This is a genomic window from Pseudomonas sp. GV071, assembly GCF_003050835.1.
Taxonomy (GTDB): Bacteria; Pseudomonadota; Gammaproteobacteria; order Pseudomonadales; family Pseudomonadaceae; genus Aquipseudomonas.
In genome coordinates, this window is the sequence record NZ_QAOJ01000021.1 from 1 (window position 1) to 43,399 (window position 43,399).

The 43,399-nt window shown below is 61.6% G+C and carries 41 protein-coding genes; 23 read left to right on the forward strand and 18 right to left on the reverse strand.

All coding sequences use genetic code 11. The features are described from left to right. Positions 1-89 precede the first annotated feature (89 nt). The 6 genes from msrQ to C8K61_RS26270 all read right to left on the reverse strand — a co-directional run bounded on the left by msrQ (position 90) and on the right by C8K61_RS26270 (position 6,036). Entirely contained in the window at positions 90-716 is a 627-nt protein-coding gene (gene msrQ / locus C8K61_RS26245) for a protein-methionine-sulfoxide reductase heme-binding subunit MsrQ (RefSeq protein ID WP_108099949.1), read from the reverse strand. Beyond that, positions 716-1,723 (reverse strand): protein-methionine-sulfoxide reductase catalytic subunit MsrP, encoded by a 1,008-nt coding sequence (gene msrP / locus C8K61_RS26250; protein ID WP_108099951.1) that lies wholly within the window; start codon positions 1,721-1,723, stop codon positions 716-718. The genes msrQ and msrP overlap by 1 nt, the downstream gene beginning before the upstream one ends. A 63-nt stretch (positions 1,724-1,786) precedes the next feature. After that, positions 1,787-2,602: a CDP-diacylglycerol--serine O-phosphatidyltransferase gene (gene pssA, locus C8K61_RS26255; protein ID WP_108099953.1), complete on the reverse strand. Its 816-nt coding sequence runs from the start codon at positions 2,600-2,602 to the stop codon at positions 1,787-1,789. 150 nt (positions 2,603-2,752) lie between these two features. Then, the gene (ilvC, locus tag C8K61_RS26260) at positions 2,753-3,769 is read right to left on the reverse strand and encodes a ketol-acid reductoisomerase (protein WP_108099955.1); all 1,017 of its coding nucleotides are present in this window, start codon (positions 3,767-3,769) and stop codon (positions 2,753-2,755) included. Positions 3,770-3,817: 48 nt separating this feature from the next. Then, positions 3,818-4,309: an acetolactate synthase small subunit gene (gene ilvN / locus C8K61_RS26265; RefSeq protein ID WP_108099957.1), complete on the reverse strand. Its 492-nt coding sequence runs from the start codon at positions 4,307-4,309 to the stop codon at positions 3,818-3,820. A gap of 2 nt (positions 4,310-4,311) precedes the next feature. Then, a complete protein-coding gene (locus C8K61_RS26270) occupies positions 4,312-6,036 on the reverse strand; it encodes an acetolactate synthase 3 large subunit (RefSeq protein ID WP_108100024.1) in 1,725 nt (574 codons plus the stop codon). A gap of 407 nt (positions 6,037-6,443) precedes the next feature. Here C8K61_RS26270 and C8K61_RS26275 point away from each other — a divergent pair, with 407 nt between their 5' ends. After that, positions 6,444-6,884, forward strand: a complete 441-nt coding sequence (locus C8K61_RS26275; RefSeq protein ID WP_108099959.1) for a DUF4124 domain-containing protein — start codon at positions 6,444-6,446, stop codon at positions 6,882-6,884. A gap of 45 nt (positions 6,885-6,929) precedes the next feature. Here C8K61_RS26275 and C8K61_RS26280 read toward each other — a convergent pair whose 3' ends face one another. The 3 genes from C8K61_RS26280 to mrcB are packed head-to-tail and all read right to left on the reverse strand — an operon-like array spanning position 6,930 to position 10,348. Then, a complete protein-coding gene (locus tag C8K61_RS26280) occupies positions 6,930-7,262 on the reverse strand; it encodes a YqcC family protein (protein ID WP_108099961.1) in 333 nt (110 codons plus the stop codon). After that, positions 7,262-8,005, reverse strand: a complete 744-nt coding sequence (locus tag C8K61_RS26285) for a M48 family metallopeptidase (protein WP_108099963.1) — start codon at positions 8,003-8,005, stop codon at positions 7,262-7,264. The genes C8K61_RS26280 and C8K61_RS26285 overlap by 1 nt, the downstream gene beginning before the upstream one ends. Positions 8,006-8,020: 15 nt before the next feature. Further along, positions 8,021-10,348: a penicillin-binding protein 1B gene (gene mrcB, locus C8K61_RS26290; protein ID WP_108099965.1), complete on the reverse strand. Its 2,328-nt coding sequence runs from the start codon at positions 10,346-10,348 to the stop codon at positions 8,021-8,023. 117 nt (positions 10,349-10,465) lie between these two features. Between mrcB and C8K61_RS26295 the strand changes: the two genes are divergently transcribed. From C8K61_RS26295 to C8K61_RS26315, 5 genes are all read left to right on the forward strand, one after another. After that, positions 10,466-12,028: a bifunctional aminoglycoside phosphotransferase/ATP-binding protein gene (locus C8K61_RS26295; protein ID WP_108099967.1), complete on the forward strand. Its 1,563-nt coding sequence runs from the start codon at positions 10,466-10,468 to the stop codon at positions 12,026-12,028. Between the two features lie 85 nt (positions 12,029-12,113). Continuing rightward, complete coding sequence (locus C8K61_RS26300) at positions 12,114-12,464, forward strand: pentapeptide repeat-containing protein (protein ID WP_108099969.1); 351 nt, start codon at positions 12,114-12,116, stop codon at positions 12,462-12,464. Continuing rightward, on the forward strand, positions 12,461-13,216 hold the full coding sequence (locus tag C8K61_RS26305) for a class I SAM-dependent methyltransferase (RefSeq protein WP_108099970.1): 756 nt from the start codon (positions 12,461-12,463) through the stop codon (positions 13,214-13,216). The genes C8K61_RS26300 and C8K61_RS26305 overlap by 4 nt, the downstream gene beginning before the upstream one ends. Positions 13,217-13,249: 33 nt before the next feature. Further along, positions 13,250-13,522: a TfoX/Sxy family protein gene (locus C8K61_RS26310; protein ID WP_108099972.1), complete on the forward strand. Its 273-nt coding sequence runs from the start codon at positions 13,250-13,252 to the stop codon at positions 13,520-13,522. 105 nt (positions 13,523-13,627) lie between these two features. Next, entirely contained in the window at positions 13,628-14,425 is a 798-nt protein-coding gene (locus tag C8K61_RS26315; protein WP_108099974.1) for a Crp/Fnr family transcriptional regulator, read from the forward strand. A gap of 313 nt (positions 14,426-14,738) precedes the next feature. On the opposite strand, the gene C8K61_RS26320 is transcribed toward C8K61_RS26315, so the two are convergent. The 6 genes from C8K61_RS26320 to C8K61_RS26345 form a co-directional block, all read right to left on the reverse strand. Further along, positions 14,739-15,599, reverse strand: a complete 861-nt coding sequence (locus tag C8K61_RS26320) for a ChaN family lipoprotein (RefSeq protein ID WP_108099976.1) — start codon at positions 15,597-15,599, stop codon at positions 14,739-14,741. Positions 15,600-15,615: 16 nt separating this feature from the next. After that, positions 15,616-16,383: a heme ABC transporter ATP-binding protein gene (locus tag C8K61_RS26325; protein WP_108099978.1), complete on the reverse strand. Its 768-nt coding sequence runs from the start codon at positions 16,381-16,383 to the stop codon at positions 15,616-15,618. Further along, complete coding sequence (locus C8K61_RS26330) at positions 16,383-17,420, reverse strand: iron ABC transporter permease (RefSeq protein WP_108099979.1); 1,038 nt, start codon at positions 17,418-17,420, stop codon at positions 16,383-16,385. Before C8K61_RS26330 ends, C8K61_RS26325 begins: the two co-directional genes overlap by 1 nt. After that, positions 17,417-18,316: a hemin ABC transporter substrate-binding protein gene (locus C8K61_RS26335; RefSeq protein ID WP_108099982.1), complete on the reverse strand. Its 900-nt coding sequence runs from the start codon at positions 18,314-18,316 to the stop codon at positions 17,417-17,419. The genes C8K61_RS26330 and C8K61_RS26335 overlap by 4 nt, the downstream gene beginning before the upstream one ends. 104 nt (positions 18,317-18,420) lie before the next feature. After that, positions 18,421-19,503 (reverse strand): hemin-degrading factor, encoded by a 1,083-nt coding sequence (locus C8K61_RS26340; protein ID WP_108099984.1) that lies wholly within the window; start codon positions 19,501-19,503, stop codon positions 18,421-18,423. 20 nt (positions 19,504-19,523) lie between these two features. After that, positions 19,524-20,261, reverse strand: coding sequence for an energy transducer TonB (locus C8K61_RS26345; protein WP_108099986.1), 738 nt, complete (start codon positions 20,259-20,261; stop codon positions 19,524-19,526). Positions 20,262-20,398: 137 nt separating this feature from the next. Between C8K61_RS26345 and C8K61_RS26350 the strand changes: the two genes are divergently transcribed. Together C8K61_RS26350 and C8K61_RS26355 are read left to right on the forward strand one after the other, a co-directional pair. After that, positions 20,399-22,636, forward strand: a complete 2,238-nt coding sequence (locus C8K61_RS26350; RefSeq protein ID WP_108099989.1) for a TonB-dependent hemoglobin/transferrin/lactoferrin family receptor — start codon at positions 20,399-20,401, stop codon at positions 22,634-22,636. Between the two features lie 73 nt (positions 22,637-22,709). Further along, positions 22,710-23,033 carry a Rieske (2Fe-2S) protein gene (locus C8K61_RS26355; protein ID WP_108099991.1) on the forward strand — a complete coding sequence of 108 codons (324 nt, stop codon included), beginning with the start codon at positions 22,710-22,712 and terminating at the stop codon, positions 23,031-23,033. Positions 23,034-23,036: 3 nt separating this feature from the next. On the opposite strand, the gene sfsA is transcribed toward C8K61_RS26355, so the two are convergent. Continuing rightward, positions 23,037-23,744, reverse strand: a complete 708-nt coding sequence (gene sfsA / locus C8K61_RS26360) for a DNA/RNA nuclease SfsA (RefSeq protein ID WP_108099993.1) — start codon at positions 23,742-23,744, stop codon at positions 23,037-23,039. Further along, positions 23,744-24,916, reverse strand: coding sequence for a pyridoxal phosphate-dependent aminotransferase (locus tag C8K61_RS26365; protein ID WP_108099995.1), 1,173 nt, complete (start codon positions 24,914-24,916; stop codon positions 23,744-23,746). Before C8K61_RS26365 ends, sfsA begins: the two co-directional genes overlap by 1 nt. A gap of 199 nt (positions 24,917-25,115) precedes the next feature. Here C8K61_RS26365 and dksA point away from each other — a divergent pair, with 199 nt between their 5' ends. The 11 genes from dksA to pgi all read left to right on the forward strand — a co-directional run bounded on the left by dksA (position 25,116) and on the right by pgi (position 38,002). After that, the gene (gene dksA, locus C8K61_RS26370) at positions 25,116-25,559 is read left to right on the forward strand and encodes an RNA polymerase-binding protein DksA (RefSeq protein ID WP_108099997.1); all 444 of its coding nucleotides are present in this window, start codon (positions 25,116-25,118) and stop codon (positions 25,557-25,559) included. A 58-nt stretch (positions 25,560-25,617) separates the two neighbouring features. Beyond that, positions 25,618-26,505 (forward strand): tRNA glutamyl-Q(34) synthetase GluQRS, encoded by an 888-nt coding sequence (gene gluQRS, locus C8K61_RS26375; protein WP_108099999.1) that lies wholly within the window; start codon positions 25,618-25,620, stop codon positions 26,503-26,505. Between the two features lie 172 nt (positions 26,506-26,677). Continuing rightward, positions 26,678-26,854, forward strand: coding sequence for a hypothetical protein (locus tag C8K61_RS26380; RefSeq protein ID WP_108100001.1), 177 nt, complete (start codon positions 26,678-26,680; stop codon positions 26,852-26,854). Further along, positions 26,838-29,810: a sensor histidine kinase gene (locus C8K61_RS26385; RefSeq protein WP_108100003.1), complete on the forward strand. Its 2,973-nt coding sequence runs from the start codon at positions 26,838-26,840 to the stop codon at positions 29,808-29,810. Before C8K61_RS26380 ends, C8K61_RS26385 begins: the two co-directional genes overlap by 17 nt. Before the next feature lie 4 nt (positions 29,811-29,814). After that, on the forward strand, positions 29,815-31,245 hold the full coding sequence (locus C8K61_RS26390) for a sigma-54 dependent transcriptional regulator (RefSeq protein ID WP_108100005.1): 1,431 nt from the start codon (positions 29,815-29,817) through the stop codon (positions 31,243-31,245). A gap of 736 nt (positions 31,246-31,981) precedes the next feature. Continuing rightward, positions 31,982-33,376 (forward strand): polynucleotide adenylyltransferase PcnB, encoded by a 1,395-nt coding sequence (locus tag C8K61_RS26395; protein ID WP_108100007.1) that lies wholly within the window; start codon positions 31,982-31,984, stop codon positions 33,374-33,376. After that, entirely contained in the window at positions 33,376-33,867 is a 492-nt protein-coding gene (folK, locus tag C8K61_RS26400) for a 2-amino-4-hydroxy-6-hydroxymethyldihydropteridine diphosphokinase (protein ID WP_108100009.1), read from the forward strand. Before C8K61_RS26395 ends, folK begins: the two co-directional genes overlap by 1 nt. Before the next feature lie 167 nt (positions 33,868-34,034). Continuing rightward, positions 34,035-34,835, forward strand: a complete 801-nt coding sequence (gene panB, locus C8K61_RS26405) for a 3-methyl-2-oxobutanoate hydroxymethyltransferase (protein ID WP_108100026.1) — start codon at positions 34,035-34,037, stop codon at positions 34,833-34,835. After that, positions 34,832-35,692, forward strand: coding sequence for a pantoate--beta-alanine ligase (gene panC, locus C8K61_RS26410; protein ID WP_108100010.1), 861 nt, complete (start codon positions 34,832-34,834; stop codon positions 35,690-35,692). The genes panB and panC overlap by 4 nt, the downstream gene beginning before the upstream one ends. An 82-nt stretch (positions 35,693-35,774) precedes the next feature. Next, positions 35,775-36,155: an aspartate 1-decarboxylase gene (gene panD / locus C8K61_RS26415; RefSeq protein ID WP_108100012.1), complete on the forward strand. Its 381-nt coding sequence runs from the start codon at positions 35,775-35,777 to the stop codon at positions 36,153-36,155. Between the two features lie 182 nt (positions 36,156-36,337). Continuing rightward, entirely contained in the window at positions 36,338-38,002 is a 1,665-nt protein-coding gene (pgi, locus tag C8K61_RS26420; protein ID WP_108100014.1) for a glucose-6-phosphate isomerase, read from the forward strand. Positions 38,003-38,067: 65 nt separating this feature from the next. Here the strand turns inward: pgi and C8K61_RS26425 are convergent, their stop codons facing one another. Beyond that, positions 38,068-39,066 (reverse strand): GlxA family transcriptional regulator, encoded by a 999-nt coding sequence (locus C8K61_RS26425; protein WP_108100016.1) that lies wholly within the window; start codon positions 39,064-39,066, stop codon positions 38,068-38,070. A 106-nt stretch (positions 39,067-39,172) separates the two neighbouring features. Between C8K61_RS26425 and C8K61_RS26430 the strand changes: the two genes are divergently transcribed. From C8K61_RS26430 to C8K61_RS27100, 4 genes are all read left to right on the forward strand, one after another. Further along, positions 39,173-40,231 carry a DJ-1/PfpI family protein gene (locus C8K61_RS26430; protein WP_108100018.1) on the forward strand — a complete coding sequence of 353 codons (1,059 nt, stop codon included), beginning with the start codon at positions 39,173-39,175 and terminating at the stop codon, positions 40,229-40,231. Between the two features lie 109 nt (positions 40,232-40,340). Beyond that, positions 40,341-42,278, forward strand: coding sequence for an acetate--CoA ligase (acs, locus tag C8K61_RS26435; RefSeq protein ID WP_108100020.1), 1,938 nt, complete (start codon positions 40,341-40,343; stop codon positions 42,276-42,278). 50 nt (positions 42,279-42,328) lie between these two features. Next, entirely contained in the window at positions 42,329-43,207 is an 879-nt protein-coding gene (locus C8K61_RS26440) for an oxygenase MpaB family protein (protein ID WP_108100022.1), read from the forward strand. A gap of 100 nt (positions 43,208-43,307) precedes the next feature. Continuing rightward, positions 43,308-43,399 (forward strand): hypothetical protein (locus tag C8K61_RS27100; RefSeq protein ID WP_256589556.1); only part of this gene is annotated, 92 nt, incomplete at its 3' end.

Sequence of the window (43,399 nt, forward strand, 5' to 3'; positions counted from 1 at the left end):
GCTAACTTATTGATTAGCTTGAAGTTTTAAGAGCCTTCCGCGCCGGAAGTGGTGCGCATTATAAGCACCCACAAAATACCGTCAAGGCATTATTGCGACAAGTTTTGCGATTTAGCTCGAAAGCCACTAATCCAGCGGTTCAAGCGCGCCAGAACCCCAGGAATACGCAACACCATAAGGAACGCTGCAAACGTCGCATAAATTAGCCACTCCTCTATATCTGCGCGCACCACCCAGAGCATGTGCAGCAGCACTAACGCCAATACCGCGTAGACCAAGCGATGCAGGACCTTCCAGCGACGACCGAGCTTGCGCATGCTCCAACGATTGGAAGTTACCGCCAACGCCAGCAATCCCAGAAAGGCCAAGGCGCCCACGAAGATATAAGGTCGCTTACGCAAGTCGATCAGCAACTGCCCGCCATCCAGACCAAGAACAAACACCGCATACACCGACAGATGCAGCACTACATAGGCAAAACACCAGAGCCCGAGCTGGCGTCGAACCGCCAGCCAGCCACCCCAGCTACTCAGCCGCTGCAAGGGCGTCATCGCCAGGGTGATTAGCAGCAGTGCCAATGCCGCTAATCCCAGACGATCAACCAATACCTTGCCGGGATCAGGCCCGAGCGCAAACGACCACGCCTGATACAGCCAAAACAGCGGAAGAATCGGCGCCACACAGAACACCACTACACGCCAAAGCCGATATCGCATCAGTAGTTCGTCCGCAAATCCAGGTTGCCATACAACCCGGCCACTTCGTCATAGCCGTTGAACAGCCGGGTGGGCATCACGTTCGGACTGAACAAGGTGCTAGGCAACCGCCGCTCATGGGCCTGAGTCCAGCGCGGATGGTCGACTGCCGGATTGACGTTGGCATAGAAGCCATACTCATCCGGCGCAAGAGCCTGCCAAGTATTCTTCGGCTGCTCGGCAGTCAGGGTGATCCGCACGATCGACTTGATGCTCTTGAACCCGTATTTCCACGGCACCACCAAGCGCAACGGTGCACCATTCTGCCCGGGAAGCACGCGGCCATACATGCCGACCGCTAGAATCGCCAACGGGTGCATCGCCTCGTCCAGCCGCAAGCCTTCTATATAAGGCCAATCGATCAACGAGAAACTGGAGCTCTGCCCTTCCAGGTGTTCGCGGTCAACGATGGTCTCGAAGCGCACGTACTTGGCATTTGCCGTCGGCTCAAAACGCTTGAGCACATCGCCCAATGAAAAACCCAACCAGGGAATCACCATCGACCACGCCTCTACACAGCGCAGACGATAGATGCGCTCCTCGATCTGCTGCTCTTTGAACAGGTCCTCGACTGAATAACGACCCGGCTTGCCTACTTCACCATCAACCATCACGGTCCACGGCTCGGGCTTAAATGCGCCGGCCAGGCGCGCCGGATCACCTTTGTCCGACCCGAACTCGTAAAAGTTGTTGTAGTGCGTGGCGTCTTTATAGGGAGTGAGGGTCTCATTGCCCGCCGTCACTGCCTGCCATTTCGCCGCTTTCAATTTATCGGTGAACCAGCCCGGCGCTTGCGCTGGCTCGACATCCGCATAGGGCGACGCATCCGCCTGTACAGAATGAGGCAACGCCAACGCGGCTGCAGCGCCACCAGCGGCAGCAAAGAATGAACGGCGGGAGAGGTAAATCGACTCAGGCGTGACGTCGTTTTCGCGCGACGCGGAAGCAGAAGGGGTTTTGATCAACATGAGAACTCCGCGACTATCAGTGACTGACGCGCCAATAGACCGCGGAGCTCGGGGGAAATTACATCACTCGGCAGTTTTACGGCGACGCAAACGCAGCAGGTACTGCACAGGGCCGGAAGCAGCATAGGCGAGGAAGATCAGCAGCAGAATACGCGGTGGATCGCTGAATACCACGGCGAACACCAATACCACTGCCAGGATCGCCACAAACGGCACGCGCCCCTTCAGATCCAGATCCTTGAAGCTGTAGTACTTGATGTTACTGACCATCAACATACCCGCAGCTGCGACCATCAAGGCAACCACAAAGGACATCTTCGAGCCCTGGATACCGAAGTCACTGAACGCCCATACGGTACCGGCAACCACGCCCGCCGCTGCGGGGCTGGCCAGACCAATAAAGTAGCGCTTATCGACCGTGCCAATCTGGGTATTGAACCGCGCCAAGCGCAACGCCGCGCCAGCCACATAAATAAAGGCGACCATCCAGCCGACCTTACCCATGCTGCCCAACGCCCACTCGAACGCGAGAATTGCCGGCGCCACACCGAAAGCCACCATGTCCGACAGGGAGTCGTACTCGGCACCGAATGCGCTCTGCGTATTGGTCAAGCGAGCAACACGACCATCCAGGCTATCGAGCACCATGGCAACGAATACCGTTGCAGCTGCCACATAGAAGTTGCCGTTGATGGCATTGATGATTGCGTAGAAACCGGCAAACAAGTTGGCGGTAGTGAACAGGTTGGGCAGCAGGTAAATGCCGCGATGACGCACTTTGCGTCCTTCAGCGTCATGACCTTCTTCAACATGCTCATCAATTGGCAGCAGGCTTTCTGCATCGGGACCGGTAGCCGGTTCCTCGGGACGTTCGTTCATGAACAACACCTTGCAACGGTTTGGAAAGTTTTCGACCAATAGGCTGACACAGGGTTCAGCGGGGCGTGGCCCTGACGCTTTATACCAGAAGCCTTAGCCTAGAACGAAAAAACGCGGCCGTAGCCGCGTTCTTTCTAGACATCGATAGCCTTAGTTCTTGGCTTTGTCGACGATCTTGTTGGCAGCGATCCAAGGCATCATGGAACGCAGCTGCTCACCAATGATCTCGATACCGTGAGCGGCGTTGTTACGGCGCTTGGCGGTCATCGATGGGTAGTTGGTAGCGCCTTCGCTGATGAACATCTTGGCGTACTCGCCGTCCTGGATGCGCTTCAGAGCGTTGCGCATAGCCTGACGGGATTCGGCGTTGATGACTTCCGGGCCGGTCACGTACTCGCCGTATTCGGCGTTGTTGGAGATCGAGTAGTTCATGTTGGCGATACCGCCTTCGTACATGAGGTCAACGATCAGCTTCAGTTCGTGCAGGCACTCGAAGTAGGCCATTTCTGGCGCGTAGCCCGCTTCAACCAGGGTCTCGAAGCCAGCTTTAACCAGCTCAACGGTACCGCCGCACAGTACGGCTTGTTCGCCGAACAGGTCGGTTTCGGTTTCGTCTTTGAAGGTGGTTTCGATGATACCGGTACGGCCACCGCCAACGCCCGAAGCGTAGGACAGCGCAACATTTTTGGCGTTGCCCGAAGCGTCCTGGTAAACAGCGATCAGGTCAGGGATACCGCCGCCTTTGACGAACTCGGTACGTACGGTGTGGCCCGGAGCCTTCGGCGCGATCATGATCACGTCGAGGTCAGCGCGCGGTACGACTTGGTTGTAGTGAATCGCGAAGCCGTGGGAGAAGGCCAGGGTGGCGCCTTTCTTGATGTTCGGCTCGACTTCGTTTTTGTACAGCTGGGACTGGAACTCGTCCGGGGTCAGGATCATGACCAAGTCGGCAGCAGCAACGGCAGCCGGCACGTCAGCCACTTTCAGACCGTGAGCTTCAGCCTTGGCGCGGGTGGCGGAACCTGGGCGCAGGCCCACAGTCACGTCAACACCAGAGTCTTTCAGGTTGCAAGCCTGGGCGTGGCCCTGGGAGCCGTAACCGATGATGGCTACTTTTTTGCCCTGGATGATCGAAAGGTCGCAATCTTTATCGTAAAAAACTTTCATGAATTTCCCCTGATTTCTGAGGCCCGCTGGGGCCTCGCGCTAAATGAGTTAGATGCTCAGAACTTTGTCGCCACGGGCAATGCCGGTGACGCCACTGCGGACAGTTTCCAGAATCGAGCTAGTGCCCACGGCCTGGATGAAGCTGTCCAGCTTGTCGCTGGTTCCCGCGAGCTGGATGGTGTAGACGCTGCTGGTCACATCCACGATCTGGCCACGGAAAATATCGGTAGTACGTTTGATCTCAGCACGCTGAGCACCCGTCGCCTTAACCTTCACCAACATCAGTTCGCGCTCGATGTGGGCGCTTTCCGACAGGTTCACCAGCTTGACCACTTCGATCAGCTTGTTGAGGTTCTTGGTGATCTGCTCGATCACTTCATCGTGACCAACGGTGGTCAACGTCAGACGCGACAGCGTCGGGTCTTCGGTTGGCGCCACGGTCAGGCTTTCGATGTTGTAGTTACGCTGGGAGAACAGACCCACTACGCGGGACAGTGCACCCGGTTCGTTTTCCAGAAGCAGGGAGATGATATGTCGCATGATTATGTCCGCTCCGTCTTGCTGAGCCACATGTCACGCATGGAGCCGTCTTTGATCTGCATCGGATAAACGTGCTCGCTGGTATCGACCTGGATATCGAGGAACACCAGACGATCTTTCATCGCGAACGCTTCGGCCATCTTCGGCTTCAGGTCTTTCAGATCGGTGATCTTGATACCCACGTGGCCATAAGCCTCGACCAGCTTGACGAAGTCTGGCAGCGACTCCATGTAGGAGTGCGAGTGACGACCGCTGTAGCTCATGTCCTGCCACTGGCGAACCATGCCCAACACGCCGTTGTTCAGGTTGACGATCTTCACCGGCAAGCCGTACTGCAGGCAGGTGGACAGTTCCTGAATGTTCATCTGGATGCTGCCTTCACCGGTAACGCACGCAACGTCGTCATCCGGGAAGCTCAGCTTGACGCCCATGGCCGCCGGGAAACCGAAGCCCATGGTGCCCAGACCGCCGGAGTTGATCCAACGGTTCGGCTTGTTGAAGCGGTAGTACTGCGCAGCGAACATTTGATGCTGGCCCACATCGGAAGTCACAAAGGCGTCGCCATTGGTAACTTCGCTGAGGGTCTCGATCACGGTCTGCGGCTTGATGATGCTGCCATCGCCCTTCTCGAACGGGAACAGGGCACCGCCGGCACGCCATTCATCTACCTGTTTCCACCAGCTGGCCACCGCTTCTTTGTTCGGGGTTTCGCCGATTTCTTTTAGGATCGCGACCATCTCGGTCAGCACGCTATCGACCGGGCCAACGATAGGCACATCGGCCTTGATGGTCTTGGAGATCGACGCTGGATCGATGTCGATGTGGATGATTTTGGCGTTCGGGCAGAACTTCGAGGCGCCGTTGATTACACGGTCATCGAAGCGCGCGCCAACAGCCAGAATCACATCGGCGTGGTGCATCGCCAGGTTGGCGGTGTAGCTACCGTGCATACCGAGCATGCCGATGAACTGGCGATCGGTACCAGGGAAACCGCCGAGGCCCATCAAGGTGTTGGTCACCGGCAGATTGAGCATTTTCGCCAGCTCGGTGAGCGGCTCAGCTGCGTTGCCCATGATCACGCCGCCACCCGAATACAGAATCGGGCGCTTGGCAGCCAGCAGCATTTCGGCCGCTTTGCGGATCTGGCCGGAGTGGCCACGAACCGCTGGGCTGTAGGAGCGCAGCTTGGCTTTTTTCGGGTAGACGTATTCGAATTTTTCCGCCGGGTTGGTCATGTCTTTCGGGATATCGACCACTACCGGGCCTGGACGGCCGGACTGGGCGATATAGAAAGCCTTCTTCATGACTTCCGGGATTTCCGACGCGTGCTTGATCATGAAGCTGTGCTTCACGATAGGCCGGGAGATACCGATCATGTCGGTTTCCTGGAACGCGTCGGTGCCGACCATGTTGCTCGGGACCTGGCCGGACAGGATCACCATCGGAATGGAGTCCATGTAGGCGGTCGCGATACCGGTGATAGCGTTGGTCGCGCCTGGGCCGGAGGTCACCAGTACCACACCGGCTTTACCGGTGGCACGGGCATAACCGTCAGCCATGTGGGTCGCAGCCTGCTCGTGGCGAACCAGGATGTGGCTCACTTCCGGCTCTTTGAACAGGGCATCGTAAATATGCAGGAGGGCACCACCTGGGTACCCATAGATATGCTTAACGCCTTCGTCACGCAAAAAGCGGACGACCATTTCAGCGCCAGATAAAAGCTCCACGTTGTTCACCTCTAAAACGCTTAGAGAACCGCTCGAAAAGAACGGGTCCGAATAGGTTTACCGCCAAGCAGAGCATGAGCGACGGTGGTCGCCGACTACGCCAGCTACTACTTGAGCAAGTATTGGGAAGGCCCCTGAGTGTTTCGGGGTTTTCCCACCCAGCGCGAGGTAACGCGTTGCGGGTGTAACAGGTCGGCACGGGTATGCGCCTCATGTCTGCTGAGCTAAAGCCTGCTTGCGGCCGACTCCACTACAGCGAACGTCGAATTGTTCGGATTCAGCGCGCTCAAGTCAAGTCATCCGTTATGCTTTCTTCGATTTACAGCTGTGACATGGCGCAGGGTGACGAGCGGCCGGATTTGGTTATAGTTAGCACCACGTTCCGCCGTTAATCAGAAGGACACCGCATGCGACGCATGATTATCACCGGCAGCCTGCTGCTCGCCTTGAGCGCTACTGCTTCGGCCAGCCAGGTTTTCAAATGGGTCGATGCACAGGGCAACACCCATTTCGGTGCCCAGCCGCCGCAAGGCCAGGACGCCACCCCGATCAATACCGGCGTGGCCCAACCCAAACCCGCTCCACAGCCTCTGCCCACCTTGCCCACCCCGGGCTCGGCAGATGATCCGGCGCAGAAGGCCATCGACGAGAAGGTTAAAAAAGAAGTCGCTGAGCGCGAAGAGCAGATGAAGAAGTACTGCGAAGGCACGCGGACCAACCTGGCCCAGTTGCAAAACAACCCGCGCCTGACCGCTGAGGTGAATGGCGAGATGCGTCGCCTGACTGAAGAAGAGCGTCAGAGCCGGATTGCCGAAAGCCAGAAAGGCATCGCTGAAAACTGCAAGTGATCGACGCGCGCAACCTGGCGTTGCGCGCCGTTTTACCCCGCTAGGTCAGGCCCTGGCGGCACCAATCAAGCCGTCAAACTCCCCCAGCAGCACCAGCAGCCCCTTGGCTTTGCCGAGGTTGGCGGCGTAGACCATTTCTGCCATCGGCCGAATGCCGGACACCGACGGCAATGGCTGATCACTTTCGATGATCAGCTTCATTCGCGGCAGAAAGATCCACTGCAACCATTCCTCAAACGCCAGGCTGTCGACACAGAACGGCTCGACGCTGGTCAACGCCTCGGCCGAGGGCGGGCTATCCGCCCACCATCCTTGCTCGCGCAGCTCGCGCTCGATCAGTAACAGGTGATCCGCCAACGCGGGTAAACGCCGATCCATTACAGGTTTACCTGAGCCCGCTGACGCGCTTGCGCGGCGCCGGAAGCGTTGCCTTGTTTCTCGCGAGCCTGCGCAATCAAGCCCCAGAGGCTGGCCTGCAGGGTCGGGCGGCCATTGGCGTAAGTCAAACCACGTTGCGCCACTTGCTCAGCCTGGGCGGCGTCGCCCTGAGCCAGACGCACCTGAGCCAGACGGTAAAGCACTTGCGGCTCGCTCGGGGCGATGCGCTGGGCACGCTCCAGGCTCGACGAGGCACCATTGAGGTCGCCGCTGCTCTGCTGCTGTTGTGCAGTGGTCAGCAGCGCCAGCACCGGGCCATCCAACTGTTCATCAGCCGCTAGACCGCCTGCCGAAGGAATGCCACTCGGCGCTACAGGTGCTGACGGGGTGTAGGTGCTGCCCACGCCTGGGCCGGTAGTGATCGGGCCGGGGGTAATGCCGCCAGGGGTAATCGGCGCACTGCTGACCGAGGAACCACCGGCCGGGTAGGTCTGGATCGGCGCTGCCGCCCTGCCCTGCCCTGGCACCATCACCACCACGCCCGAATCTTGTGGCACAGCCTGACTTTGCGACTGCGGCGTCTGGGCGTAACCACCACCAGTAGATGCCCGGCCATTGGCCGCAGGACGCTCGTTGGAAAGCGGCGCACCGGAATCAACAACCGGAATCGAACCGCGCTGAACGCTGGCACAACCGGTCAGCAGGCTGGTGGCCACTAATGCGGGAATCAACCACTTATTCACTGAGCACCTCATCACTTAATTCATCCACCCGCGCACCCAGTCCATCACTTCACCGGCGGGCGCTTGCCCGCCACATGCGGTACCGGCTGCCGGCTCGCTGCCGCGAATATACGGCATCTGCACCGCGTTCGGGCAGCTGGCATCGGAGCCCTGGCCGTTGTTGGCATCCACCCACACCTGCACCACGTTATCCGGCAGCGGCATGTTCAGTGGCAACGGGTCGGCCTGCTTCATGAAACCGGTCCACACCTGCAACGCGCCGGTGGCGCCGGTAAACGGCGTGCCGCCGTTGTCGTCACGGCCCATCCACACCACAGCCAGCAAGTCCTGGCTGAAACCAGCGAACCAGCTGTCACGCGAGTCGTTACTGGTGCCGGTCTTACCGGCCAGATTGAGCGAGGCCGGCAACTGGCTGTAAACCGAACGCCCGGTACCTTCACGCATCACTCGCTGCATGGCGTTCTGTACCAGGTAAATGGCACCTGGGTCGAAGCGCTGCTGAATCTGGAACGGATAACGCTTGAGAGGTTCCCCTTCGGCGGTCAACACGCTGCGGATACCGCGCAGCGGCGTGTTGAAGCCACCGTTGGCGAGGGTCTGGTACATGCCTGCCACCTCGATCGGCGCCAGCGCGCCGGCGCCCAGCAACATCGACGGAAACGCCGGCCACTCGCGCGACACGCCCAAGCGCTCAAGGGTTTTCAGCACGTTCGGCACGCCCAGCTCAAGGCCGAGTTTGGCGGTCGACAAGTTGTAGGAGTTCGCCAGGCCCTGGTACAGGTAAATGGTGCCGTGGGATTTGTGGTCAAAGTTTTGTGGCGTCCAGACCTGACCGTCCTTGCCTTTGACCGAGAAATTTTCATCTTCCAGCCAGCTGGTCAGGGTGTACTGACTTGGGCGCTCAAGCGCCGTCAGGTACACCGCCGGTTTGACCAACGAGCCGATCGGGCGCACCGCATCCAGAGCGCGGTTGAAGCCAGCGAAGCGCGGTTGACGGCTGCCGAGCATGGCCTGGATTTCACCACTTTCCGGGTTGGTCACCACCATCGCCGCTTCCACTTCATCCACCCCTTTACGGCCTTTGAAGCCCTTCAGGGTGGTGCGCAGTGCGGTTTCGGCTTTCTGCTGCAGAATCGGATCGAAGCTGGTGAAAATGCGCAGACCTTCTTCGGTCAAGTCTTCGTCGCGGTAGTCCTGGCGCAGCTGGCGTTTGACCAGATCGAGGAAGGCCGGATAGGAACTGTCCGCCATGCTGCCGCGCTTGGTCACACCCAGAGGCATCTTCTTCGCCGCTTCAGCCTGCTCCACGGTGACCACGTTCTGTGCGGCCAACAGGTCGAGCACCAGGTTACGGCGCTCCAGCGCACGGTCCGGATTGCGCCGCGGGTTGTAGAAGGTCGGGCCTTTGACCATACCCACCAGCAACGCCACTTGGTGCAGCTTCAGCTCCGCCAGCGGCTGACTGAAGAAGTACTGACTGGCCAGACCAAATCCGTGCACTGCACGCTGCCCGTCCTGGCCGAGGAATACTTCATTGAGGTAGGCCTCAAGGATTTCCTGCTTGCTGTAATGCAGCTCCAGCAACAGCGCCATCATCGCTTCGGTGGCCTTGCGGGTCAGGCTGCGCTCGCTGGTGAGGAAGAAGTTCTTCACCAACTGCTGGGTCAGGGTACTGCCGCCCTGGCGCATCTGGCCGGCGCTGGCGTTGACCCAGAAGGCCCGGGCAATGGATTTTGGCGACACACCGAAGTGGTGGAAGAACTCGCGGTCTTCCACCGCCACCAGGGTTTCCACCAGGTAAGGCGGCACCTGGTCGAGCTTGATCAGAATGCGGTCTTCGTTGTGCGCCGGATACAGGCCGCCAATCAGCAGCGGCTCCAGGCGGGCGACCGCCAGGTCCTGGCCACTGGCTTGAGTGAGACCGGCGACGTAATCACCGGAGAACTTCACCCGAATACGCTGCGCCGCTTCCGCCCCTTCGTAAAACTGAAAGCCACGGGTATTGAGGTCGATGGTATTGCCACCCACCACCGCCGCGCCGGGGCCGGTCACCGTGGTTTCACGGCGATAACCGAGGGCATCGAGTTCGGTCAGGAAGTCGTCCTTGGCCAGCTTCTGGCCCACGAACAATTCCAGCGGCCGGGCGTACACCTTGGCTGGAATGGTCCAGCGCTTGCCGGAGAATTTCTCCTGCACCACGGCATCCAGGTAGACAGCGAAACCCGCCACCACCACCAGGCCGACAAGACTGAGTTTGAGCAGCCAACCCAGCCAGGGGCGCATGCCACCAGAACGGGATTTAGGGCGCGAACGAGAGGGGCGAGAAGATCGGGTACGTGTCATGGCGGCGCATTATACGCACTTTGCCTGGGCCAGACAGACGCCTCCCAGCGGTTTGCACACTCGCTCACAGCCGCCATAATGGCGACCTGAATCCTGCCCGTTATTCAAGGAAAGACCGTGAGCCAAACCCTGATCGCTGCCCTGCAGAACCCGGCCCTCTACCCCCATCCGGTGGAGAGCTTCCAGGTCATTGAAACGCACATCTCCTGGGTGGTGTTGACCGGTCCCTTCGCCTACAAAATCAAAAAACCGGTGAATTTCGGCTTTCTCGATTTCACCGGCCTCGATGACCGCAAGCACTTCTGCAACGAAGAGCTGCGCCTCAACCAGCGCCTCACCGAAGGCCTGTACCTGGAAGTGCTGCCCATCACTGGCAGCGCCGAAGCACCCCAACTCAACGGCGACGGCCCGGTCATCGAATACGCGCTGAAGATGCGCCAGTTCCCGCAAAGCCAACTGCTGGCCGAAGTGCAGAGCCGCGGCGAACTGACCACTGACCATATCGATGCCCTGGCCAGTCAGATCGCACACTTCCACCTCAACGCCCCGCGGGTAGCCCCCGAGCACCCCCTGGCCAGCTCTGCGGCCATCATGGCGCCGGTGACGCAGAACTTTGAGCAGATCCGCCCGATGCTGTCCGACAAGGCCGACCTGGTCCAGCTCGACGCCCTGCAAGCCTGGGCCGATGCCAGCTTCGAGCGCCTGCAGCCGCTGTTCGAGCGCCGCCGTACCGAAGGTTTTATCCGCGAATGCCACGGCGACATTCACCTGGGCAACGCCACCATTGTGGATGGCAAGGTGGTGCTGTTCGACTGCATCGAGTTCAACGAACCCTTCCGCCTCACTGACGTGACAGCCGATGCCGCATTCCTGGCCATGGACCTCGAAGACCGCAATCTCAAACCGCTGGCTCGACGTTTCATCAGCGCCTGGCTGGAGCAGACTGGCGATTACGACGCCCTGGAAATCCTCAATTTCTTCAAAGCCTATCGCGCCATGGTGCGCGCCAAGGTCGGCCTGTTCCGTCTCGGCCAGGAAGAAAACCCGGTGCAGCGCGCGGTGATCCTGCGTCAGTACCGCAGCTACGCCGCCCTGGCAGAAAGCTACAGCGCCATTCCTTCGCGCCTGCTGGCCATTACCCACGGCGTTTCGGCTGTCGGCAAAAGCCACGTAGCCATGCGCCTGGTGGAGGCTCTTGGCGCCATCCGACTGCGCTCCGACGTTGAGCGCAAGCGCTTGTTCGGTGAGCAGCAAGCCGCCGAAAAAGGCCAGCTGACTGCCGGCATCTACAGCCAGGACGCCAGTGCCGCCACTTACCAACGCCTGCACCAATTGGCCAGTGCCGCACTGCACGCAGGCTTCCCAGTGGTGATCGACGCCACCTACTTGAAACAGGCTCAGCGCCATGCCGCGCGGGATGTAGCCCAGGAAACCGGCGCACCGTTCCTGATTCTCGATTGCCAGGCGCCGGAAACCGTCATCGCCAGCTGGCTGGCGCAACGTCAGGCGGCTGCCAAGGACCCGTCCGATGCAACGCTGGAAGTGGTCAAAGCCCAGCAAGCCAGCCGCGAAGCGCTGGATGCCGAGGAGCTGGCGCAGACCAAGCAAGTGAACACCCATGAAAGCGCCAGCCTCGACTCCCTGATCGAGCGCATCCGCCAACGTCTGCCGGGCCTCTAAGGCCCGCGCCAGAAGCGTGCCCGGCTGCGAGCAGAGCCGGGCATCGCTTCTATACTGCCGATGAACCCCTCATCGGTACCCCGTCATGACCAAGCCGCTCCAGTTGCACACCGCGCTGTACGCCCTGCTGCACAACGAAGACATTGAAGGTTTCAACGCCAAGAAGGCACAAGGCGGCGATGTCGACCTCACCGATGGCGACTTCCGTGGCCTGGACCTGCGCCTGCTGGATGCTGACGGCATCAACTTCACCAACGGCTACTTCCGTGGCGCCGACCTGCGCGGACTGGACCTGCGCAACACGCGCATGGAAGGCGCGAGCATTGCCCACGCGCAAATATCCGGGGCGTATTTTCCGGTCGAGCTGAGTGCCGACGAAATTCTCATGTCGCTGAATTTCGGCACCCGCATGCGCTACCGGCGCAGTGACAAATGACTGAAATCTCCCAGCTGTTTGGCGCCCGTGCCGATGCATACGCCAGCTTTCGTCCGCGCTACCCCAACGAACTGTTCGCCTGGTTGGCGGCCAATAGCCCCAACACCGATAGCGCGCTGGATGTTGCCTGCGGCTCCGGACAAGCCAGCCAGCCACTTCTCGCGCACTTTCAACAGGTGCTGGCCTGCGATGCCAGTGTTGAACAACTCAGCGCCAGCCGTGAACTGGCCGGTGTACAGCGCTTTGCCGCCGACGCCAAGCAGTTGCCGCTGGCCAACCAAAGTCTGGACCTGATGATTGTCGCGCAGGCCCTGCACTGGTTTGCCAGCGCCGACTTCTTCGCCGAAGTACAGCGCCTGTTGCGACCAGGCGGGCTGTTTTGCGCCTGGTGTTATGGGCTGATGCGCATTGACGATGCGGTCGACAGCGTGATCAATCGTTTTTACTGGCAGACCCTGGGCGGCTATTGGCCCAGTGGGCGAGCCAGCATCGACGCGGGCTACAGCGACATTCACCTGCCATTTGCGGCGATCCCGGTGCCCGCCTTCGCCATGCAGGCGCAATGGAGCTTCGAGCACCTGCTGGGCTACCTGCGCACCTGGTCGGCCAGCCAGCTGTGGGAGCGTAAAAATGGTCACGACCCGGTCACCGACTTGGCCCCGGTACTGCAGCAAGCGTGGGGAGATATCAAACAGCCACGTTTTATCCACTGGCCGCTACACTTCGTGGCAGGGTCCCCGCCACACCGGTAGCGGCGGGCTATGTACGGCAGCCAAGGAGGCGCGATGAACGACGAACTGCAACACCTGAAAAATCTGGGAAAAACATCATCGCAATGGCTGCATGCCGTCGGCATCCATAGCGCAACCGACCTGCGCCGCCTGGGCGCGGTGGGCGCCTATCGCGCCGTGCAGGCCCGAGGTTTCCGAGCATCCAAGGTTTTGTTGTACGCCATTGAGGGCGCATTGCTGGATGTGCACTGGAATGAGTTGCCACCGGCCCATAAAGCAGAGTTGAATGGCCAACTTGACGCCATGCCACCCAACAATAAGAGCTAGCTCACATCCTCTACGCTCAACGATTTACGCCAGGGCGGGCGCGAACTATTGTTTCAGGGACCTTCGTGCGTTCTCGTAAGCCCAGCCAGTTCAAGGAATTACTGTATGTACCTACTCGGGGAGCAACCGGCCTACGCCGACCAGCTGATCAACCGACTGCAAGGCATCCCCACGCAACTGCTGGAAGGGCTTGCGCCTTCAGGCGCCACGGTGCGTCTGGAACGTACTGACGACCTCTCGCAAGAACTGCCGGGCAACCAGCTGTTCATCATCGAGAATGGTCTGCTGCATGCGCTGGTCGACGAGCGTCCACTGTTCTATCTGCAGGAAGGCGATCTGTTCGGTCTGCGCCAGGGCATCGAATTCCCCACCTGCCGTTACAGCAGCGAAGAGCCCCTGAGCCTGGTGCCATACACCCGCACTGAAGTGTTCAAACACATCTACGCCAGTGAAGTGCGCTTGGAACTGTTCGTGCAGTACCTGATTGGCCACACCGCCTTGCTGTCCGACGCCCTGGCGCGCCTGAAGCAACCGGAAATTCGCCCCGCCACCGGCTTCCAGCATTTCGCCGCCGGTGAAGAGCTGATTCACCAGGGTGACGAAGCGGATCACGTGTTCATCATCATCGAAGGTCACGCCGAGGCGTACGTGGATGGGCACAAGGTCGGCGACGTACAGAAGGACGAAATCTTCGGTGCCATGGCGGTGTTCACCCGCGAGAAGCGCAGCGCCACCGTTCTGGCCAGCGAGCCGTGCACCGTGATGGTTATTCCGAAGGAGCAGTTCCTCAGTCTGACGCAGAGCAATCCGCGCATCGCCCACAGCCTGATCGAGAGCATGGCGCGGCGCATCGACCTGCTGAACAAAGAAGTCACCCAGCTGCGTCTACCCGCCAGCGAGTAATCGGCAACCCCTTACAAAACCCGGCCTGGCGCCGGGTTTTTTGTTTCTGTAGCGGCGTTTTTGCCGGGCCAGGAAAAAGATGCGAATCAAGTGTTGACTATGAAATGAGAATTGTTATTATTATCACAACTGGTCGCGAGATCAGTCGATATTCTGAGAGACCTTCAGTCGGACTTTTCAGATTATCTCCTCATCAGGCTAATCACGGTTTTTGACCCAGCTCTTGCTGGGTCTTTTTTTGCCTGCGAAAAAGTACCGTCCGAGGCCAATAAAAAACCCGCCGAAGCGGGTTTCAGTCAGCAGTAACTAGCGCTTAGCGACGCAGCTCCGCGCAGTGGTCTTTGTCCGGCAGCGCCGGGGTGTACCAGACATAATCTGCGCTGGTCGCCGGCACCGGCTTGCCCACTTCGGCCAACACCAGGCTGACACTGCCCTGCCCCGCGCCCAGATCACCAAGGTGCAACGGCACGCCCAGATCGCGACGCACATGGAATGCCCCGGCAAACAGCAACGCCGGCTGTGGTGCGGCCACCAGACGCTGCGCCATGCGCCGATCACGCTGCTGCTGCACGGCCAGCATCGAGGGCAACTGCTCTTCCGGCAGCAAGCCACAATGGGACTCGCGAATCTGCTCCAGCAGCGGCGCCTGCACGCTTGGCGCGGTGGACGCCGAGCCCGCCAGCACTGGCCTGGTTTTGTAGATGCCCATGATCTCGCTGCGATCGAGGTTAGCCGCCAACAGCGGATACGGCTGCGCCAAGGCATGCCGCACGATCGGCCCGTACATCGACCATTCCCAGTTTTTCTGCCAGGCCAGGGCAGCGGGCAGGTCCGCCACTTCGTGGCCACGGGCCTGATCAACCTTGGCCTGCTGGTCCGGGTTGAGCATCTCCATCAGCACGCTGCCTTGCGCCCGCTTCTGCTCCAGCGCCTGCAGCAGCCACAACTCCAGCGCATGGTGATCGGGGTTGTCGTGCTGCTCGCCCACCAACACGCGCGGCGCGGGTGCCAGGCGTTCGATGAGTAGTTCAGGGGTCAATTGCTCACCGCTGTGCAGGTCGCGGATGACGCCCAGGTCGGCATGGTCGCGACCATTCGGCGCTTGCCACGTAGGCAGCGGTGGCAACGCTTGGCAGCCGCTAAGGAACACACAAAACAACAAAACAAAACGCATGACAGGTCCTTAAAAACTAACGGGCAATGATCAGCGGGTGACCCCGCTCGGGGTGGTTCTGCACCAGCACTTCCAAGTCGAACACCGCTTGCAGCGGCTCGGCCTGCAGCACTTCATGGGGCGTACCCAGCGCATGGGGGCGACCGCCCTGCAGCAACAACACACGGTCGCAGTAACGCGCCGCCAGGTTCAGGTCATGCAGAATCACCAGCACCGCCACGCCACTGGCGGCGATGTTGCGCGTCGCTTGCAAGGTGGTGTGTTGGTGCAGCGGGTCGAGCATTGAGGTCGGCTCGTCGAGCAGCAGGGTCTGCCCAGCCGCGCCCGGCCACAACTGCGCCAATACCCGCGCCAAATGCACGCGCTGGCGTTCGCCGCCGGACAGCTCGAGGTAATTGCGCCCCGCCAGGTGCCCGGCGTCCGCAGCGCCCAGCGCCTCGGCGATGATTTCCTGATCGCGCACGCGGCCGGTTGCATGGGGCAAACGGCCCATGCCCACGACATCTTCCACGCGAAAAGCAAAGTTCAGCGTCGAGGTCTGCGGCAGGATGGCCAGGCGCTGAGCGCGCTCGGGCCCGACCCAGGTCGATAAGGGCTTACCGTCGAGCGTCACATGCCCCTCGCTCGGCTTCAGCTCGCCGCTCAAGGCATCAAGCAGCGTACTTTTGCCGGCGCCATTGGGGCCTAGCACGCCCAGCACTTCGCCCGGCTGCAAGGCCAGATCGATACCGCTCAGCACCAACTTACTGCCACGCTGAATGGCCAGATTCTCTGCACGGAGCATCAGGCGCGACCTCGCAACAACAGATAAAGGAAGAACGGCGCGCCGATCAGCGCCGTGACAATGCCAATGGGCAGTTCAGCCGGGGCCAACGCCATGCGCGCCAACACGTCGGCAAACAGCAGCAACGCCGCGCCCGCCAGCGCCGACGCAGGCAGCAGCACGCGATGATCCGGGCCCACCAGCAAGCGCACCAAGTGCGGCACCACCAAACCGATAAAACCGATCATGCCCGCCGCCGCGACTGCCGCGCCAACACCCAACGCCGTGCAGAACACCAGCTCGCGTTTCACCCGCTCAACCTCGAATCCCAGGTGCCGCGCTTCCGACTCGCCCAGCAGCAAGGCATTCAAAGCTTTGGCGCGTTTTGGTAACCACAGGCCGACGGCAATGGTGACCACCAACAACGGCCACAATCGCGAATAGCTGGCGCCGTTCAGGCTGCCCAGGTTCCAGAACGTCAAGGTACGCAGCGTGGCGTCATCGGCCAGATAGGTAAACAAACCGATCACTGCGCCCGCTAACGCCGTCAGGGCAATACCGGCCAACAGCATGGTCGACACGCTGGTCTGGCCATTGCGGCTGCCCAGGCGATACACCAGCGCCGTCACCACCAGCCCGCCGGCGAACGCACTGACCGACAACAGATACGGCGCAATGGCATCCGGCAGGCCGCCCAACCAGGCGCCGCCCACAATGGCCATGGCCGCTCCCAGCGCAGCACCACTGGAGACACCGACCAAACCTGGGTCCGCCAACGGGTTGCGAAACAGGCCCTGCATGGCCACGCCGGACAGCGCCAGCACGGCACCGACCGCCAGCCCCAACAAGGTACGCGGCATACGGATCTGGCCGATGATCAGTTCGGCCTGTTCCAGCTCGGCGCCGCCAATGGGCGCGCCAAATACCCGCAGCGCGCCTTTGAAGGTGTCGAGCAACGGCAGGCTGACCGGGCCGAGCGCCAGGGACAACAGCAGCGCGAGCGCCAGCAACAGGCCCAGTGCAATAAACAGTGAGCGCGGAAGAACAACTGGATTCATGGTTGCGGCTTAGCGTCGGCAGTCAGGGGTTGCGCGGCAGGATAGAAGGCTGCACCCAGCACCGCCAGTGCATCCGGCACACGCGGGCCGAGACCACCGACCAGCAGCGTCGGGTCAAGCGCCAGCAAGCGGTCGTTCTTCGCCGCACGCGTCGCGGCCAACGCCGGGTTCTGCTTGAGCAAGGCGGCCTTGGCTTCCGGGCCGGCGATGCTGCGGTCGGCGAAGATGATTACTTCCGGGTCCAGCGCCAGCAGAGCTTCGGTCGACAGCGCCTTGTAGCTGGTGTGGGTGGTGATGCTCCGGCCACCGGCCTGCTCGATCAGCCAGGCACCGATAGTGTCTTGGCCAGCCGCCATCGGGCTGCTACCGGAATGGGACAGCAACAGCAAAACAGTGGGCGCAGGTTTGCCGGCTTGGGCAACCTTCACCCATTGCGCCTGGGCGTGCAGACGCTGCTTATAGTCGGCCAGTGTTTTCGCCGCACGCGGTTCATCACCGAGCAGCGCCCCGATACGGGCAAGGTTGTGTTCCAGGGTCGGCACGTCTGCTTTGGTCGACAACGATTCAATCGTCACCCCGGCGCTTTTCACCTGCGCCAGCACCGGCGGCGGGCCCATCTCTTCGCTGCCCAGCAGCAAGTCCGGCTTCAGGCTCAAGATACCTTCAGCGGCCAGTTGGCGTTGATAGCCAATGCTCGGCAGTTGTTTCAATTCGATCGGGTGCAGGCTGGTGGTGTCGACGCCCACCAGTTTGCTCTGACCTCCCAGCATAACCACCCATTCAGTGATCGAACCACCGGCACTCACCCAGCGCTGTGGCAAGGCATCGGCGGCAACCACCGACTGACTCAGAAGAACAGCGCAGCACAGGCTGGCAACACGGGCAGTCACACGCATGAAAGGCTCCTTTTAATTCTTGGGGGAAGCTTAAACAGTAAAAAACCAGCCAGCGCCTTTCAAAGAGCAGGCACAGGCTGGTTGGGTTCTAGCTAATCAGGCGATCAGGCTTGCAGAGCAGGAGCCGCCTCGGCCAGGGCACGCCATTCGGTCAGCTCCGGGATGCCCGGTTTGCGTGCGCCGAACAATTGCACGATCAGCTCGCCATTGGCATCGAAGGCTTCATAGCTGGTGATCACGCCGTCGCTGCTTGGTTTGCGTACGCGCCACAATTGGGCCACCGAATGGCTCTTGAGGTGCAGGTTGAACTCGGGGTCGAGCACGTTGAACCAGGTGTCCATCCAACGCAGGTTTTTCACCAGGCCGCTGTGGATCTGGATGCAGTGACGGTTGCCGACAAACACCATCAACGGCACTTCGGTGGCGCCAGCAGTTTCCATCAGCTTCGCCAGTTCAGCCGGAGCCAGCGGCTCAGCCCACTCACGACCGGCCAGACGCAGAGCCTGGGTGCGGGTGGTTTCGTGCTTTTTCAGCAGGGCGAAGAAGTGGTGGGTGTCTTTCAAGGTCGACCAGCCTTCGCGCAGCGACTCAACGTCGATTTCGCTGTCAGGCTTGGCAACGACCGGCGCCGGCAGCGGCTTCAGTTCCAGCACGGAGCTTTGCTCTTCGGCGCGGAAACGCTCAACCAGCGGTTCCCAGGCGGCTTCGGTGCTGTCTTCGGTGAGGAACACTTTGTGTACGGCGACGCCTTGGTAGTCGAACACCTGGATGCTGCGCTGAGTGCCCTTGGCGGTTTCTTCGGCGATGGCGAACACACTGGCCCAGCCGCCGAGGAACAGACGCAGGTCGATGTCCGGCGACACCACCAGGCCCATCTGCCCGTTGGCCATTACAGTCACGTCGCGGTAGTAGCCTTTGCGCTCGTGCACGCAATCTTCATTGCGGGTCAGGGCCATGATGTAGCCCAGTTCACCGAGGGCTGGCAGCAGGGTGGCCCACTCCGGGTTCAGGCGCACGGTGTCGACGCCCAGGCGGCTGGCGACCAGTTCGCCTTCGCTCACGGCCAGGTGCGCAGCGGCATCGCGGGCACGCATTTTTGGCTGCTCACCACGCAGGGTTTGCCAGGCCTGGTACAGATCGCTGGCAGCACCAGCGGTTTGGGTTTCAGCCTGAGTATGGCTAGTCATGGACAACTCCTCGATCACAATCAACGGCTCGCCGTCAGGGCGAACTCAATAGGTATTTGCACGCGGCTCGGTACTGCTCGTCCGTCTACGGTTTCGGGGCGGAAATGCCAGTCGGCTACCGCCTCCAGTGCGGCTTCATCCAGGCTTTCAACCCCGGAAGAACGCACGATTTGCAAGGCGCGCTGCTGGCCGCGCTCGTCCAGACGCACCTCCAACACCACCACGCCCTGCTGATTACGGCGCTTGGCCAGATTCGGGTAATGCGGCTGCGTGGGCGGCTGCAGGTAACTCGGTTTGTTGCTGAACACTTCTTTAACAGCAGGCGCCGGCGTCGGTGCCGCCTGACCGGCCGAGGTAGCGGCGCTCGGCAACTCCACTTTCGCCAGCTCCGGCCCTAGAGCAGCTTTTGGCTCGACCTGCTTGGGCGGCGTGGCTTTCTGCGGTTGGGGTTTCTGCGGCGGCGTCACTTTTGCCAGCGGCCGAGACTCGACTTTGCGCTCGACGAGCAGCGGCTTGACCACCGTCGGCGTCGGCGCAACCACCGGTTCCACAACCGGCTTGGCCGGCTCGACGGCAACCGGCTGGGCCATCGCCACAGTGGCTGGTGCCGGAGCAGGCGGCAGTTGGATCAGCATCACCGCAGGCTGTTTAGCCAAATCCTGGGCACGCCCCGCCTCTACGACCGACTCGCGCAGAAACAAGCTCGCCATCGCATGCAGCGCGAGCGACACCAGGAAATACAGCGAAAAACGCAGCATCGGATCCCAACACCTAACAAACACGAATCCATTTGATAATTATTTGCATTTGCATGTCAAGACCGCTAACGTTCCGCCCCGATATCAAACCGGTGGCCCATGCAGCCACCCGACGTTAACGATCTAGGAGTAGATCCATGTCCCTTCGTCCGCCCTTCGCCCACAAGCCTTGGCTGGTCCTGCTGTTGCTCTCGCCGTCGCTGGCCTTCGCCGCCAATAACGCCGAAAAGACACCGACACAATTCGACACAGTTACCGTGACCGCGACCCGTACGGAGCAGAAGCTCGACGAGGTACCGAGCACGGTTTCGGTTCAGACCGAGCGCGACATCGACCAGAACAACGTCAAAGACATCAAGGATCTGGTGCGTTACGAGCCGGGCGTTTCGGTAGGTGGGACTGGCAGCCGTTTCGGCCTGTCGGGATTCACCATTCGCGGTATTGGTGGCAACCGCGTGCTGACGCAAGTGGACGGCGTGGCGGTTCCGGATGCCTTCGCGTTTGGTCCTTTTATGGAAGCCCGTCGCGACTACATCGACCCCGACACCATGAAGCAGGTGGAAATCATCCGCGGCCCCGCGTCTTCGCTGTACGGCAGCGATGCCATCGGCGGCGCGGTGAGCTTCCTGACCAAGGATGCCGCGGACTACCTGGAAGATGGCGATGACGCTTACGCCCGCCTGAAAACCGGTTTCGACAGTTCCGATGACAGCTTCATGCGCAGCGCGACCGTCGCCGGCCGCCTGGGCGACGTCGATGGTGTGGTGCATATCGGCCACCGCAATGGTCAGGAGGTCGACTCCTACGGCGGCAACGACGGGATCGGAGCCAGCCGTGGCGAAGCCAACCCGCAGAACTACAGCGCAGAGAACCTGCTGCTCAAGGGTGGCTGGAACTACCACAACAATGATCGCCTGCAGCTGACCTACGAACGTTACTCGGTTGATACCGACACCGAGGTACTTAGCGAATACAGCAACACCGCGACCATTCGTACTTCGGACGCCACTGATAGCACTGACCGCGAACGCTACAGCCTGCAGCACACGTTCGAGCTCAACAGCCTGTTGGTGGACAAAGTTGACTGGCATCTGGACTACCAAGACAGCCAGATTCGCCAGCGCACCGAGCAAGAGCGCTTCGTTTCCAGCGCTTTGCGCGATCGCTACCGTGACTCCAGCTACGAAGAAAAACTCTGGGTGCTGAATGCCAAATTCGACAAAGCGTTCGCCACCGGCCCAGTCAACCATCAGCTGATTTACGGCTTCGATGTAAAACGCCTGGAAAACAGCGACCTGCGTCGTGGCGCGGAAACCATCCGTGCCACCGGTGCTGCCGTTCCTGTCGGCTTCGGCGGTGATGTCTTCCCGGTTAGCGACTTCCCGGACCCAACCACCAAGGAATACGCACTGTTCGCCCAGAACGACATGACCATTGGCCGCTGGAGCATCCTGCCAGGCCTGCGTTATGACCGCTTCGAGATGAAGCCGCACGTGACTCAGGAATACCTGAACAGCCGCGCGACCGATGCCAATCCGGACGACACCAAGGATGAGCATGTTTCGCCCAAACTCGGCGTGACCTACCAGGTGAACGACGAGCACAGCGTCTACGGCCAATACGCCGCCGGTTTCCGCGCGCCGCAAGCCGTGGAAATGTTCGGCGAGTTTGCCAACCCAGGCCTCTACCGCACCTTGGCCAACACCAAGTTGAAAGCGGAAACCAGCGACAGCTATGAGTTCGGTCTGCGTGGCAAATACAGCGTAGGTAGCTTCGGCGCCGCCCTGTTCTATAACCGCTACAAAGACTTTATCGATCAACAGCAAACCTCTCCGTCCGCCGTCGCCGGCTACCTGTATGACTTCCAATACGTCAACAGAGACCGCGTCACCATTCGTGGTGCCGAGGCCAAGGGCGAGTTGTTCCTTGATCAGTTGGGTTGGACGCCGAGCGGCTGGAAAGCCATCGGTTCGGTTGCCTACGCTCGCGGCAAAGATGAAGGCACTGGCCAGCCGATCAACAGCGTAGACCCGCTGAAAGGCGTATTCGGTCTGGGCTATGCCGAGCCCAACGGCAAGTTTGGCGGCAGCCTGAACTGGACCCTGGTAGCGGCCAAAGATCGCGTTAACAATGGCTCGGCCGAGGAAGAGGGCACGCCTGATCAGTACGAGCCTTCCGGTTACGGCCTGCTCGACCTGAACGGTTGGTGGCAAGTCACCCAAGAGTTCTCGGTCAACGCCGGCCTGTACAACCTGGGTGACAAGGAATACTGGCAGTGGGGCGACGTTCAAGGCCTGAGCTCGCTGAACACTGGTCTGGACCGTTACTCCCAGCCTGGCCGCCACGCCGCAGTCAATTTCATCTGGGAAATCTAAAACCCGATCTGGGAAATCTGACTATCGCCTACCCCAGGCGCGCGGGATAATCCCCGCTCACCTGGAGGCGACTATGCAGTTTCTCTGCGCCCCGGAATCTCTGGCCGAAGGTCAGAGCCGGGGCTTTTTGTTGGGCGGGACAAGGCTGTTGGCCGTGCGCAAAGCAGGCCAGGTGCACGCCTACCTCAACCGCTGCCCGCACAAGGGCGTGCCATTGGAATGGCAGGCGGACGAATTTCTCGACAGCAGCCGTAGCCTGATCCAGTGCGCACGGCATGGCGCGCTGTTTCTGATCGACTCGGGGGAATGTGTGACGGGGCCCTGCGAGGGCGAATCGCTCACCGCCCTGCCCTGCCGCGAAGATGGCAGCGGTATCTGGGTCACCTTGCCGAACTAGGGTTTACAGCTCGACAGCCAGCCGCCGGGTCAGACGAATCTCGGTTGGCGTCAGCTCGGCGCCATACGCCAGCACCTCCACCCCCGCCACCTTCGCTTCACGTAGCGCCGCCGCGTAGGCCGCGTCGATCTCCTCGGCCGGGCGCACGGCGTCGATACCGGAGAGGTTCACGCAATACAACTGCACCGCACGAATACCCTGGCGCGCCAGGCTGGCCAGTTCACGCAGGTGCTTGGCGCCGCGCTGGGTCTTGGCATCGGGGAAGGCTGCCACCGGGGTGCCGTCAAAACCCAGGGTCACGCTTTTCACTTCGACATAGGCCGGCCCGCTGGGGTATTCCAGGCGAAAGTCGATGCGGCTGTTTTCCTCGCCATAGGGCACCTCGCGTTTCAACGTGGTGAACCCGGCCAGTTCGCTGATCACGCCCTCGCGCAGCGCTTCTTCCACCAGCGGGTTGGCCCGCGCGGTGTTCACACAGGCCCAGCGCCCTTGCGGCGTTTCCGCCAGCTCCCAGGTGCCGGGCAGTTTGCGTTTGGGGTCGCTGGAGCGGCTGAACCACACCGCGCCGCCCTCCACCATGCAATTGAACATCGAGCCAGTGTTCGGGCAGTGAATAGTCAGCAGCTCGCCACTGCTGGTTTCGATATCGGCGAGAAAACGCTTGTAGCGACGCAGCAGGCGACCTTGCTCAAGCGGTGGATTGAACTGCATCAGGGCCGCCAGGTTTTCAGGCCGCGGGCAATGCGTTCCACCGCTTCCTGCAAGCGCGGCAGACTTTGCGTATAGGCAAAGCGTACGTGGTGGCCGGCCTGGTAACGGCCGAAATCCAGGCCTGGGGTAAAGGCCACGTGCTCGGTTTCCAGGAAGTGCTGGCAGAAGGCAAAGGCGTCGCCGCCGAAGGCGCTGATGTCTGCATATAAATAGAAGGCGCCTTCGGGTTCGACGGCAATGCCAAAACCCAGCTCACGCAACGCTGGCAGCAGGAAGTCGCGACGGCGGGCGAATTCGCCACGGCGCTGTTCAAGAATATCCAGGGTCGCCGGCTCGAAGCAGGCCAGGGCCGCATGCTGGGCCATGCTTGGCGCGCTGATATAGAGGTTCTGCGCCAGCTTTTCCAACTCACCTACCGCCTGCGGCGGCGCCACCAGCCAGCCCAGGCGCCAGCCGGTCATGCCGAAGTATTTGGAAAAACTGTTAAGCACAAAGGCGTCGTCGTCCACTTCCAGCACGCTGGCGGCGTCGGTTCCGTAGGTGAGCCCGTGGTAGATCTCGTCGACTACTAAATGACCACCATGGGCCTTGAGTGCCTTGGACAAGCCGCTGAGTTCGTCACGCGACAACAGGGTGCCAGTCGGGTTGGCCGGCGAGGCGACCAGGGCGCCTACGCTGTCGCGGTCCCAATGGCGGTCGACCAGTTCAGGGGTCAGTTGGTAACGCACCTCGGGACCGACCGGCACCAGCTGCGCGGCGCCCTCGACCAGGCGTAGGAAGTGACGGTTGCAGGGGTAGCCGGGGTCCGCAAGTAACCAGTGTTTGCCGGGGTCGACCAGTAAGGCGGTGGCCAACAACAATGCCCCCGATCCGCCGGGCGTAATCAGGATGCGTTCGGGGTCTATGCTCAATCCGTAACGTTGGGCGTAGAAACTCGAAATCGCCTCACGCAGGGCCGGTAACCCACGCGCCGCGGTGTAGCGTGTGTGGCCGCTGGCCAAGGCTGCCTGGCCGGCCGCGATGATCGGCGCGGCAGTGGTGAAGTCCGGCTCGCCGATTTCCAGGTGGATCACATCATGGCCGTCGGCCTGCAACTGATTGGCCCGGGCCAGCAGTGCCATCACGTGAAAAGGCTCGATAGCGCGGCTGCGAGCACTGTAGGGCGAAGTCATCGGCCTTCCTTTATATAAGTTCAGGCGGCGATTCTACCCAACCAGTTGGCTAAACAGCAGCACGATGACAACCGGGAGTGGCATACCCGAGGGCGATCTGGTAAGTTCGCCCGCTTGCAGCCGCAGGGCCGGCATAAATGACGGCAATGGACAGTAATCCTGCGCAGTGGATTAGAGAGTTTTTAAGAGGCGGTCATCCATGCCCACCAAAGCAAAAGCAAAGAACGACCCACTCAACCGTAGCTTCGAACCCTATAAAGAAACAAAGGGCGAGGAGTACATGAGTGAGCCAATGCGTGCCCACTTCACCGCTATTCTTGGCAAGTGGAAACTCGAGCTGATGCAAGAAGTCGATCGGACTGTGCATCACATGCAGGACGAAGCAGCCAACTTCCCAGACCCAGCCGACCGTGCCAGCCAGGAAGAAGAATTCAGCCTGGAACTGCGTGCCCGTGATCGTGAACGCAAGCTGATCAAGAAAATTGACCAGACCCTGCAACTGATCGAAGACAACGATTACGGCTGGTGCGATTCCTGCGGCGTCGAAATCGGCATCCGCCGCCTCGAAGCCCGCCCTACCGCCACCCTTTGCATCGATTGCAAAACCCTGGCGGAAATCAAAGAAAAGCAGATCGGTTCCTGATCTGAGAACGGGGCGCTTAGGCGCCCCGCTTCATTTCTGCCATGCCTATTCTTCGCGTATGACCACCAAAGCCTACATCGGGCGCTTTGCCCCGACGCCCAGCGGTTACCTGCACTTCGGGTCCCTGGTGGCAGCGCTCGCCTCCTACCTCGACGCCAAAGCCTGCGGCGGCACCTGGCTGCTGCGCATGGAAGATATCGACCCGCCCCGCGAAGTAACCGGCGCCCAAGCCGCGATTCTGCACACCCTGGAAAGCTACGGCTTTGAATGGGACGGCGAACTGGTGCGCCAGAGCGAACGCCACGAGGCCTATGAAAGTTTGGTGCAACGCCTGTTCAGCCAAGGCCTGGCCTACGCCTGCACCTGCTCGCGCAAACAGCTTGAAGGCTACCAAGGCGTGTACCCCGGCTTTTGCCGCAACGCCGGGCACGCCCAGGAAGATGCCGCCATTCGCTTGCGCGTGCCGGAGTTGGAGTACCACTTCAACGACCGCGTGCAAGGCGAATACCGCCAACACCTGGGTCGTGACGTGGGCGACTTCGTCATCCGCCGCCGCGATGGGTTGTATGCCTATCAACTGGCGGTGGTGCTCGACGATGCCTGGCAAGGTGTTACCGATATCGTCCGCGGCGCCGACCTGCTCGACTCCACCCCGCGCCAGTTGTACCTGCAGGAACTGCTCGGTCTGCCGCAACCGCGTTACCTGCACGTGCCGCTGATCATCCAGCCGGATGGCCACAAACTGGGTAAGTCGTATCGCTCGCCACCGCTGGAATCCCATGAAGCGGCGCAGTTGTTGTTGCGCGCATTGCGGGCACTGGGGCAGCCAGTCGTGCCTGAGTTGGAAGAAGGCACGCCCAGCGAAATTCTGGCTTGGGGCGTTCGGCATTGGGATGCGGGGCGGATTCCGCGCACGTTGACGTTGGCGGAATCGCAGCTGCGGTAAAAAGCATCGCGGCTAAAGCCCCTCCCACAGGCCATGCATTCCCCATGGATAGGCGATCCCTGTGGGAGGGGCTTCAGCCGCGATAGCCGTGATGCGGTCTCTGGCGATCAACCGCTTCCAGCCCCAACCATCATTCCGTTACCATCGCCGCTCGCCAACCACGAGAAACGGCATGTACATCTACCGATTGGTCTTACTTCTGGTGGTGGGGATTTACCTCTTCTCCCCCGCCATCATGGACTGGTGGATCGACCCGACCGGTGCCTGGTACCGCCCGTACCTGCTGTGGCTGATCCTTATCGTGGTGACCTTCATCTTGCAGAGCGGACGTGATGCTGACGAGCTTTAGCCTGAGTCAGCTGATCCTGATCAGCGCTGCCTACCTTCTTGTACTGTTCGGCGTGGCCTGGATCAGCGAGCGCGGCATCATTCCGCGCTGGATCGTCTCGCACCCGCTGACCTACACCTTGTCCCTTGGCGTGTACGCCAGCGCCTGGGCCTTTTATGGCACGGTCGGCCTGGCCTATCAGTACGGCTTCGGCTTTCTTGCCAGCTACCTTGGGGTGTCTGGCGCGTTCCTGCTGGCGCCGGTGTTGCTCTACCCGATTCTGCGCATCACCCGCACCTATCAACTGTCGTCCCTGGCCGACCTGTTCGCCTTCCGCTTTCGCAGCACCTGGGCCGGCGCGCTGACCACTCTGTTTATGCTGATCGGCGTGTTACCGCTGCTGGCCCTGCAGTTCCAGGCAGTGGCCGACTCCATCGGCATCCTCACCCGCGAGCCGGTGCACGAGCGGGTGGCGCTGAGTTATTGCGCGCTGATCACCCTGTTCACCATCCTGTTTGGCGCCCGGCATATCGCCACCCGTGGCAAAAACGAGGGGCTGGTGTTTGCTATCGCCTTCGAATCGATCGTGAAAATGGTCGCCCTCGGCGGCATCGCCCTGTACGCCTTGTACGGCGTGTTCGGCGGCCCCCATGAGCTGGAAGTCTGGCTACTGCAGAACCAGGCAACCCTGGCGGCGCTGCACACGCCACTGCAGGAAGGCCCGTGGCGCACGCTGCTGCTGATTTTCTTCGCTTCGGCCATCGTCATGCCGCACATGTACCACATGACCTTTACCGAGAACCTCAACCCGCGCGCCATGGTCAGCGCCAGCTGGGGCCTGCCGCTGTTCCTGCTGCTGCTCAGCCTGACCGTGCCGCTGATTCTCTGGGCCGGGCTGAAACTGGGGGCCACCACCAACCCGGAATATTTCACCCTCGGCATCGGCATCGCGGTGAACAACGACACCCTGGCACTGCTCGCCTATGTCGGCGGGCTGTCGGCCTCCAGCGGCCTGATCATCGTCACCACCCTGGCGCTGTCGGGCATGGCCCTCAACCACCTGGTGTTACCGCTGTACCAGCCGCCGGCGCAGGGCAATATCTACCGCTGGCTGAAGTGGACGCGCCGCGCCCTGATCATTGCGATCATCGCCGCCGGCTACGGCTTCTATCTATTGCTCGGCGCCGAACAGGACCTGGCCAACCTCGGCATCGTCGCCTTCGTCGCCACCCTGCAGTTCCTGCCGGGCGTGCTGTCCGTGCTGTACTGGCCGACCGCCAACCGCAAAGGGTTCATCGCCGGCCTGCTGGTGGGCATCGCCGTGTGGATGGCGAGCATGCTGTTACCGCTGATTGGTAACGTGCAGGGCATTTATATTCCGCTGTTCAACTTCGTTTATGTGCTCGACGACACCAGTTGGCACCTGGCGGCCATCGCTTCCCTGGCGGCCAACGTGCTGGTGTTCACCTTGGTGTCGCTGTTCACCGAGTCCAGCGCCGAAGAAGAAAGCGCCGCCGAAGCCTGCGCCGTCGACAACGTGCGCCGCCCGCAACGCCGCGAACTGCTGGCCACCTCGCCGCAGGAGTTCGCCACCCAACTGGCCAAGCCGCTGGGCGCGAAGACCGCGCAGCGGGAAGTGGAACAGGCGCTGCGCGACCTGCACCTGCCGTTCGATGAAAACCGCCCTTACGCCCTGCGCCGCCTGCGCGACCGCATCGAGGCCAACCTCTCCGGCCTTATGGGGCCGAGCGTGGCGCAGGATATTGTCGAGACCTTCCTGCCTTACAAATCCGGCAGCGAAAGTTATGTCACCGAAGACATCCACTTCATCGAAAACCGCCTGGAAGACTACCACTCGCGCCTGACCGGCCTGGCCGCCGAGCTCGACGCCCTGCGCCGCTACCACCGCCAGACCCTGCAGGAATTGCCAATGGGCGTGTGCTCGCTGGCCAAGGACCAGGAAATTCTGATGTGGAACCGGGCCATGGAAGACCTCACCGGCATCGTCGCCCACCGCGTGGTCGGCTCGCGGCTATCGACCATCGGTGAACCGTGGAAGGCGCTGCTCGAAGGCTTTATCAACCTGCCCGACGAACACCTGCACAAACAGCGCCTGGCCCTCGACGGGCAGATCCGCTGGCTGAACCTGCACAAAGCGGCCATCGATGAGCCACTGGCGCCCGGTAACACCGGCCTGGTGTTACTGGTCGAAGACCTCACCGAAACGCAGATGCTCGAAGACAAGCTGGTGCACTCCGAGCGTCTGGCCAGCATCGGCCGCCTGGCTGCTGGCGTGGCCCACGAAATCGGCAACCCGATCACCGGCATCGCCTGCCTGGCGCAGAACCTGCGCGAAGAACGCGAGACCGACCCTGAGCTGGCGGAAATCAGCAGCCAGATCATCGAACAGACCAAACGCGTGTCGCGCATCGTGCAGTCGCTGATGAGCTTTGCCCATGCCGGCGCCCGTCAGCAGGCGGAAGAGCCGGTATGTCTGGCCGAAGTGGCGCAGGATGCGATTGGCCTGCTGGCGCTGAACCGCCGCACAATCGAAGTGCAGTTCTTCAACCTGTGCGACCCCGAGCATTGGGCCGTGGGCGATCCGCAGCGTCTGGCGCAAGTGCTGATCAACTTGCTGTCCAACGCCCGCGACGCCTCGCCACCGCGCGGCGCCATCCGGGTGAAGAGCGAAGCCAGCGAACAGACCGTGGATTTGATCGTCGAAGATGAAGGCACCGGCATTCCCAAGGCGATCATGGACCGCCTGTTCGAACCCTTCTTTACTACCAAGGACCCCGGTGAAGGAACCGGCCTGGGCCTCGCTCTGGTCTATTCCATCGTGGAAGAGCATTATGGGCAAATAACCATCGACAGCCCGGTAGACCCGGAGCTACAACGCGGAACCCGGATTCGGGTAACGTTACCGCGACATGTCGAAGCGACGTCCGTAGTGACCAGAGATCGTCGAGAGAGCTGAATTCATGCCACATATTCTGATCGTCGAAGACGAGACCATTATCCGTTCCGCCCTGCGCCGTCTGTTGGAGCGCAACCAGTACGAAGTCAGCGAAGCCGGCTCGGTACAGGAAGCCCAGGAACGTTTCAGCATTCCCAGTTTTGACCTGATCGTCAGCGATCTGCGTCTGCCAGGGGCGCCGGGCACCGAGCTGATCAAGCTGGGCCAGGGCATTCCGGTCCTGATAATGACCAGCTACGCCAGCCTGCGTTCGGCGGTCGATTCGATGAAGATGGGCGCGGTGGATTACATCGCCAAACCCTTCGACCACGACGAAATGCTCCAGGCCGTCGCGCGTATCCTGCGTGATCGGCAAGACATCAAACCCTCTCCCGCCGCTGCCAGCACCAGCAATGGCAGCCGCGCCGGTGACAAAGCGGCCGCCGGTAACAGTAACGGCGAGATCGGTATCATCGGCTCCAGCCCCTCGATGCAGGAGCTGTACAGCAAGATCCGCAAAGTCGCCCCCACCGATTCCACCGTGCTGATTCAGGGCGAATCCGGCACCGGTAAAGAGCTGGTGGCGCGGGCACTGCACAACCTGTCGAAACGCGCCAAGGCGCCGATGATTTCGGTGAACTGCGCGGCCATCCCGGAAACCCTGATCGAGTCCGAACTGTTCGGCCACGAAAAAGGCGCGTTCACTGGCGCCAGCGCCGGGCGTGCCGGTCTGGTGGAAGCGGCGGACGGCGGCACGTTGTTCCTCGATGAAATCGGTGAGCTGCCATTGGAAGCCCAGGCGCGTCTGTTGCGCGTGCTGCAGGAAGGCGAGATTCGCCGGGTCGGATCGGTACAGTCGCAGAAGGTGGATGTCCGCCTGATCGCCGCTACCCACCGCGACCTGAAAACCCTGGCCAAAACCGGCCAGTTCCGCGAAGACCTGTTCTACCGCCTGCACGTCATTGCCCTGAAGCTTCCCGCCCTGCGCGAGCGCGGCGCCGACGTCAGTGAAATTGCCGCGCTGTTCCTCACTCGCCAGTCGACCAAGATGGGCCGCAGCGACCTGCGCTTTGCCCCGGACGCCGAGCAGGCAATCCGTCATTACACCTGGCCGGGTAACGTGCGCGAACTGGAAAACGCTATCGAGCGTGCCGTGATTCTGTGTGAGGGCTCGGATATCTCCGCCGAGCTTCTGGGTATCGACATCGAGCTGGACGACCTGGAGGACGGCGATTTCCTCGGCGCCCCCCTCGCCCACAACAGCACCAATGCCCACGAGCCCACCGAAGACCTGTCCCTGGAAGACTACTTCCAGCACTTCGTCCTGGAGCACCAAGACCACATGACCGAAACCGAGCTGGCGCGCAAATTGGGCATCAGCCGCAAATGCCTGTGGGAACGCCGTCAGCGCCTGGGCATTCCACGGCGCAAAACCGGCGCGGCGCTCGAGGGTTGACAGCGTGGCGGTAACAGAGATTGTGCGCGGCGAGTCGCCACACTTTGTTACCGCTTCAATATCGCGTAACAAAGCCGGGTCTTACGGTAACGGAAACCCGGCTTTTTTGTGCCTGTTCTGACACAGTGAATTTAGCTAAGCCCTTGATTCATAAGGATTCACAAAAACTGGCACGGCTCCTGCTATATGTTTGGTACAACAACAATAACAAGCAACGCCAAAGACAATAAAAATAAGACGTACCGACTCCAGCACAACAAAAACAAAATCGCGGGAGGCGCAGCTAACTGATTCTTTTGGAGAGGAATGGCTTTTGGGGTTCGCCCCGCGACCAGGCTGAGAACAACAAAACTGCTACTAGGCAGAGCCCGAACTGGTTGGATCGCAAGATCATGGCTACATCAGCATCCAAAGCAATCCGTTGTCTATTAACCTCCGAATTGGAGGTTTTTCCTGAAGCCACTAGGCCGACGGAACGGGTCAACAAACAAAAACAACAAGCCCGACATAATAATAAAAATAAAGCACGCACCTACTTGGGGGGGAGCTTCGGCTCCCCCAGTAGCTTTCGCTACCACCCTCCGGTTACACCCCCCTCTTGCTACACCCCTTGCTACTCCTGCTTCACACCTCTTTCTAAGCGTCCTACACCATCCCCCGACACAATGCTAGAATCCGCAGCCATCATGCGGTCATTTCCAATTCTGGCCGGTCATCCCGTCAAACAGTGCATCCCATGCTGAAAAAGCTGTTCCAGTCCTTACGCTCCCCCCTGCGCCGTGCCAAGCAGCATCCGCGCAGCACTCCCGAAGTGGTGACCAGTCACCAGCACCCGTTGCGCCGCGCGCATATCAGTCGTTATGCGGTAAGCATCGTCGAGCGCCTGCAGAACGCCGGTTACCAGGCCTACCTGGTCGGCGGCTGTGTACGTGACCTGCTGCTGGATATCGAACCGAAAGACTTCGACGTCGCCACCAGCGCCACCCCCGAACAAGTCCGCGCCGAGTTTCGCAATGCGCGGGTGATCGGCCGCCGCTTCAAGCTGGTCCACGTGCATTTCGGCCGCGAGATCATCGAAGTGGCCACCTTCCGCGCCAACCACCCGGTCAGCGAAGAAGACGAAGACAGCAACCAGTCCTCGCGTAACGAAAGCGGGCGCATTCTGCGGGATAACGTCTACGGCAGCCTGGAGGACGACGCCCAGCGCCGCGACTTCACCATCAACGCGCTGTACTTCGATGTGACCGGCGAGCGCATTCTCGACTACGCCCGCGGCATGCACGACATCCGCAACCGCCTGGTACGCCTGATCGGCGACCCGGAAAAGCGTTACCTCGAAGACCCGGTGCGCATGCTGCGCGCGGTGCGTTTTGCCGCCAAGCTCGACTTCGATATCGAAAGCCACAGTGCCGAGCCGATTCCGCGCCTGGCCAAGATGCTGCGCGATATCCCTTCGGCCCGTCTGTTCGATGAAGTGCTAAAGCTGTTCCTTTCCGGTTACGCCGAGCACACTTTCGAACTGCTGCTCGAGTACGACCTGTTCGAACCGCTGTTCCCGGCCAGTGCCGCCGCCCTCAAGGCGAGCCCGGAATACGCCTACAACCTGATCAGCCAGGCGCTGATCAACACCGACCAGCGCATCGAAGACGGCAAGCCGGTAACCCCGGCGTTCCTCTTCGCCGCCCTGCTCTGGCCTGCGCTGCCGGCTCGCGTGATCAAACTGCAAGACCGCGGCATGCCACCGATTCCGGCGATGCAGGAAGCGGCTCACGAGCTGATCGCCGAGCAGTGCCAGCGCATTGCCGTGCCCAAACGTTTCACCATCCCGATTCGCGAGATCTGGGACATGCAGGAGCGCCTGCCGCGGCGCAGCGGCAAACGTGCCGACCTGCTGCTAGAAAATCCACGCTTCCGCGCCGGCTACGATTTCCTCCTGCTGCGCGAAAGCGCTGGCGAGCAAACCAATGGCCTGGGCGACTGGTGGACCGACTACCAAGACTGCACGGACAGCGAACGCCGGGCGATGATCCGCGAACTTGCGGCCAACCCCGACGAAAGCAACGCCGCGCCACGCAAACGCCGTCGCGGCGGCAACCGCAAACGCGGCGCACCGAGCCCGGCGCAAGACTGATGGAACGCGTGTATATCGGCCTGGGCAGCAACCTGGCCGAACCCCTGCAGCAATTGCGCGGCGCCCTGGCGGCGCTGGCGCAGCTGCCGCACACCACGCTCGCGCAGCACTCCTCCTTCTATAGCAGCGACCCGCTCGGCCCCGCCGACCAGCCGCGCTATGTGAATGCCGTGGCCGCGCTGGATACCGACCTGGAACCGCTGCAACTGCTCGATGCCCTGCAAGCCATCGAACTGGAACAGGGCCGCGAGCGCAAAGCCGAACGCTGGGGGCCGCGGACACTGGACCTGGATATTCTTGCCTTCGGCCAACGCCTACTCGACGAGCCTCGCCTGCAAGTGCCGCACTACCACATGCACGCGCGGCCGTTCGTCCTCTACCCACTGGCCGAACTGGCTCCCGGACTGGTGCTGGCTGACGGTCGCCGCCTCAGCGACCTGCTACTGGCCTGCCCCTTCGAAGGCCTGGAGCGCCTGCCCGCTTCGCTGTAACCAGCATGGTTGCTGGGCTCAGGTAGTAAAACTACAAGCGTGGCATTGGCGGTAACGCCAGTAACAAGTCGGTAACACCTGCAATTGACTTCGCCCTTTCGCATCACGACTATAGGCGTCCCGTTGCCCCGCGCCGGTGCGCGCGAGGCTCTAAGAGGACCAATATGATGCCTGACGTTACCCTGAGCACCCTGCAAGAGCTGAATCAGAAAGGCGAGAAAATCGTCATGCTCACTGCCTACGATGCCACCTTTGCTTCCGTCGCTGCCAAGGCTGGCGTGGAGGTTCTGCTGGTGGGTGATTCCCTGGGCATGGTCGTGCAAGGCCATGACAGCACCCTGCCGGTCAGCACTGCCGATATGGCTTACCACACTGCCTGTGTGAAGCGCGGCAATGCCGGTGCGTTCATTGTTACCGACCTGCCCTTCATGGCGTATGCCACCCTCGAACAAGCCCTGGTCAACAGCGCCGCGGTCATGCAAGCCGGCGCGCACATGGTCAAGCTCGAAGGCGGTGCCTTCCTTGCCGACATCGTTCGACGCCTGGCCGAGAACGGCGTACCCACGTGCATCCACATGGGCCTGACGCCGCAATCGGTGAACGTGCTTGGCGGTTATAAAGTGCAGGGCCGCAACGAAGCCCAGGCGCGTCAACTGCGCAGCGACGCCATTGCCCTGGAACAGGCCGGCGCGGCGATGCTGCTGCTGGAATGCGTACCGAGCGAATTGGCGGCGGAAATCACCGACGCGGTGAAGATTCCGGTCATTGGCATTGGCGCCGGTAACGCCACCGACGGCCAGGTGCTGGTCCTCCACGACATGCTTGGCATGTCTCTGACTGGCCGCATGCCGAAGTTCGTGAAGAACTTCATGGAAGGCCAGACCAGCATCGACGGCGCCATCAGCGCCTATGTCGCGGCGGTCAAAGACTCGTCATTCCCTGGCGCTGAACACGGATTCTCTGCATGAACACGGTTACCACCGTCCGCGAGCTACGCGCTGCTGTCGCCCAGGCGCGTGCCGAGGGCAAAGATATCGGCCTGGTGCCGACCATGGGCAATTTGCACGCCGGCCACGCCGCGCTGGTGGAAAAAGCCGCCCAACGTGTCGACTTCGTAGTCGCCAGTATCTTCGTCAACCCGCTGCAGTTCGGCCCCAAGGAAGACCTGGCCAGCTACCCCCGCACCCTGGCCGCCGACAAACAACGCCTGATCGAAGCCGGCTGCCAGTTGCTGTTCGCCCCCAGCGTTGAAGAGATGTACCCCGACGGCATGGCCGCGCAAACCATCGTGCATGTCTCCGGGGTTTCCGAAGGCCTGTGTGGCGGCAGCCGCCCGGGGCATTTCGACGGCGTATCGACGGTGGTCACCAAGCTGTTCCAGATGGTTCAGCCGGACATCGCCGTGTTTGGCCAGAAGGACTACCAGCAGTTGGCCGTGATCCGCACCCTGGTGCGCGACCTCAATATGCCCATCCAGATCATTGGCGAGCCCACCGTGCGTGCCGAAGACGGCCTGGCGCTGTCCTCGCGCAACGGTTACCTCGACGAGGCCCAGCGCGCCAGCGCCCCGGCCATCTACCAGTGCCTGCAACAGATGGCCACGGCGATCAAAGCTGGCGCCCGAGATTTCGCTGCCTTGATCAGCCAGGGCCAGCAGCAGTTGGAAGCCGCCGGGTTCCGGATGGATTACCTGGAAGTGCGCCGCGCCGACAACTTGCGCCCGGCCAACAGCGACGACCGTCACCTGGTGATTCTGGTCGCGGCTTTTGTCGGCACCACCCGCCTGATCGACAACCTCGCCTTCGACCTGCCCGAAGGCGCATAAACCGCGCGGCGCTCAACCCGCGCCGCCTTTAGCCCGAAGAACAACAAAGCCAGCCAAGGCTCTACACCTAGAAGGAATCGCCATGCACGCCATTATGCTCAAGGCCAAACTGCACCGCGCCGAAGTGACCCACGCGGTGCTCGACTACGAAGGTTCCTGCGCTATCGACGGCGAATGGTTGGACCTGGCCGGCATCCGCGAGTACGAACAGATTCAGATCTACAACGTCGACAACGGCGAACGCTTCACCACCTACGCCATCCGTGGCGAGGAAGGCTCGCGGATCATCTCCGTCAACGGCGCCGCCGCGCACAAAGCGCAGGTTGGCCACCGCGTGATCATCTGCGCGTACGCCCATTTCAGCGAGGCGGAACTGGTGAATTTCAAACCGAAGATGCTTTATATGGCACCCGGGAATGAACTCAGCCACACCAGCGATGCCATACCTGTTCAAGTCGCGTAACAAGGCCGCTATCATGCGCCGCTGTCCCGGCTCAGCAGCCTTGCCAGCAGTTGGCACGAAAGCCGCTGTGACCGTACGTGACGGCAATCGCGGCGTTACCCGCTAAGATGAAAGCCCGGAGCGTTCCGGGCTTTTTAATGGTCATAGGTTTCTCACGTTAGTCAGAAAGGAATTTGCAGGCTATGGCGTACTACCAACACCCCCTCGACGTTACTTCCTTGCCCGCGTGGCAAGCCTTGCGCCAGCACCGCGAAGCCATGCAAGACTTCAGCATGCGCGAAGCCTTCAACTCCGATGACAAGCGCTTTGCCGAGTTCTCCCTGAGCAGCTGCGGCCTGTTTCTCGACTACTCGAAAAACCTGATCACCACTGAAACCCGCGACCTGCTGGTGGCCCTGGCCGAAGAGGTTGGCCTTAAAGACGCCATCGGCGAGATGGTCAACGGCACCCTGGTCAACGCCTCCGAAGGCCGCCCGGCCTTGCACACCGCCCTGCGTCGCCCGGTCGGTGAGCGCCTGTCGGTGAATGGCGTCAACGTGATGCCCGATGTGCACCGCGTACTTAACCAGATGACCGAGTTGGTCACGCGCATTCACAACGGCCTGTGGCGTGGTTACACCGAGAAGCCGATTACCGACGTGGTCAACATCGGTATCGGTGGCTCCTTCCTCGGCCCGCAACTGGTCTCCGAAGCGCTGCTGCCCTATGCCCAGCAAGGCGTGCGCTGTCACTACCTGGCAAACATCGACGGCAGTGAATTCCACGAGCTGTCCGAAGGCCTGAAAGCCGAGACCACTCTGTTCATCGTCTCGTCGAAATCCTTCAACACCCTGGAAACCCTGAAAAACGCCCAGGCCGCGCGCAGCTGGTACTTGGCTCAGGGTGGCTCGGAAGGCGATCTGTACAAGCACTTCATCGCCGTTTCCAGTAACCGTGAGGCCGCGGTGGCCTTCGGTATCCGCGAAGAAAACATCTTCCCGATGTGGGACTGGGTGGGCGGGCGTTACTCGCTGTGGTCGGCCATCGGTTTGCCGATTGCCCTGGCCATCGGCACTTCCAACTTCAAAGAGCTGCTGTCCGGTGCCTACAGCATGGACCAGCACTTCCAGACCGCACCGTTCGAACGCAACATGCCGGTTCTGCTGGCCCTGCTCGGCGTCTGGTACGGCAACTTCTGGCAAGCGCAGAGCCACGCCATCCTGCCGTACGACCATTACCTGCGGAACATCACCAAGCACTTGCAGCAGCTGGACATGGAGTCCAACGGCAAGAGCGTGCGTCAGGACGGCAGCGCGGTAACCTGCGAAACCGGCCCGGTGATCTGGGGTGGCGTCGGCTGTAACGGCCAGCACGCTTACCACCAGTTACTGCACCAAGGCACCCAACTGATCCCGGCCGACTTCATTGTGCCCGTGGTCAGCTACAACCCGGTGGCCGACCACCACCAATGGCTGTACGCCAACTGCCTGTCGCAGAGCCAGGCGCTGATGCTCGGCAAGACCCGCGAAGAAGCTGAAGCGGAACTGCGCAGCAAAGGCCTGCCAGAAGAGGAAGTCGAGCGCCTGGCGCCGCACAAAGTCATTCCCGGTAACCGCCCGAGCAACACCCTGGCGATGGAGCGCATCAGCCCGCGTCGCCTCGGCGCGCTCGTGGCGCTGTATGAGCACAAGGTGTTCGTGCAGAGCGTGGTGTGGGGCATCAACGCCTTCGACCAATGGGGTGTGGAGCTGGGTAAAGAACTCGGCAAGGGCGTGTACCAGCGCCTGACTGGCGGCAACGAGCAGCCAGCAGAGGACGCTTCTACCCAAGGTTTGATCGATTACTTCCGCGCCCGCCACCGCGGTTAATCGTTCAGCGCTGAGACAAGCCGGCCGGTTAACACCAGGCCGGCTTTTTTGTGCCCGCCGTTTACCTAGCGGCAAAAGCGCAGCCGATAGTCGCCAGGTGTTACCCCCAGGGCCTGCACAAAGGCGCGCCGCAGGTTGTACTCGTTGATAAAGCCGGTGCGCTGGGCTATCCGTTTGAGCGATGGCGTTCCGGCCTCCAGCAGGCGACAGGCCAGTTCCAGACGTAACTGCGTCACCAGCTTGCTCGGGCTCAGGCCCAGTTCGGCCTGGCAATGCCGGTGCAGGGTACGTGGCGACACCAGCAGCGCCTGTGCCATGGCCTCGATGTCGAGGGCTTCGGCCAGGTGTTCGCGCAACCATTGCGCCAGGCGGTCGGACAAGCTATTCGCCGGTGCCTGCTGCATCAGCAATTCAGCGCTGAACTGGCGTTGCCCGCCCGGCCGACGCAGATACACCACCAGCCCCTTGGCCACCTGCAGCGACAGCTCACGGCCACAATCTTCCTCCACCAGGCTCAGGCACAGGTCGATACCCGCCGTAACGCCAGCCGAGCTATACACCTGCTGATCGCGCACATACAGCGCATCGTCGAGCACCTGCAATGTGGGGAATAGGCGCGCCAGCAGCCCGGCGTAACGCCAGTGGGTTACCACCTGGCGCCCTTCCAACACGCCGGCCTGCGCCAGCAGAAAAGCCCCGGTACACACCGAACAGCAGCGCTCGCAGACTAGCGCCACCTGTGCCAACCAGCGCGCCAGGTGGCCGGCCGCCATCGCCCTCTGCACGCCGTGACCGCCCGCCACCAGCACCGTGCAACCGCTCAGGCTGGCGGGCTCGGGTAAGGGTTCGCTGTGCAGTTCCAGGCCTGTGGATGAGCGCACCAGCCCGCCGCTGACCGATACCGTGCGCAGCACATAGGGCGGTGGTGCCGAGGTCGGAAATTGCTCGCCCGCGGCGGCAAACACCTCGGCCGGGCCGGTGGCGTCGAGTAACTGGAAATCAGCGAACACCACCAGCACCACGCTACGGGTAACAGGCGGCGCGACTTCGGATAAGGCAGGCATCTCGCGCTCCGAGCAAATCACTTGGCAGATTTTCAACCATCAGTGTCACTTGCGCCAATCGAGGCCCACGCAGACTGCAACCACTGCCTTTTTTGGAGTCCGCCCCATGTACCGTTTTTTTGCTGCCTGCCTGTTGTTAGCCGCCTTCCATGCGTCCGCCGCGTCTGAGCCTATCCCTTCCTACCACGGGCAACGCCAGCGCCCGCTGATTGCGGTGGTAGGCGACAACCTCATGACCGAGCTGGTGGATTTTGTCGTGCCCTATGGCGTGCTCAAGCAGGCCGACGTGGCCGATGTACTGAGCGTGGCCCTCGACGAAGGCCCGATGCAGATGATGCCGGCACTACGCATCCAACCCGAGCAGAGTGTCGCCACCTTCGACCGACAGTATCCTCAAGGCGCCGACTACCTGATCGTGCCCGCCGTGCACCACGCCGACGATGCCCGCCTGGTGCAGTGGGTCGCAGCCCAGGCGCACAAAGGCGCCACCGTGGTTGGCGTGTGTGACGGCGTATTGGTGCTGGGTTACGCCGGCCTGTTGCACGGCAAGCAGGCGACCGGGCATTGGTATTCCGAGGGCCAGCGCCAGGACGATTTCCCCGACACCCAGTGGCTGCGCGACCGCCGTTACGTCAGCGACGGCAAGGTCATCACCACCGCCGGTGTTACCGCGGCCTTGCCGGTATCACTGGCCCTGGTCGAGGCGATTGCCGGGCCGGCGCGGGCCAAGGCAGTGGCAGCGCAGTTGGGCGTCAACCACTGGGCCGCAGACCACGACAGCAGCGCGTTCGGCCTGCACACCGGCGACTACGCGACCGCCGCCGGCAACCTGCTGGCCGTCTGGGGCCATGAGCACCTGAGCATCGCCGTGCAACCCGGGGTCGATGACATCGCCCTGGCCCTGCGCGTCGATGCCTGGTCACGGACCTTTCGCAGCGAAGTAGTTGCCGTGGCCGACCGGACCGGGCCGCTGCGTACCCGCCATGGCCTGCTGCTGTTACCCGACAGCACCAGCGCCGCCGATAGCGTGCCGCTGGGCACCCGCAGCGGCACCGCCATCGAGCAGTTACACAGCAGCCTGGACGCCATCGCCGAGCGGTACGGCGTGGCGACGGCTAGGCTGGTGACGCAGCAGTTGGAGTACCCCAGCGACCTGAACCAATGACGGGAAAGCGGCCTCAAAAAACCAGGCTGAGCGCTGCGTGCTTGAACCGGACAAGCGCTTGGGTGCACCCTTACCCGCACTGCGGCCATACAAAAACAAGGACTCCGCCATGTTCAAGATTTCCGACCACCCGGTTGCCGACGCAGTGCGTGAACGCGCCCTGCTCGACAGCGAGGGTTACCAGCGCCTGTACCGGCAATCCATCGAGCAGCCCGAACAATTCTGGGGTGAACAGGCCAAGGCCTTCCTCGACTGGTTCCAGCCGTGGCGCAGCGTGTACCACGGCGATATGCGCACAGGCCACGCCACCTGGTTCAAAGACGGCAAGCTCAACGTCAGCTACAACTGCATCGACCGCCACCTGGACACGCGTGGCGACCAAGTGGCGATCATCTGGGAAGGCGACAACCCCAGCGAATCGGCGCACATCACCTACAAAAAACTTCACCACCACGTCAGCCGCCTGGCCAATGTGCTCAAAGGCCGTGGCGTGCAGAAAGGCGATCGGGTGTGCATCTACATGCCAATGGTGCCGGAAGCCACCTACGCCATGCTCGCCTGTGCACGGATCGGCGCGGTGCATTCGGTGGTGTTCGGCGGCTTCTCCCCGGATGCCCTGCGTGACCGCATTCTGGATGCCGACTGCCGCACCGTGATCACCGCCGACGAAGGCGTGCGCGGCGGCAAATACATCCCGCTGAAAAAGAACGTCGACAAGGCCCTGGAAAGTTGCCCGGCGGTGTCCACCGTGGTGGTCGTGCAACGCACCGAGGGCGACGTGGCCTGGAACGAAGGCCGCGACGTCTGGTACCACGAAGCGGTGAGCGCTGCCGACGGCGATTGCCCGCCCGAGCCAATGGACGCCGAAGATCCGCTGTTCATCCTCTATACCTCCGGCTCCACCGGCAAACCCAAGGGCGTGCTGCACACCACCGGCGGCTACCTGCTGGTGGCCGCCATGAGCCACAAGTACGTGTTCGACTACCACGACGGCGATATCTACTGGTGCACTGCCGACGTCGGCTGGGTCACCGGCCACAGCTATATCGTCTACGGGCCACTAGCCAACGGCGCCACCACCCTGGTGTTCGAAGGCGTGCCCAACTACCCGGACAGCTCGCGCTTCTGGCAGGTGATCGACAAGCACGAAGTGAACATTTTCTACACCGCCCCCACTGCCCTGCGCGCACTGATGCGCGAAGGCACGGCGCCGGTCGAGAAAACCTCACGGGCCAGCCTGCGCCTGCTCGGCACCGTGGGCGAGCCGATCAACCCGGAAGCCTGGGAGTGGTATTTCAATGTGGTCGGCGAGTGCCGCTGCCCTATCGTCGACACCTGGTGGCAGACCGAAACCGGCGGCATCATGCTCACTCCGCTGCCCGGCGCGACCCTATTGAAACCAGGCTCGGCGACCAAGCCGTTTTTCGGCGTGCAACCGGCCCTGCTGGATGAACAGGGCAAGGAAATCGAAGGCGCCGGCTCAGGCGTGCTGGTGATCAAAGCCAGCTGGCCGAGCCAGATCCGCAGCGTGTATGGCGATCACCAACGGATGATCGATACCTACTTCAAGCCCTATCCCGGTTACTACTTCTCCGGCGACGGCGCGCGCCGCGATGCTGATGGCGACTACTGGATCACCGGGCGAATCGACGACGTGATCAACGTCTCCGGCCACCGCATCGGCACCGCCGAAGTGGAGAGTGCCTTGGTCCTGCACGACGCGGTGGCCGAAGCCGCCGTGGTCGGCTATCCCCATGACGTCAAAGGCCAGGGCATCTATGCCTTCGTCACCCTGATGCAGGGCATCGAGGTGAGCGACGAGCTGCAGAAAGAATTGCTGGCGATGGTCGGCAAGGAAATCGGCAGTTTTGCCAAACCAGAGCTGCTGCAATGGGCGCCGGGCTTGCCAAAAACCCGTTCGGGGAAAATCATGCGGCGCATTCTGCGCAAGATTGCCTGCAACGAACTGGACAGCCTCGGTGACACCTCGACCCTGGCCGACCCGTCCGTGGTGGACAGCCTGATCGACAACCGCCTCAACCGCTAACTGCAACGCCCGGCGCTGCACCCGCGCCGGGCCTGCTTACGAAGTGAGTGATGGAATTTCTCCGCCAGCGTATCGAACGCCAGGTGCTCAGCCTTACCGGACTGGCCCTGGGCCAGATCGACTTTGAACAACCCGCGGGCGACCCCGGCCTGTTCGGTCCCGACGCCGTGTGCTGGCGCGTGCATGGTGACTTCACCAGCATGATGATCGGCGGCATCAGCGCACTGTTGCTGCAAGCCTTGCACCCCCTGGCCCTGGCCGGCGTGTGGGACCACTCGAATTTTCGCCAGGACCTGCTCGGCCGCCTGCGCCGCACCGGGCAGTTTATTTCCGGCACCACCTATGGCTCGCGCAAAGACGCCAACTGGCTGATCGACAAGGTGCGCACCATTCACCTGCAAGTGACCGGCACCGCCGCCGATGGCCGCCCCTACGCGGCCAGCGACCCTGAGTTGTTGACCTGGGTGCATGTGGCCGAAGTCAGCAGTTTTCTCGCCGCCCACCTGCGCTATTGCAACCCGGATTTACCGGTGAGCGAGCAAGACCGTTACTACGATGAAATCGCCCTGATCGCCGAACGCCTGGGCGCCACCAACGTGCCGCGCAGTTGCCAGCAAGTGGCCGATTACCTGGAAGGCATACGCCCGCAATTGCGCTGCGATGAGCGCAGCCTCGAGATCATGGACGTGCTGTTCAACGCCCCGGCACCGAGCACCGTGGCCAAGCCCTTTGGTGCATTGATGATGCGCGCCGGGGTCGACCTGCTGCCGCGCTGGGCGGCCGACATGCTCGGCCTGCAACTGTCGGAACGCCAGCGCCTGCTGATTCGCAGCGGGGTCAAACGCAGTGCGCCCATGCTGCGTTGGGCGGTGCGCAGCGGCGCCTATCACCGGGCGCGTAAACGCATGGGGTTGCCGGCGCTGCGCTGACCCACCAGTCAGCCCTGCGTGTGGTCGCCGCCCACGCCCTGTGCCACCATAACCGCCCGCCGCGGCCTGGCCGCGCCCTGCTTAGATGAGGAACTGCGCCATGCAAGACGTCGTAATCGTTGCCGCCACCCGTACCGCCGTCGGCAGTTTCCAGGGCTCGCTGGCCGGTATTCCTGCCGTCGATCTTGGCGC

What these genes read in the sequence shown, in the direction of transcription:
- C8K61_RS26325 (WP_108099978.1), bottom strand. Translation starts at nt 16,383, where the DNA reads ATGCTCCGTGCAGAGAATCTGGCCATTCAGCGTGGCAGTAAGTTGGTG.
- C8K61_RS26425 (WP_108100016.1), bottom strand. Translation starts at nt 39,066, where the DNA reads ATGCCTGCCTTATCCGAAGTCGCGCCGCCTGTTACCCGTAGCGTGGTG.
- panB (WP_108100026.1), top strand. Translation starts at nt 34,035, where the DNA reads ATGCCTGACGTTACCCTGAGCACCCTGCAAGAGCTGAATCAGAAAGGC.
- msrP (WP_108099951.1), bottom strand. Translation starts at nt 1,723, where the DNA reads ATGTTGATCAAAACCCCTTCTGCTTCCGCGTCGCGCGAAAACGACGTC.
- panD (WP_108100012.1), top strand. Translation starts at nt 35,775, where the DNA reads ATGCACGCCATTATGCTCAAGGCCAAACTGCACCGCGCCGAAGTGACC.
- ilvC (WP_108099955.1), bottom strand. Translation starts at nt 3,769, where the DNA reads ATGAAAGTTTTTTACGATAAAGATTGCGACCTTTCGATCATCCAGGGC.
- C8K61_RS26300 (WP_108099969.1), top strand. Translation starts at nt 12,114, where the DNA reads ATGACCAAGCCGCTCCAGTTGCACACCGCGCTGTACGCCCTGCTGCAC.
- C8K61_RS26440 (WP_108100022.1), top strand. Translation starts at nt 42,329, where the DNA reads ATGGAATTTCTCCGCCAGCGTATCGAACGCCAGGTGCTCAGCCTTACC.
- panC (WP_108100010.1), top strand. Translation starts at nt 34,832, where the DNA reads ATGAACACGGTTACCACCGTCCGCGAGCTACGCGCTGCTGTCGCCCAG.
- C8K61_RS26380 (WP_108100001.1), top strand. Translation starts at nt 26,678, where the DNA reads ATGTACATCTACCGATTGGTCTTACTTCTGGTGGTGGGGATTTACCTC.
- C8K61_RS26335 (WP_108099982.1), bottom strand. Translation starts at nt 18,316, where the DNA reads ATGCGTGTGACTGCCCGTGTTGCCAGCCTGTGCTGCGCTGTTCTTCTG.
- C8K61_RS26315 (WP_108099974.1), top strand. Translation starts at nt 13,628, where the DNA reads ATGTACCTACTCGGGGAGCAACCGGCCTACGCCGACCAGCTGATCAAC.
- folK (WP_108100009.1), top strand. Translation starts at nt 33,376, where the DNA reads ATGGAACGCGTGTATATCGGCCTGGGCAGCAACCTGGCCGAACCCCTG.
- C8K61_RS26275 (WP_108099959.1), top strand. Translation starts at nt 6,444, where the DNA reads ATGCGACGCATGATTATCACCGGCAGCCTGCTGCTCGCCTTGAGCGCT.
- C8K61_RS26340 (WP_108099984.1), bottom strand. Translation starts at nt 19,503, where the DNA reads ATGACTAGCCATACTCAGGCTGAAACCCAAACCGCTGGTGCTGCCAGC.
- acs (WP_108100020.1), top strand. Translation starts at nt 40,341, where the DNA reads ATGTTCAAGATTTCCGACCACCCGGTTGCCGACGCAGTGCGTGAACGC.
- C8K61_RS26430 (WP_108100018.1), top strand. Translation starts at nt 39,173, where the DNA reads ATGTACCGTTTTTTTGCTGCCTGCCTGTTGTTAGCCGCCTTCCATGCG.
- C8K61_RS26365 (WP_108099995.1), bottom strand. Translation starts at nt 24,916, where the DNA reads ATGACTTCGCCCTACAGTGCTCGCAGCCGCGCTATCGAGCCTTTTCAC.
- C8K61_RS26280 (WP_108099961.1), bottom strand. Translation starts at nt 7,262, where the DNA reads ATGGATCGGCGTTTACCCGCGTTGGCGGATCACCTGTTACTGATCGAG.
- C8K61_RS26320 (WP_108099976.1), bottom strand. Translation starts at nt 15,599, where the DNA reads ATGCGTTTTGTTTTGTTGTTTTGTGTGTTCCTTAGCGGCTGCCAAGCG.
- C8K61_RS26390 (WP_108100005.1), top strand. Translation starts at nt 29,815, where the DNA reads ATGCCACATATTCTGATCGTCGAAGACGAGACCATTATCCGTTCCGCC.
- C8K61_RS26355 (WP_108099991.1), top strand. Translation starts at nt 22,710, where the DNA reads ATGCAGTTTCTCTGCGCCCCGGAATCTCTGGCCGAAGGTCAGAGCCGG.
- msrQ (WP_108099949.1), bottom strand. Translation starts at nt 716, where the DNA reads ATGCGATATCGGCTTTGGCGTGTAGTGGTGTTCTGTGTGGCGCCGATT.
- pgi (WP_108100014.1), top strand. Translation starts at nt 36,338, where the DNA reads ATGGCGTACTACCAACACCCCCTCGACGTTACTTCCTTGCCCGCGTGG.
- C8K61_RS26345 (WP_108099986.1), bottom strand. Translation starts at nt 20,261, where the DNA reads ATGCTGCGTTTTTCGCTGTATTTCCTGGTGTCGCTCGCGCTGCATGCG.
- sfsA (WP_108099993.1), bottom strand. Translation starts at nt 23,744, where the DNA reads ATGCAGTTCAATCCACCGCTTGAGCAAGGTCGCCTGCTGCGTCGCTAC.
- C8K61_RS26330 (WP_108099979.1), bottom strand. Translation starts at nt 17,420, where the DNA reads ATGAATCCAGTTGTTCTTCCGCGCTCACTGTTTATTGCACTGGGCCTG.
- ilvN (WP_108099957.1), bottom strand. Translation starts at nt 4,309, where the DNA reads ATGCGACATATCATCTCCCTGCTTCTGGAAAACGAACCGGGTGCACTG.
- pssA (WP_108099953.1), bottom strand. Translation starts at nt 2,602, where the DNA reads ATGAACGAACGTCCCGAGGAACCGGCTACCGGTCCCGATGCAGAAAGC.
- dksA (WP_108099997.1), top strand. Translation starts at nt 25,116, where the DNA reads ATGCCCACCAAAGCAAAAGCAAAGAACGACCCACTCAACCGTAGCTTC.
- mrcB (WP_108099965.1), bottom strand. Translation starts at nt 10,348, where the DNA reads ATGACACGTACCCGATCTTCTCGCCCCTCTCGTTCGCGCCCTAAATCC.
- C8K61_RS26305 (WP_108099970.1), top strand. Translation starts at nt 12,461, where the DNA reads ATGACTGAAATCTCCCAGCTGTTTGGCGCCCGTGCCGATGCATACGCC.
- C8K61_RS26310 (WP_108099972.1), top strand. Translation starts at nt 13,250, where the DNA reads ATGAACGACGAACTGCAACACCTGAAAAATCTGGGAAAAACATCATCG.
- C8K61_RS26395 (WP_108100007.1), top strand. Translation starts at nt 31,982, where the DNA reads ATGCTGAAAAAGCTGTTCCAGTCCTTACGCTCCCCCCTGCGCCGTGCC.
- gluQRS (WP_108099999.1), top strand. Translation starts at nt 25,618, where the DNA reads ATGACCACCAAAGCCTACATCGGGCGCTTTGCCCCGACGCCCAGCGGT.
- C8K61_RS26350 (WP_108099989.1), top strand. Translation starts at nt 20,399, where the DNA reads ATGTCCCTTCGTCCGCCCTTCGCCCACAAGCCTTGGCTGGTCCTGCTG.
- C8K61_RS26385 (WP_108100003.1), top strand. Translation starts at nt 26,838, where the DNA reads ATGCTGACGAGCTTTAGCCTGAGTCAGCTGATCCTGATCAGCGCTGCC.